Source organism: Gordonia sp. 852002-50816_SCH5313054-c, assembly GCF_001665925.1.
GTDB classification, from domain to species: domain Bacteria; phylum Actinomycetota; class Actinomycetes; order Mycobacteriales; family Mycobacteriaceae; genus Gordonia; species Gordonia jacobaea.
Genome location: NZ_LZTE01000079.1, coordinates 1 through 57,671, shown reverse-complemented (window position 1 = coordinate 57,671; position 57,671 = coordinate 1). Strand labels below are relative to the sequence as shown.

General features: G+C 65.8%; 52 protein-coding genes and 1 pseudogene (1 of these 53 running past the window's edge). 24 read left to right on the top strand and 29 right to left on the bottom strand.

From position 1 onward, the window contains the following. Nucleotides 1–383: the end of a hypothetical protein gene (locus tag A5788_RS21170; RefSeq protein WP_064867413.1), read on the top strand. Its footprint begins 532 nt before the window's first position; the window shows 383 of its 915 coding nt (coding positions 533–915); the start codon falls outside the window, past its left edge; the stop codon is at nucleotides 381–383. Between the two features lie 64 nt (nucleotides 384–447). Continuing rightward, nucleotides 448–1,314, top strand: a complete 867-nt coding sequence (locus A5788_RS21165) for a 3-hydroxyacyl-CoA dehydrogenase family protein (protein ID WP_064867411.1) — start codon at nucleotides 448–450, stop codon at nucleotides 1,312–1,314. Nucleotides 1,315–1,335: 21 nt separating this feature from the next. Here the strand turns inward: A5788_RS21165 and A5788_RS21160 are convergent, their stop codons facing one another. Continuing rightward, the gene (locus tag A5788_RS21160) at nucleotides 1,336–1,836 is read right to left on the bottom strand and encodes an Rv0361 family membrane protein (RefSeq protein WP_064867409.1); all 501 of its coding nucleotides are present in this window, start codon (nucleotides 1,834–1,836) and stop codon (nucleotides 1,336–1,338) included. Between the two features lie 114 nt (nucleotides 1,837–1,950). Between A5788_RS21160 and A5788_RS21155 the strand changes: the two genes are divergently transcribed. Together A5788_RS21155 and A5788_RS21150 are read left to right on the top strand one after the other, a co-directional pair. Beyond that, nucleotides 1,951–2,991, top strand: coding sequence for an ABC transporter substrate-binding protein (locus A5788_RS21155; RefSeq protein WP_064867407.1), 1,041 nt, complete (start codon nucleotides 1,951–1,953; stop codon nucleotides 2,989–2,991). Nucleotides 2,992–3,139: 148 nt separating this feature from the next. After that, entirely contained in the window at nucleotides 3,140–4,531 is a 1,392-nt protein-coding gene (locus tag A5788_RS21150; protein WP_064867405.1) for an FAD-dependent oxidoreductase, read from the top strand. A gap of 85 nt (nucleotides 4,532–4,616) precedes the next feature. On the opposite strand, the gene A5788_RS21145 is transcribed toward A5788_RS21150, so the two are convergent. Next, nucleotides 4,617–5,168: a hypothetical protein gene (locus tag A5788_RS21145; protein ID WP_064867441.1), complete on the bottom strand. Its 552-nt coding sequence runs from the start codon at nucleotides 5,166–5,168 to the stop codon at nucleotides 4,617–4,619. A 263-nt stretch (nucleotides 5,169–5,431) separates the two neighbouring features. Between A5788_RS21145 and A5788_RS21140 the strand changes: the two genes are divergently transcribed. From A5788_RS21140 to A5788_RS21130, 3 genes are read left to right on the top strand one after another with little or no spacing between them, the layout of a single operon-like run. Continuing rightward, nucleotides 5,432–6,466 carry a FecCD family ABC transporter permease gene (locus A5788_RS21140; protein WP_064862610.1) on the top strand — a complete coding sequence of 345 codons (1,035 nt, stop codon included), beginning with the start codon at nucleotides 5,432–5,434 and terminating at the stop codon, nucleotides 6,464–6,466. Next, entirely contained in the window at nucleotides 6,463–7,569 is a 1,107-nt protein-coding gene (locus A5788_RS21135) for a FecCD family ABC transporter permease (protein ID WP_005207582.1), read from the top strand. Before A5788_RS21140 ends, A5788_RS21135 begins: the two co-directional genes overlap by 4 nt. Next, nucleotides 7,566–8,393 (top strand): ABC transporter ATP-binding protein, encoded by an 828-nt coding sequence (locus A5788_RS21130; RefSeq protein WP_064867403.1) that lies wholly within the window; start codon nucleotides 7,566–7,568, stop codon nucleotides 8,391–8,393. The genes A5788_RS21135 and A5788_RS21130 overlap by 4 nt, the downstream gene beginning before the upstream one ends. A 22-nt stretch (nucleotides 8,394–8,415) precedes the next feature. On the opposite strand, the gene purT is transcribed toward A5788_RS21130, so the two are convergent. Further along, nucleotides 8,416–10,062, bottom strand: a complete 1,647-nt coding sequence (purT, locus tag A5788_RS21125) for a formate-dependent phosphoribosylglycinamide formyltransferase (RefSeq protein WP_231894032.1) — start codon at nucleotides 10,060–10,062, stop codon at nucleotides 8,416–8,418. Nucleotides 10,063–10,174: 112 nt separating this feature from the next. After that, nucleotides 10,175–10,519: a UBP-type zinc finger domain-containing protein gene (locus tag A5788_RS21120; RefSeq protein WP_064868146.1), complete on the bottom strand. Its 345-nt coding sequence runs from the start codon at nucleotides 10,517–10,519 to the stop codon at nucleotides 10,175–10,177. Between the two features lie 88 nt (nucleotides 10,520–10,607). Between A5788_RS21120 and A5788_RS21115 the strand changes: the two genes are divergently transcribed. Beyond that, the gene (locus A5788_RS21115) at nucleotides 10,608–12,197 is read left to right on the top strand and encodes a Na+/H+ antiporter (RefSeq protein WP_064868148.1); all 1,590 of its coding nucleotides are present in this window, start codon (nucleotides 10,608–10,610) and stop codon (nucleotides 12,195–12,197) included. Nucleotides 12,198–12,200: 3 nt separating this feature from the next. Here the strand turns inward: A5788_RS21115 and A5788_RS21110 are convergent, their stop codons facing one another. The 3 genes from A5788_RS21110 to A5788_RS21100 all read right to left on the bottom strand — a co-directional run bounded on the left by A5788_RS21110 (nucleotide 12,201) and on the right by A5788_RS21100 (nucleotide 16,620). Then, nucleotides 12,201–13,748: an adenylate/guanylate cyclase domain-containing protein gene (locus tag A5788_RS21110; RefSeq protein ID WP_064867395.1), complete on the bottom strand. Its 1,548-nt coding sequence runs from the start codon at nucleotides 13,746–13,748 to the stop codon at nucleotides 12,201–12,203. A gap of 26 nt (nucleotides 13,749–13,774) precedes the next feature. Next, nucleotides 13,775–15,118: an NAD-dependent succinate-semialdehyde dehydrogenase gene (locus A5788_RS21105; protein WP_005207589.1), complete on the bottom strand. Its 1,344-nt coding sequence runs from the start codon at nucleotides 15,116–15,118 to the stop codon at nucleotides 13,775–13,777. 215 nt (nucleotides 15,119–15,333) lie between these two features. Beyond that, the gene (locus tag A5788_RS21100; RefSeq protein ID WP_005207590.1) at nucleotides 15,334–16,620 is read right to left on the bottom strand and encodes an adenylosuccinate synthase; all 1,287 of its coding nucleotides are present in this window, start codon (nucleotides 16,618–16,620) and stop codon (nucleotides 15,334–15,336) included. Nucleotides 16,621–16,775: 155 nt separating this feature from the next. On the opposite strand from A5788_RS21100, the gene A5788_RS21095 reads away from it, so the two are divergent. Both A5788_RS21095 and A5788_RS21090 read left to right on the top strand, forming a co-directional pair. Continuing rightward, complete coding sequence (locus A5788_RS21095) at nucleotides 16,776–17,402, top strand: hypothetical protein (RefSeq protein WP_156525576.1); 627 nt, start codon at nucleotides 16,776–16,778, stop codon at nucleotides 17,400–17,402. Continuing rightward, nucleotides 17,399–18,262, top strand: a complete 864-nt coding sequence (locus tag A5788_RS21090; protein WP_064867391.1) for a site-2 protease family protein — start codon at nucleotides 17,399–17,401, stop codon at nucleotides 18,260–18,262. Before A5788_RS21095 ends, A5788_RS21090 begins: the two co-directional genes overlap by 4 nt. Nucleotides 18,263–18,295: 33 nt before the next feature. Here A5788_RS21090 and A5788_RS21085 read toward each other — a convergent pair whose 3' ends face one another. Both A5788_RS21085 and A5788_RS21080 read right to left on the bottom strand, forming a co-directional pair. Beyond that, nucleotides 18,296–19,096 carry a polysaccharide deacetylase family protein gene (locus A5788_RS21085; protein ID WP_064867389.1) on the bottom strand — a complete coding sequence of 267 codons (801 nt, stop codon included), beginning with the start codon at nucleotides 19,094–19,096 and terminating at the stop codon, nucleotides 18,296–18,298. A gap of 75 nt (nucleotides 19,097–19,171) precedes the next feature. Beyond that, entirely contained in the window at nucleotides 19,172–20,089 is a 918-nt protein-coding gene (locus A5788_RS21080) for a cation diffusion facilitator family transporter (RefSeq protein ID WP_064867387.1), read from the bottom strand. 133 nt (nucleotides 20,090–20,222) lie between these two features. On the opposite strand from A5788_RS21080, the gene A5788_RS21075 reads away from it, so the two are divergent. Continuing rightward, nucleotides 20,223–20,639 carry a DUF2568 domain-containing protein gene (locus A5788_RS21075; protein WP_064867385.1) on the top strand — a complete coding sequence of 139 codons (417 nt, stop codon included), beginning with the start codon at nucleotides 20,223–20,225 and terminating at the stop codon, nucleotides 20,637–20,639. A 3-nt stretch (nucleotides 20,640–20,642) separates the two neighbouring features. Here A5788_RS21075 and A5788_RS21070 read toward each other — a convergent pair whose 3' ends face one another. Together A5788_RS21070 and A5788_RS21065 are read right to left on the bottom strand one after the other, a co-directional pair. Then, nucleotides 20,643–21,758 (bottom strand): FUSC family protein, encoded by a 1,116-nt coding sequence (locus tag A5788_RS21070; RefSeq protein WP_064867383.1) that lies wholly within the window; start codon nucleotides 21,756–21,758, stop codon nucleotides 20,643–20,645. Then, nucleotides 21,755–22,222, bottom strand: coding sequence for a DUF3151 domain-containing protein (locus A5788_RS21065; RefSeq protein ID WP_039856335.1), 468 nt, complete (start codon nucleotides 22,220–22,222; stop codon nucleotides 21,755–21,757). The genes A5788_RS21070 and A5788_RS21065 overlap by 4 nt, the downstream gene beginning before the upstream one ends. A 253-nt stretch (nucleotides 22,223–22,475) precedes the next feature. Between A5788_RS21065 and A5788_RS21060 the strand changes: the two genes are divergently transcribed. Together A5788_RS21060 and A5788_RS21055 are read left to right on the top strand one after the other, a co-directional pair. Continuing rightward, nucleotides 22,476–24,914, top strand: a complete 2,439-nt coding sequence (locus tag A5788_RS21060) for an Rv0361 family membrane protein (protein WP_064867381.1) — start codon at nucleotides 22,476–22,478, stop codon at nucleotides 24,912–24,914. Next, nucleotides 24,911–25,249, top strand: coding sequence for a hypothetical protein (locus tag A5788_RS21055; RefSeq protein ID WP_005207603.1), 339 nt, complete (start codon nucleotides 24,911–24,913; stop codon nucleotides 25,247–25,249). Before A5788_RS21060 ends, A5788_RS21055 begins: the two co-directional genes overlap by 4 nt. A 185-nt stretch (nucleotides 25,250–25,434) precedes the next feature. Here A5788_RS21055 and fbaA read toward each other — a convergent pair whose 3' ends face one another. After that, a complete protein-coding gene (fbaA, locus tag A5788_RS21050; RefSeq protein ID WP_064867379.1) occupies nucleotides 25,435–26,469 on the bottom strand; it encodes a class II fructose-bisphosphate aldolase in 1,035 nt (344 codons plus the stop codon). Nucleotides 26,470–26,646: 177 nt separating this feature from the next. On the opposite strand from fbaA, the gene A5788_RS21045 reads away from it, so the two are divergent. Next, nucleotides 26,647–27,375, top strand: a complete 729-nt coding sequence (locus A5788_RS21045; RefSeq protein ID WP_049699989.1) for a VTT domain-containing protein — start codon at nucleotides 26,647–26,649, stop codon at nucleotides 27,373–27,375. 170 nt (nucleotides 27,376–27,545) lie between these two features. Then, the gene (locus A5788_RS21040) at nucleotides 27,546–28,283 is read left to right on the top strand and encodes a DedA family protein (protein ID WP_049699990.1); all 738 of its coding nucleotides are present in this window, start codon (nucleotides 27,546–27,548) and stop codon (nucleotides 28,281–28,283) included. Between the two features lie 9 nt (nucleotides 28,284–28,292). Here the strand turns inward: A5788_RS21040 and A5788_RS21035 are convergent, their stop codons facing one another. The 4 genes from A5788_RS21035 to A5788_RS21015 all read right to left on the bottom strand — a co-directional run bounded on the left by A5788_RS21035 (nucleotide 28,293) and on the right by A5788_RS21015 (nucleotide 32,015). Next, nucleotides 28,293–29,003 carry a TrmH family RNA methyltransferase gene (locus A5788_RS21035; protein WP_064867439.1) on the bottom strand — a complete coding sequence of 237 codons (711 nt, stop codon included), beginning with the start codon at nucleotides 29,001–29,003 and terminating at the stop codon, nucleotides 28,293–28,295. Between the two features lie 19 nt (nucleotides 29,004–29,022). Next, nucleotides 29,023–29,601: an orotate phosphoribosyltransferase gene (pyrE, locus tag A5788_RS21030; RefSeq protein ID WP_064867377.1), complete on the bottom strand. Its 579-nt coding sequence runs from the start codon at nucleotides 29,599–29,601 to the stop codon at nucleotides 29,023–29,025. A gap of 80 nt (nucleotides 29,602–29,681) precedes the next feature. Next, a complete protein-coding gene (locus A5788_RS21025; RefSeq protein ID WP_064867375.1) occupies nucleotides 29,682–30,629 on the bottom strand; it encodes a hypothetical protein in 948 nt (315 codons plus the stop codon). Between the two features lie 372 nt (nucleotides 30,630–31,001). After that, a complete protein-coding gene (locus tag A5788_RS21015; protein WP_156525575.1) occupies nucleotides 31,002–32,015 on the bottom strand; it encodes a D-2-hydroxyacid dehydrogenase in 1,014 nt (337 codons plus the stop codon). Between the two features lie 89 nt (nucleotides 32,016–32,104). Between A5788_RS21015 and A5788_RS21010 the strand changes: the two genes are divergently transcribed. The 6 genes from A5788_RS21010 (at nucleotide 32,105) to A5788_RS20985 (ending at nucleotide 41,536) form a co-directional block, all read left to right on the top strand. Further along, on the top strand, nucleotides 32,105–33,409 hold the full coding sequence (locus tag A5788_RS21010; protein ID WP_064867371.1) for an aspartate aminotransferase family protein: 1,305 nt from the start codon (nucleotides 32,105–32,107) through the stop codon (nucleotides 33,407–33,409). A gap of 9 nt (nucleotides 33,410–33,418) precedes the next feature. Continuing rightward, nucleotides 33,419–36,406, top strand: a complete 2,988-nt coding sequence (locus A5788_RS21005; protein ID WP_064867369.1) for an FAD-binding and (Fe-S)-binding domain-containing protein — start codon at nucleotides 33,419–33,421, stop codon at nucleotides 36,404–36,406. After that, on the top strand, nucleotides 36,403–37,851 hold the full coding sequence (locus tag A5788_RS21000) for an NAD-dependent succinate-semialdehyde dehydrogenase (protein WP_064867367.1): 1,449 nt from the start codon (nucleotides 36,403–36,405) through the stop codon (nucleotides 37,849–37,851). Before A5788_RS21005 ends, A5788_RS21000 begins: the two co-directional genes overlap by 4 nt. Beyond that, nucleotides 37,852–39,045 (top strand): M24 family metallopeptidase, encoded by a 1,194-nt coding sequence (locus tag A5788_RS20995; protein WP_049699995.1) that lies wholly within the window; start codon nucleotides 37,852–37,854, stop codon nucleotides 39,043–39,045. Nucleotides 39,046–39,064: 19 nt separating this feature from the next. Further along, a complete protein-coding gene (locus A5788_RS20990) occupies nucleotides 39,065–40,273 on the top strand; it encodes an aminotransferase-like domain-containing protein (RefSeq protein WP_064867435.1) in 1,209 nt (402 codons plus the stop codon). Between the two features lie 72 nt (nucleotides 40,274–40,345). Next, nucleotides 40,346–41,536, top strand: coding sequence for a M20 family metallopeptidase (locus tag A5788_RS20985; protein ID WP_064867365.1), 1,191 nt, complete (start codon nucleotides 40,346–40,348; stop codon nucleotides 41,534–41,536). On the opposite strand, the gene A5788_RS20980 is transcribed toward A5788_RS20985, so the two are convergent. The 5 genes from A5788_RS20980 to A5788_RS20960 all read right to left on the bottom strand — a co-directional run bounded on the left by A5788_RS20980 (nucleotide 41,487) and on the right by A5788_RS20960 (nucleotide 46,327). Beyond that, nucleotides 41,487–42,110: a TetR/AcrR family transcriptional regulator gene (locus tag A5788_RS20980; protein WP_082937788.1), complete on the bottom strand. Its 624-nt coding sequence runs from the start codon at nucleotides 42,108–42,110 to the stop codon at nucleotides 41,487–41,489. The genes A5788_RS20985 and A5788_RS20980 overlap by 50 nt on opposite strands. An 88-nt stretch (nucleotides 42,111–42,198) precedes the next feature. After that, complete coding sequence (locus A5788_RS20975; protein ID WP_049700116.1) at nucleotides 42,199–43,593, bottom strand: MFS transporter; 1,395 nt, start codon at nucleotides 43,591–43,593, stop codon at nucleotides 42,199–42,201. An 80-nt stretch (nucleotides 43,594–43,673) separates the two neighbouring features. Then, nucleotides 43,674–44,360, bottom strand: coding sequence for a GntR family transcriptional regulator (locus A5788_RS20970; RefSeq protein ID WP_064867363.1), 687 nt, complete (start codon nucleotides 44,358–44,360; stop codon nucleotides 43,674–43,676). Nucleotides 44,361–44,375: 15 nt separating this feature from the next. After that, the gene (locus A5788_RS20965) at nucleotides 44,376–44,873 is read right to left on the bottom strand and encodes a DUF3830 family protein (RefSeq protein WP_049699999.1); all 498 of its coding nucleotides are present in this window, start codon (nucleotides 44,871–44,873) and stop codon (nucleotides 44,376–44,378) included. Continuing rightward, nucleotides 44,870–46,327 (bottom strand): amidase, encoded by a 1,458-nt coding sequence (locus tag A5788_RS20960; protein ID WP_064867431.1) that lies wholly within the window; start codon nucleotides 46,325–46,327, stop codon nucleotides 44,870–44,872. Before A5788_RS20960 ends, A5788_RS20965 begins: the two co-directional genes overlap by 4 nt. Before the next feature lie 73 nt (nucleotides 46,328–46,400). Between A5788_RS20960 and A5788_RS20955 the strand changes: the two genes are divergently transcribed. Beyond that, the gene (locus A5788_RS20955) at nucleotides 46,401–47,210 is read left to right on the top strand and encodes a maleate cis-trans isomerase family protein (protein WP_064867361.1); all 810 of its coding nucleotides are present in this window, start codon (nucleotides 46,401–46,403) and stop codon (nucleotides 47,208–47,210) included. Here the strand turns inward: A5788_RS20955 and A5788_RS20950 are convergent. From A5788_RS20950 to kdpF, 6 genes are read right to left on the bottom strand one after another with little or no spacing between them, the layout of a single operon-like run. Further along, the gene (locus A5788_RS20950) at nucleotides 47,110–47,865 is read right to left on the bottom strand and encodes a response regulator (protein ID WP_064867359.1); all 756 of its coding nucleotides are present in this window, start codon (nucleotides 47,863–47,865) and stop codon (nucleotides 47,110–47,112) included. The genes A5788_RS20955 and A5788_RS20950 overlap by 101 nt on opposite strands. Next, nucleotides 47,862–50,390: a sensor histidine kinase gene (locus A5788_RS20945; protein WP_064867357.1), complete on the bottom strand. Its 2,529-nt coding sequence runs from the start codon at nucleotides 50,388–50,390 to the stop codon at nucleotides 47,862–47,864. Before A5788_RS20945 ends, A5788_RS20950 begins: the two co-directional genes overlap by 4 nt. A 30-nt stretch (nucleotides 50,391–50,420) precedes the next feature. Further along, the gene (locus A5788_RS20940; RefSeq protein ID WP_064867355.1) at nucleotides 50,421–51,044 is read right to left on the bottom strand and encodes a potassium-transporting ATPase subunit C; all 624 of its coding nucleotides are present in this window, start codon (nucleotides 51,042–51,044) and stop codon (nucleotides 50,421–50,423) included. Nucleotides 51,045–51,051: 7 nt separating this feature from the next. After that, on the bottom strand, nucleotides 51,052–53,163 hold the full coding sequence (gene kdpB, locus A5788_RS20935) for a potassium-transporting ATPase subunit KdpB (protein ID WP_231894035.1): 2,112 nt from the start codon (nucleotides 53,161–53,163) through the stop codon (nucleotides 51,052–51,054). A gap of 23 nt (nucleotides 53,164–53,186) precedes the next feature. Further along, complete coding sequence (gene kdpA / locus A5788_RS20930; RefSeq protein ID WP_064867351.1) at nucleotides 53,187–55,079, bottom strand: potassium-transporting ATPase subunit KdpA; 1,893 nt, start codon at nucleotides 55,077–55,079, stop codon at nucleotides 53,187–53,189. A 2-nt stretch (nucleotides 55,080–55,081) separates the two neighbouring features. Further along, nucleotides 55,082–55,180, bottom strand: coding sequence for a K(+)-transporting ATPase subunit F (gene kdpF / locus A5788_RS20925; RefSeq protein WP_064861331.1), 99 nt, complete (start codon nucleotides 55,178–55,180; stop codon nucleotides 55,082–55,084). A gap of 358 nt (nucleotides 55,181–55,538) precedes the next feature. On the opposite strand from kdpF, the gene A5788_RS20920 reads away from it, so the two are divergent. Beyond that, a complete protein-coding gene (locus tag A5788_RS20920) occupies nucleotides 55,539–56,036 on the top strand; it encodes a DUF6611 family protein (RefSeq protein ID WP_064867349.1) in 498 nt (165 codons plus the stop codon). On the opposite strand, the gene A5788_RS20915 is transcribed toward A5788_RS20920, so the two are convergent. Further along, the gene (locus tag A5788_RS20915; RefSeq protein ID WP_064867347.1) at nucleotides 56,023–56,412 is read right to left on the bottom strand and encodes a PPOX class F420-dependent oxidoreductase; all 390 of its coding nucleotides are present in this window, start codon (nucleotides 56,410–56,412) and stop codon (nucleotides 56,023–56,025) included. The two genes, A5788_RS20920 and A5788_RS20915, sit on opposite strands and share 14 nt — an antisense overlap. A gap of 38 nt (nucleotides 56,413–56,450) precedes the next feature. Then, nucleotides 56,451–57,221, bottom strand: coding sequence for a maleate cis-trans isomerase family protein (locus A5788_RS20910; protein ID WP_064867345.1), 771 nt, complete (start codon nucleotides 57,219–57,221; stop codon nucleotides 56,451–56,453). Nucleotides 57,222–57,415: 194 nt separating this feature from the next. Between A5788_RS20910 and A5788_RS20905 the strand changes: the two are divergent. After that, a pseudogene (locus tag A5788_RS20905) lies at nucleotides 57,416–57,671 on the top strand (HNH endonuclease); the annotation flags it as partial.

Sequence of the window (57,671 nt, the reverse complement as noted above, 5' to 3'; positions counted from 1 at the left end):
CGGGCCTCGACCTCCCGGAGGGCGAAACCGCTTCCACCCGAACAGATATCGAAGTGCTGTGGCATGACCTACCGGAGCCGATCGACCTCCACCTGGACCTCGACACGAACACAGTCTTCTGGACCGATCGCGGAGCAGCGCCGTCGGGCAACACGCTCAACCGGGCGGCGATACCCGACAAGGGTCACGCAGGCGCCACCCCGGAGATCCTCGCGCGCGGCTTCGACGAGGCGATCGGCCTGGCCGTCGACTCCGACGCCGGATTGGTCTACGTCAGCGACCTCGGCGGCTCGATCCGGTCTGTCGAGATCGGTGGCGACCACACCGTACGCGACATCATCCATCTGCCCGACTCGTCGTTCACGGGCATCGCCGGCCTCTGAGACGCCGGGCCCTGGGGACACCGAACATCCACCACCACAACATCTCTCGAAAGAAGTACACGCGATGAGCAATTACGCGAAGTCCCTCGACGACATCGACGCACGGCCGGTTGCCGTCGTCGGGGCAGGCACCCTCGGACGTCGAATCGCTCTCATGTTCTCCACCCGGGGCGGCGAGGTGCGGATCTTCGACCAGAGCGCCGACCAACGCGAAGCAGCCGTTCAGTACGTCGAGGACACCATCGACGAGACGCTGAAGATCATCGGCAAAGGCGTTGCGGGAAAGGTGATCCCGGCATCAACCCTCTCAGATGCGGTTGCCGGTGCGTGGCTGGTCGTCGAGGCCGTACCCGAGCGCCTCGACATCAAGATCCCACTGTGGGGCGAGATCGACGCAGCCGCAGACGGCGACGCGATCTTCGCGACCAACTCGTCGTCGTATGCGTCGTCGACGATGACCGAGAACGTGCGAAACCCGGAACGTCTGTGCAACATGCACTTCTACATGCCGCCGACGGCGAATGCCGTCGACCTCATGTCCGACGGCGACACGGCCCGCGACGTCCTCGACTCACTGCTCACCGTGCTACCCGAGTTCGGTATCCACCCGTTCGAAGCACGCAGGGAGAGCACGGGATTCATCTTCAACCGCATCTGGGCAGCCATCAAGCGGGAGTCGCTCGAAGTCGTCGCAGAGGGCGTGTCGACGCCGCACGACATCGATGAGATGTTCAAGATCAACTGGCACATGCCAACCGGCCCGTTCGCGATGATGGACAGCGTGGGCCTCGACGTAGTGCTCGACATCGAAAACCACTACGCCGCAGAGAATCCGAACCTGCCGACCGGTCCGCGTGAATTGCTCAAGCGCTACGTCGACGACGGCAAGCTCGGCCGCAAGACCGGCGAGGGCTTCTACATCTACGAGTGACTTCTATCCACGAGTCAACCGTCAGCTCGTGCAGAGCTTCCACGTACCGTCGTCCTTGACCACGACGACGCTGGTGGTCTGCTTGTCGTCGGGCGTCTTGTCGTAGTGCCAGTTCACCTTTGCCGTGGCGCGGTCGCCGTTGACCGCCACGTCGGTGATCTCCGGAATCACGATGCGGCCCTTGGACTCCACCAAAGTCCGGTTCTGCCTGACGAATTCCTGCTCGGAGATGAACGACGGCGACGACGTGTCGGCAGCGCACGTTGTCTGCTTGTACTTGCCGTAGTCGACGTTGTTGCGGGCGGTGTAGTTGTCGTTGATCGCGAACTGGACCTGTCCTGAATCGCTTGCGCGCTCCTCCGCCGGACGCAGCACGTTGGACAACACGACGCCGAGAATCGCCAGCACCACGATCACCAACGCGACCCAGAACGGCCAGGCGTCTTTCCAGGTGCGTGGGCGCTCGTCGTCGGCATCGAGATCGCTACCGGGGTTTTTGCTGTCACGTGCACCGCTGGCCATGCCGGGCAGTGTAGTCATCGTCGAATCCGATCTTCACTACCCCCGATCCGGACATCTGCGGCAACACATCTCGTAAGGTAACCCTAAGAGCGCCATCTACGAGAGGACCACCCCGTGCCCCACTCACGACATGTCCGCCCACTGCTCGCCGTGTTCGCGACCATCGCGGCGTCGACTCTGGTTCTCGTCGGATGCTCGGCCCCCGACGAACAAGAAGACTCTGCCGGTTCGTCGGCACCCGCAGCCGAACCCGGCGCACTGCCGGTCACCATCGAGCACAAGTACGGCTCGACGACCATCTCCACCCAGCCTTCTCGCGTCGCCGCAATGGGAGTTGGCGACGGGGACACGCTGCTCGCCCTCGGGATCACTCCGACGACGATCGCTCCGTTCGCCGATCCCACACAGCGCAGCGCCCCGTGGAATGCCGAACTCCTCGGCGACGCCAAGCCCGAGATTCTGCCCAACGTGTCGGCGGAGTTCGGCGCGCAGATCTCCAAGGCACTCTCGACCAACCCGCAGCTGGTCACCGCGGTCGGCGCGGCGCCCACCCGCGAGCAGTACGACACTCTGAGCAAGGCCGTGCCGACCATCGTGCGACCCGCCCAGTACCAGGACTGGCAGGTGCCGTGGGACGTACAGACCACCGAGATCGGTAAGGCCGTCGGACTTCCCGACGCGGCGTCGAAGAAGATCGCCGAGTCGAAGAAGCACGTCGCCGATCTGGTTGCCCAGCATCCGGAGCTCAAGGGCAAGACGGGTGTCGTGGTCACCGGGTCGACGGACGGTGGTGTCTCCATCTACGGGCCGGGAGACGGGCGTGCGCAGATGCTCGCCGACTACGGACTCAGCTTCCCCGAGTCACTCAAACCGACGATCACCAGCGGCTTTTACGGTTCGATCTCGGCCGAGAGGCTCGACATGCTCAACGCAGCGGACGTGGTGGTCACGGTGGACTGGTCAGGCGCGAACGCCAAGCTCAAGGCCGATCCGACGTGGAACCGCCAGGCGTACGTCACGCAGGGCCGAACCGTCTATCTCGACCAGCAGGTCGGCAGCGCGATGTCGGTGCCAACTGTGCTGACGGTTCCGTGGGTCGCCGACCAGGCGGTCGCACCGATCGCCGAAGCAGCGGGTAAGCGCCCGACGAGTTAGCGAAGCTACTGAGGTAACCCTCACAGATGATTTTGGTTAGCGGTGCCCAGCGCCTACCGTAGAGGGGATAAGCGTCGACGCTCCGCCGCACTCCAGCGACATACCTGGCGCGTCGAGAAACCCCTGAGCACGAGGTAGACGACACTCTATGACTGATCAGAGCCGCCCGCTGCGGGTTGCCATCGTCGGAGCCGGCCCCGCCGGCATCTACGCCGCCGATGCCTTGATGAAGTCCGACACCGCCAAGGATCGCGGCGTCAGCATCGATCTGTACGAGCGCATGCCCGCGCCGTTCGGCCTGATTCGCTACGGCGTCGCGCCCGACCACCCGCGCATCAAGGGCATCATCACCGCGCTGCACAAGGTCCTCGACAAGCCGCAGGTCCGCCTGCTCGGCAACATCGACTACGGCACCGACATCACGCTCGACGAGCTCAAGTCGCACTACGACGCCGTGGTCTTCTCGACCGGCGCCACCGACGACCGCGCACTCGACATCCCCGGCATCGACCTCGACCGCAGCTACGGCGCGGCACAGTTCGTCGCCTGGTACGACGGACATCCCGACTTCCCGCGCGAGTGGCCGCTCGAGCAGGAGAAGGTCGCGGTCATCGGCGTCGGCAACGTCGCGCTCGACGTCGCGCGCGTGCTGGCCAAGACCGGCGACGAACTGCTCCCCACCGAGATCCCCGCCAACGTCTACGAGGGCCTCAAGTCCAACAAGGCCGTCGAGGTCCACGTGTTCGGACGCCGCGGCCCCGCACAGGCGAAGTTCACGCCCCTCGAGCTCAAGGAGCTCGACCACTCGCCCAACATCGAGGTCGTCGTGAGTCCCGAGGACATCGACTACGACGAGGGCTCGGCCGTCGCCCGTCGCGGTTCCAAGATCACCGACCAGGTCGCGACGATCATCGAGAACTACGCGATGCGTGAGCCGAAGGAAGGCGCGATCCACAAGCTCTTCCTGCACTTCTTCGAGAGCCCGATCGAGATCCTCGGCGAGAACGGCGAGGTCGTCGGACTGCGCACCGAGCGCACCCAGCTCGACGGCACCGGCAACGTCAAGCCGACCGGCAAGCACACCGACTGGGACGTCACCGCGGTGTACCGCGCCGTCGGCTACCTCTCGGACAACCTGCCCCACATCCCGTTCGACTCGCAGGCGGGCGTCATTCCCAACGAGGCAGGCCGCATCTTCGACGACGGCTCCCACCTTACCGGCCTCTACGCAACCGGTTGGATCAAGCGTGGACCGGTCGGCCTCATCGGTCACACCAAGGGCGACGCCAACGAGACCGTCGAGTGCATCATCGAAGACATGGGTAATGGCGAACTGCTCGACCCCGCCAACCCGTCGGAAGACGCGATCATCGAGCTGCTCGAGTCCAAGAACATCCCGTTCACCACGTGGGACGGCTGGTACCGCCTCGATGAGCACGAGCGCGCCCTCGGCGCCGCTGAGGGCCGCGAGCGCGTGAAGGTCGTCGAGCGCGAGGACATGATCGCCGCATCCGAACCGCACAAGGTTCAGAAGGCCTGACAGACAGCAATAAAGAACGCCGACCGGATTTCCGGTCGGCGTTCTTTGTGTGAGAGGGAACCGATCGCCGGGCGATCGGGGTGTATCAGTTCTGTGCGGCCGTGACTGCGGCGGCCGGAGGAGCCTGGTTACCCGCGTTGTTGTTCGACGGCGCAACCTTCTGCGTGTTCGGCGCGGTTCCGTTCTCGCCCTTCTGCTGGTCGATGTTCCACCAGAAGCCCGCGTTGTTGAGAATGTTCTCGGTCTGGGCTCCGATGGTGTACCCGGAGATCGACGACGGGAAGCAGCTACGCCAGGTGGTCTCCGATGCCATGTAGAACTGGCCCGGCTTCAGCACACCCGCAGGCTGACCCTTGATCGCGGTCTTCTTCGTCGGGCCACCGAACTCGGTGACGTTCACGTTGGTCATGGTCGATCCGCCGATGTTCTTCACGCCCATCCAGCGGTGCATGCGCCAGCCCGGTAGGTTGTCCCAGGTGGGGCCCCAACCCTTGAAGTAGCAGTTGACTCCGCCATATAGCGCGAGATCGCCGGCGGGATCGGCAGCGTGGGCGGGTGTAGCAGCAGCGATGGAGCCGGCGGCGATACCGCTGGCGGCGGCAACCGCGGCGATGGCGCGCTTCACAGACTTCTTCATGTCGTATGACCTTCCTGATTCACGTGTTTCGTCGTGCGTGTACCGACCTGCGAGCTGTCGACGCACCGGGATGCGACTGTGGACGTTCACCCCGACGGTTCGTCCCGTCTGAACATGCTTATCGGAAACTCACAGGAACTTGTTACCGGCGCTGAACATCTTGCCCGTTCGGCAATCACTCCGTGACATCGGCCCCGGGTCAGGCGGTGACATGAACCCTCGGCCCGGAACCGGACATCTCAACTCAGGTAAGGTTGCCCTTCGTGCGTCGAATATCCGGCTTGTTGGTGATCGTTGCGGTCCTGACCGCGGCGGTCATCGCGTCGGTGATCATCGGCACGCGCAACGTCCCACCTGCGCAAACCTGGGATGCGTTCACCTCGGGCGTCAGTCAGATCTGGAACTCGATCATCCACCTGCGCGCACCATCGGTCAGCAAGCCCGACGACGTCGCGGGCATCGTGTGGGATCTGCGAATCCCGCGAACCGTGCTCGGCTTGCTCTGTGGTCTGGCGATCGGCGCCGCGGGTGCGATCACGCAGGGACACACCCGTAACCCCATCGCCGATCCCGGCATGCTCGGCGTCAACGCCGGTGCCGCGTGCGCTGTGGTGTGCGGGGTCTACGTGCTCGGTATCTCCTCGCCGATGGCGTTCATGGGATTCGGCCTTCTCGGCGCGATCGTCGCGTCGTGCGCGGTCTTCGGCGTCTCGGCACTCACCGGTACCGGCCCGGTCACGCTGATCCTCGCAGGCACCGGACTCTCGGCGATGCTCACGGCGATCACGTCGGCCGTGGTCCTCTCGGATACGGCGTCGCTCGACGCCTGGCGGTTCTGGAGTGTCGGCTCGACGTCCGGGCGCGGCATCGACATCTTCTGGGCAGCACTGCCCTTCGTCATCGCCGGGTTGGTCCTCGCCCTGGCGAGCGGATTCTTCCTCAACATCCTGAGCCTCGGCGACGAGATGACGACGGCGCTCGGCTCACGCGTCCTCGTGATCCGAGCGGTCGGTATCGCGGCGATCACACTGCTGGTCGGGGCAGCGACCGCCGCCTGCGGGCCCATCGTGTTCCTCGGGCTCGTCGTACCGCACATCGCCCGCGCGTTCACCGGGCCCGACTACCGCTGGATCATCCCCTACTCGGCGCTCATCGGAGCGACACTCATGCTGGTCTGCGACGTCATCGGACGAGTCATCGCCCGCCCGGGCGAGGTCCAGGTCGGCGTCGTCCTCGCGATGGTCGGGGCACCGTTCCTGATTGCCATGGTCCGCCGACAGAAGCTGACGAACGTATGACGACCGAGACCACACCCCAGACCACGGCCACACCGACGCTCGAACGCCGACGCCTCGTCGTCCACATCGGTCCGTCGTCGTGGGTGGTGCGTCCCCGCATGGTCGCGGTGACACTCACCGGACTCGCACTGATGCTGCTGCTGTTCCTGTTGAGTGTCGGTGTCAGTGACTATCCACTGACACCGCTCGACGTCGCGCGCATTCTGCTCGGCGGCGGCACGCGCATCGAGAACGTCGTCGTGCTCTCGGATTCCCTTCCCCGCGCTCTGGTCTCGGTCTTGGTCGGTTTCGCGTTGGGCGCTGCAGGCGCACTGAGCCAGTTGATTGCGCGCAATCCCCTCGCCACGCCTGACATTCTGGGTATCACGGCCGGGTCGAGCGCTGCCGCCGTGGCCGCCATTGCCTTCGCAAACGGTTGGGGCGCATGGCTTGCCGACATCGGAGTCCCCGCTGCCGCCCTCATCGGCGGTGTCGTGACGGCGATCGTCATGTACATTCTCGCGTGGCCGGGACGCAAGGCCAACCACGGCATCAACCCGCTCCGACTCGTGCTGATCGGCGTCGGCGTGACCTGGCTGCTGCAGGCCCTGACGTCGTTCCTCCTCACCCGCGCCGACATCAAAGACGTTGCCCGCGCACAGGTCTGGCTCGTCGGGTCGGTGTCGCAATCCACCTGGTCGAGCGTGTGGCCCGTCGCGATCGCAGTCGTCGTCGGCATCGTCGTGATCGCGATGATGTCCCGCCAGATCGACGCGCTGTCGCTCGGCCAAGACATGGCGCGCGGGCTCGGGGTTCGCACCACCGCGGTGTCGACCACTGTGCTGCTCGTCGCCGTCGGATTGACCGCGATGGCGGTATCGGCAGCGGGCCCCATCGCATTCATCGCCCTGCTCGCACCGCAAATCGGGATGCGTCTGGCCAGGACGCCGGTTCCCACACCGCTGCTGGCCGGGGTGATCGGAGCGATCCTTGTGCTCGCCGGTGATCTGTTGTGCCGCACGGTACTTCCCAGTGGACTTCCGGTCGGCATCGTCACCGCCGCGGTGGGCGGACCGTTCCTCATCTATCTCATGGTCTCGATGTCACGGAAGGCGACAGTATGAGCAGACTCGTCGGCCAAGGACTCAGCGTCGGCTACGACGATCGCGTCGTCATCGAGGGTCTCGACGTCGAGATCCCCGACGCCGCGGTCACGACGATCATCGGCCCCAACGGATGCGGCAAGTCGACGCTGCTGCGCGCCATGTCTCGCCTGCTGCACCCACGCGAGGGCGTCGTGTTTCTCGACGGCGCCGACATCAACCACACCAAGCCCAAAGAGGTCGCACGCAAGCTCGGGATACTCCCCCAGAATCCCGTGGCGCCAGAGGGACTCACCGTCGCAGATCTCGTCGGTCGCGGACGGTTCCCCCACCAGAAGTGGTACCAGCAGGCATCTCCCGACGACGAGGCCGCGGTGGCGTCGGCGTTGGAGATGACTGGGACGACAGACCTGGCCGATCGACACATCGACGCGTTGTCCGGCGGTCAGCGCCAGCGCGTGTGGATCGCGATGACGCTCGCGCAGGGCACCGACCTTCTCCTACTCGACGAACCGACCACCTACCTCGACCTCGCGCACTCCGTCGAGGTACTCGACCTCGTGTACTCGCTGCGCACCGAACACGACAAGACCGTGGTGATGGTGCTGCACGATCTGAATCTCGCTGCCCGCTACAGTGATTCGCTCTTCGTGATGACGGCCGGAAAGATCGTGGCGCAGGGCACCCCCAACGAGGTCATCACAGAAGAACTACTCGACGACGCGTTCGGACTGAACGCGCGGGTCATCACCGACCCCGTGTACGGCGACCCACTGATCATTCCGATCGGAACCCGCAGTGCGCGAACCGAAGTCGGCTCGTCGGCCGGGGAACTCTCGATCTGAGAGTTCGAACTGAACGTTCGAGCTAGTTCGACGACCGACCTGGCGTCACCGGCCGACCATTCGGCGTGGCGGAGTGCGGCGCGGGTTGGCGCACCGGGCGAGGCGCGGGCTGCTGCGGTCGCTGTCCGGCCACAGGCGGACGCTGCGCCCCCGCCGCGGGCCGCTGTTCCGGCGCGGGCGGACGTTGTTCTGCCGCGGGACGTTGCTGTGCAGCCGGAGGGCGCTGCCCTGCTGCCTGCGGGCGCTCCTGTGCCGACGGCGGACGCTGCGCGGCTGGCTGAGGTCGTTGCCCCACAGGAGGTTTCGGCGGCGCGGGCGGGCCGGGAGCACGAAGCGGAACAACGACGCCGCGTCGAGCAGGCCTGCCGGGAACGGGCGTGACGATCGACGCGGCCCGAACTGCGCGTTCACGGGCGGTGGCGACGTCGTCGGCGGTTGCGGTGACCACGCCCATCCTGCGGCGGCGGAAACTCTCGGGCTTGCCGAAGAGTCGAATGTCGGTCTCGGGCAACGCAAGTGCCTGCGCGACGTACTCGAACCCGATCCCCTTCTCGTCGAGCTGCCCGTAGATGACGGCCGACGCGCCCGGCGACGCGAGCGTCACGTCGACCGGCAGGCCCAGGATCGCCCTGGCATGCATCTCGAACTCCGAGAGTCGCTGGGTCGCCATGGTCACGAGTCCGGTGTCGTGCGGGCGCGGAGAGACCTCGGAGAAGTACACGTCGTCGCCCTTGACGAACAGTTCCACGCCGAAAATGCCACGGCCACCGAGGTTTCCGTCGCCCATAGCTGTTGCGATACGTGCAGCGATCGATGTCGCGGCACCCAACGCGAAGGCACTCATCTCGTGCGGTTGCCAGCTCTCGACGTAGTCGCCGTTGACCTGACGATGCCCGATCGGCGCACAGAAGTGCGTCACCAGTCGGCCGGTCGCGGGGTCGATCGCTCGCACCGTGAGCAGGGTGATCTCGTAGTCGAACTCGATGAAACCCTCGACGATGACACGCTCGCCGGCAACCCGTCCGCCGGTCGTCGCGGTCTCCCACGCCTTGTCGATGTCCTCCGGACCGCGAACCACGGTCTGTCCTTTGCCCGACGACGACATCACCGGTTTGACCACGCATGGGTACCCGACCTGTTCTGCCGCAATCGTCAGCTCGTCGTGCGAACCGGCGAACAGATACGGCGACGTCGGCAGGCCCAGTTCTTCGTCGGCGAGGCGTCGAATTCCCTCGCGGTTCATCGTCGCCATGACCGCGGAAGCGGTGGGGATGACCTCTGCGAGTCCGCGGCGCTCGATGGTCGCCAAGGCGTCGGTGGCGATGGCCTCAATCTCGGGGACGACGTATGCGGGCGAGTACTTCTCGACAAGGCCGATCAGCGCATCGCCGTCGGTCATATCGATCACCTCGGCGTGATGCGCGACCTGCTGGCCGGGCGCACCCGAGTAACGGTCGACAGCGATCACCTCGACGCCCAACCGCTGGAAGGCGATGATCAGCTCTTTGCCGAGTTCTCCGGCGCCGAGCACCATCACTCTCGTGGCGGTCGGCGACAGTGGCGTGCCGATGATGTCGGGCGGCCCCACGGTCGGCTGCGCGGGCGACACATCAGGTGTCGCCGCGCCGGTGGCGTGGTCGTCCGCGCTACTCCCGTTGATCGAGGTCATGGGAGCAATCTTACGTGCCGGATTTGCGCCGACGCGCCCCATCTCCCCGCTACTCATTCACTCGAACCCATCCCTGCGCACCCGACCGCCGCCTCAACACATCAGCGCGTGGTCAACCCATGACCTCGTGGATGTAGCACCAGCGCCACAGCTCACCCGGTTCGGCCGACCGCATGACGGGGTGGCCGACGTCGTGGAAATGGGCGGTCGCGTGCTTACGCGGGCTCGAATCACAGCAACCGACGTGGCCGCACTCGAGGCAGATCCGCAGATGTGCCCAGTGCTGCTCGCCGAGTTGCATGCAGTCTTCGCAGACGCTGATATCGCCGTGAGCCGGACCTGGGTCGGCTGCCGCGTCGACCCCGATCTCCGCGAGTTCCGGACATCTGGCCTCGACGCCCCCTGATTCGCCACGGGGGTCACCGGCACGGGTACGTGATCGACCGAACAAACGCATGCCACCTATTATCCCCGACGCCATCGCCGGGGACACCCGGCGACTTGATGATCGCGTCAAAGTCTCGAACTCGGGCTAGGTTTGCGCAGTGAGCGCTTCTCTTCTGCTGGTCGGGGTGCTGTCGGTGGTGATCGCGGCGCTGTCACGGCACTACAACCTGTCGGCGCCCCTGGTTCTGGTCCTCGCCGGGCTGGCGATCGGGTGGATACCCGGCCTGTCGGCGGCCGAACTCGACCCCGATTTCGTCCTGTTCGTGATTCTGCCGCCGCTGCTCTACTCCGCGGCGCAGGACAGCTCCTACCAGGAGATCCGCGCGAATCGTCGTGCGATCGGCATGCTGGCCATCGGTCTTCCGCTCGCCACCGCGGTGGTCGTCGGCCTTGTGGCTTACGCGTCGGTGCCGCATCTGCCGCTGGCAGCCGCGCTGGTCCTCGGTGCCATCGTCGCGCCGCCTGATGCGGTCTCTGCCCAGGCGATCGGGCGCAAGGTCGGGCTTCCGCGTCGAATCATGACCCTTCTCGGCGGCGAGAGTCTGCTCAACGACGCGACAGCGCTCACCGCGCTGCGGGTGGCACTCGCGGCCGCGGTCGGTGCGACGACGTCGGTGTGGGACGGCATCGAGACGTTCCTGCTCGCGGCGATCGGAGGTGTCGTCATCGGCCTCCTGATCGGCTACCTCGTGTTTCGCGTCCGCGACTGGCTGAGCGACCCGACGATCGAGACGGCCATCGGGCTCATGGTGCCGTTCGCGACCTACTTCGTCGCGGAGGAACTGCACACCTCCGGCGTGATCGCAGTCGTCGTCGCGGGGTTGTTCATCGGGCAGCGGTCGGTGCGCGTCGGCTACGCGACACGACTTCAGGACGAAGCCGTCCGCAAATCGATCGACGCACTCCTCGAGGCGTTCGTCTTCCTGCTGATCGGCCTGCAGTTGCCCGATCTCATCCGCGGACTCGCCGGGCAATCCTGGCTCCACATCGCATTCGACGCCGCAATGGTCCTGATCGCCACGATCCTCGTGCGCTTCGCATGGGTGTACCTGTTCACGTATGCGTCCCGACTGCTGCCGGGAGTTCGACGACGAGAACCTCCGCCCAAACCGTCGTGGCTGTTCGTCGTCGGGTGGTCGGGCATGCGCGGCGTCGTCTCTCTGGCCGCGGCGTTCTCCATCCCCCTGACAACGGAGTCGGGCGAACCGTTCCCCGCCCGCGCGGAGATTCTGTTCCTGACCTTCGTGGTGGTCGTCGGCACCCTGCTGATCCAGGGTGTCAGCCTGCCGTGGGTGATCCGACGTCTCGGTGTCTGCGACAACGACGACGCGACCGACCGGCTCGCATACGCAGCAGCACAGGATCGGGCATCACGGGAGGCCGAGGCCTACCTCGACACGATGGCATCAGACATCGGCGATCACGACCCGCGACATCTCCAGGTGGCGATGCTGCGCAAATGGATTACCACACAACGCAATACGGCATGGGAAGAGCTCGGGCGCGGCCCCGAGGACATCGGCGAGAGTCCGACGGCAGCCGGAAACCGCATGCGCAGCAAGATGCTTGCGATCCAACGAAAGGTCTTCATCGACGAGCGCGACGCCGGGCACATCGACGACGAGGTGCTGCGTACCGCGCTGCGTCGTCTCGACTTCGCCGAGGGCACCAACGACCGCGAGGCGTAACGGTCAGTCGTCGACCACCGCGGCGTAGACGCGCGTCTCCTCGGTGCGTCCGCGCAGCGACGTCGTCTCCTGCTCCTCCCAGTGCGCCGCTTCCTGTGGGTTCGCGACGTCGACGGTTCGCCCGGATGCCAACGGACGACGTGGATCTCGCTTGGCGAGTTCGGAAAGTCGGGCGCTCTCGTTGACCGGGTCGCCGATGATCGTGTACTCGAAGCGCTCGATCGCCCCGACGTTGCCGGCGACCGCAGGCCCGAATCCGACGCCGATGCCCGCGGAGAGTTCTGGTACCCGACGCTCGAGTTCCCGAGCGATCTCGCGGGCGGTACACAGCGCGGCGCCCGCGGCGTCGTCGAGGTCGATCGGTGCCCCGAAGATGGCGAGCACGGCGTCGCCCTCGAACTTGTTGACCAGTCCGCGCTGTTGCTCGACGGCCCGCACGATCACCGCGAAGAAGCGGTTCAAGATCTCGACCACCTCCGTCGGAGATCGTTGCGCGGCCAGCGTCGTCGAACCGATCACGTCGACGAACAGAGCCGCGACCGTGCGTTCGGTTCCGCCGAGTGCGGGGTCGGAGCTCAACGCCGCTTCGGCCACCTCACGACCCACGTGGCGGCCGAACAGATCTCGCATCCGCTCGCGCTCACGCAGGCCATTGACCATCGAGTTGAAGCCCACCTGCAGGTCGCCGAGTTCGGTGCCGTCGTAGACGACGAGGTCGACGTCGACATTGCCCGCCTGCACCTTGTTCATCCCGTTGCGGACACTCCGCAGCGGACCGGTGACACTCGTCGTGGTCAGCCACGTCAGGAGTAGTCCGGTACCGAGTGAGATCACCGCGAGCACGAAGACTCCGACGAAGAGGTCGAGCTTGCTGGTGTCCTTGCGGAACGCCCCGAATGACACCAGAAGCAGGATGCCGACGATGGGCGTCGCCGACCCGACGATCCACGCGACCACCGCGCGAGACAGCACGCCCGAACGCTTGCGACGTCGGTAACCCGCACTGATCAGATCCGCGGATACCGGTCGCAGCGCGAGCTCGATCAACAGGTACGTGACACCGACGACCACGGCACCCGACAACCCGATGACGAAGAACATCTTCGGGATGAGCATCGGGCTCTGGATCCCGTACATGATGGTGAACATCACGACCGCTCCGAGCCAGAGCGCGGCCTGTAGTCGCAGCAGCCTGCCCGCGACGCGCCTCGTCCGGCGTGCGTCGGACTTGGTCGGTGGCTGTCGTCGAATCGCCCACCGCAGGTCGCGGGTGATGGTGTAGGTACCCCAACCGATTCCGATGACGAACGCGAGCGCCACGTAGATCGGCACCGCGATGTAGTTGATCCACCACATCTCCGGCGCGAACGTCGACGGTTCGGGGATGCCGACGGACGACAGCGAGATGGTGACGACAGCACCGACGAAATTGGAGAGGACGATGGACCCGGTGAGGATCGTCTGGATACGAACGCGCCGTTTGGTCGGACCGTCGCTCGCCGACCCGAGCAGGACCGAGCCGTAGTCGCGTTCCCCCCTGCCGCGGATCATCCACCTACTGTGTCACAGGCAGCGAGTCAGCTGATCCGGATCATCTTCTTGTTGACGAACTCGTCGATGCCGAAACGTCCGAGTTCGCGACCGAAGCCCGAACGCTTCACGCCACCGAACGGCAACTCCGCCCCCTCGGCGCCGACGGCGTTGACGAAGACCATCCCGGCCTCGATCTTGTCGGCGACGCGTAGCGCCTGGTCGGCATCGGTGGTGAAGACGTACGACCCCAGACCGAAGGGAGTGTCGTTGGCCAGTGCGACGGCGGCGTCTTCACCCGAGACCTTGTAGACGGTCGCGATCGGGCCGAACAGCTCCTGCTTGGCGACGATCGAGTCGGGGTCGACGCCGGTCAGCACGCCGGGCGGGAAGTAGGCACCCTTGCGTTCTCCTGCCGATTCGAGGCTCGCACCGGTGGCAACCACCGAGTTCACCTGCTCCTCGAGACGCTCGGCGGCAGCAACCGACGAGAGCGGAGCCAGCCCCTCCCCTGCGGCCTTGACCTTCTCGGTGAACTTGACGATGAAGTCGTCGTAGACGCTCTCGTCGACGATGAAGCGCTTCGCGGCGTTGCACGCCTGTCCGGTGTTCTCGAATCGTCCGTCGATCGCGGCCGACACCGTTGCGTCGAGGTCGTCGGTGGACAGCAGGATGAACGGATCCGACCCGCCGAGTTCGAGGACGACCTTCTTCAGGTTGCGACCCGCGACCTCTGCGACGGCAGCACCTGCGCGCTCCGATCCGGTCAGCGAGACCCCCTGCACACGCGGGTCGGCGATCGCCTCGGCGATCTGCTCATTGGTGGCGTAGACGTTCACGTACGCGCCGGCCGGGTACCCGGCGTCGAGGAAGATCTGTTGCAGAGCGGCAGCCGATTCGGGGCACTGCGGGGCGTGTTTGAGCACAATTGTGTTGCCCAGCACCAGGTTTGGACCGGCGAAACGCGCGACCTGATAGTAGGGGTAGTTCCACGGCATGATGCCGAGCAGCACACCGACAGCGCTGCGTCGAATGAACGCCGACCCCTCGCCCTCGAGCAGCGCGATCGGCTCGTCTGCGAGGAACTTCTCGGCATTGTCGGCGTAGTACTCGTAGATCGCGGCGCTGAACTCGACCTCGCCGACGGACTGGTCGTACGGCTTGCCCATCTCGCGGACGATGATCTTGGCCAGCTCGTCCTTGCGCTCGGTGTGCAGTTCGCCGACGCGTCGGATCAGTGCGGCCCGCTCGGCGACCGTCGAGTTCTTCGACCACGTCGTGAACGCATCCGACGCCGCGGTGATCGCCGCCTCGACCTGCTCATCGGTGGCGGTCGGGTACTCCTTGACGACGTCGCCGGTCGCGGGGTCGACGACTTGGTACAAGCTCATTGCGATTCTCCTCGTCTGCACGCACGGCCGCTCGGCCGACTTCATCTACGAATGTAGTAGTCGACGAGGTCGCGCGCTGAGTGAATCGACAATTCTAGGGCGCTTACGTTGCGGAATCCGCAACATTCTCACTCAAGCAGTTCACTTTTCGGCGAAACCCGCGTCCGTTGGTGACGGATTCCGCACAGTCCGGCTCTTCTGCTCACCCGCGCTCGTCAGATGATGGCCCGACGGACGATCGTCTGGTCACGGCCGGGGCCGACGCCGATGCACGAGATGTGCGCACCCGAGAGCTCCTCGAGCCGCAACACGTAGTCCTGGGCGGTCTTCGGCAGGTCGTCGAACGTCTTGCACTGTGAGATGTCCTCCCACCAGCCGGGCATGTACTCGTAGACCGGCTTGGCGTGATGGAAGCCGGTCTGGGTCATCGGCATCTCGTCGACGCGCTCGCCGTCGACCTCATAGGCCACGCAGATCGGGACGCGGTCGAGGCTGGAGAGCACGTCGAGCTTGGTCAGGAAGTAGTCGGTGATGCCGTTGATGCGCGTCGCGTAGCGGGCGATCACGGCGTCGAACCAACCGCAACGGCGGGCGCGGCCGGTGGTCACACCGACCTCGCCGCCGGTCTTCGCGAGGTACTCGCCCCACTCGTCGAACAACTCGGTCGGGAACGGACCCGAGCCGACGCGCGTGGTGTAGGCCTTCAAAATGCCGAGCACCGTGGTGATCTTGTTCGGTCCGATACCCGACCCGACAGCGGCGCCGCCTGCCGTCGGATTCGACGACGTCACGTAGGGATACGTGCCGTGGTCGACGTCGAGCAGCGTGCCCTGCGAGCCCTCGAGCAGCACCGTCTCGCCACGTTCGAGCGCCTGGTTCAGCAGGAGCTGCGTATTGGCGATGCGATGCTTGAAGCCCTCGGCCTGGGTGAGGACCTCGTCGACGACCTGCGCGGGTTCGAGTGCGCGACGGTTGTAGATCTTGACCAGGATCTGGTTCTTGAGTTCGAGCGCGGCCTCGACCTTCTGCGCGAAGATCTTCTCGTCGAGGACGTCGGCCGCACGCACGCCGACGCGCGCGATCTTGTCTTGGTAGCAGGGCCCGATGCCGCGTCCGGTCGTGCCGATCTTCTTGTTGCCGAGGAACCGCTCGGTGACCTTGTCGATCGCCACGTGATAGGGCATCAGCAGGTGGGCATCGGCCGAGATCATCAGGCCGGTGGTGTCGACGTCGCGGTCCTCGAGGCCGCTCAGCTCGGTGAGCAGCACCCCGGGGTCGACGACAACGCCGTTGCCGATGACGTTGTTGACGCCCGGCGTGAGGATGCCCGAGGGGATCAGGTGCAGGGCGAACGTCTCACCATTCGGGAGAACGACGGTGTGACCCGCGTTGTTGCCGCCCTGGTAGCGGACAACCCACTGCAGCTTCTCGCCGAGTAGATCGGTCGCCTTGCCCTTGCCCTCGTCGCCCCATTGGGCGCCGATAAGCACGATCGCTGCCATGTCCCCTACTCCTTAGCCGCGCGCATGCGGAACGCGCCGTAACGGACCTACCCTACTTGCTGACCGGGCAGAACCCTTGGCCGACGCCCCGACATCGACGTTGCGGCCCGACTACGCTCGTCGGCGTGTCCCATGCAGTTATCTCGTCGTCGACGGTGATCGTCGACGACGCCCGGCAGTCGCCACCGACCCGCAAGGCGGTACGGCGAGTCGTCGAGAGCGCGCTTTCCGACGCACCGAGCCGGCTGATCGTCGAGCCCGGCGACTGCGCATACCCCGACGTGCTGCTCGCCGAGGTGGTGGCGATCCTGATGATCTCCGAACGACTCGACGTCGAGGTCGCCTACACGCCGAGCTACGCCACCCCGGCAACCCGGCGCTACGGCCTACCGCACGGACAGGCGGCCGTCGACCTCGCCCGCGACGGCGACGCTCACGCCCTACCACTGATCCGCGACGACGCCGCCACCGTCCTCGTCGGCAGCGCACGTCACCTCGGCGCCGACGGTGCGAAGTTGCACGGCGAGAGCTATGTCGACGACGCCCGCCTGTTCACCGGTTCGGTACGCGGTGTGCGGATCGAACCGACCCGCGAGGCACCGGGCGTACGCGCCCGCGTCGAACGCACACTCCGGCAGGGCAGCTGGCACGTCGGGCGCGCGGCACAGACCGGCGGGAGCAACCTCGTCGTCGAGCGTGAAGGCGTCCTGACCGAGCGGACCGTCAAACGCTCGACGTTCTACCGCCACCACATCGACTGGAAGCTGGTCTGCCACTCATGACGGGCAATGCGTGGGCGAGCGATCGGTCGGGGCATCCGACGCCCGGCGAGATCGCCCGCGCGATACGGCCGGGATGGTTGTTCTTCGCGTTCATCGCCGTCGCGGCCGTCGGCGGCTGGATGTGCGCGGTCTCGGCACCCGGTCGCAACGCGATGTCGATCGGCGGAACCCTGCTGCTCGTACTCGCCGGCTGGGTCATCTCACTGTGTCTGCACGAATTCGGCCACGCCGTCACCGCGTTCCGGTTCGGCGATCGCAATGCCGAACTGCGCGGCTACCTCACGCTCAACCCGATGCGCTACACGCATCCGGGGTTGTCGCTCGGCCTGCCGCTGCTGATCATTCTGCTCGGCGGTATCGGATTCCCCGGCGGCGCTGTGTATCTCGACGAACGCGGGATGACCAATCGGCAGAAGACTTTGGTCTCACTCGCCGGACCCGCGATGAACATCCTGCTCGCGGCGATCCTGCTGCTCGTCATCCGCATCGCCGCACCCGACGCCTACATCCCCCTCCACTCGGGTCTGATGTCGGGGATGATCCTGGCCGTCGACGGCATCAATCTGTGGGCGGCACTGGCGATGCTCGCCTTCTTGCAGATCACCGCGGCCGTGCTCAACCTGATTCCGATGCCGGGTTTCGACGGCTACAACGCCATCGAGCCATACCTGTCGCAGCAGACACGCGCGAGCGCCGCCAAGATCGCGCCCTACGGGTTCCTGATCGTGTTCGCGCTACTGTTCATTCCTCAACTGAACGCCGCCTTCTTCGACCTCATCCGCTGGCTGTTCGAATTGTCGGGCGTGCCATCGAATCTCGCGAACCAGGGCTGGAACGTCTTCATGTTCTGGCGGACGTGATGTACCAGCGGGGCTGGCGGGCCGCTCCGCAATTCATGCCCTGCGCGTGACAAAGTAGTCGTCGAGCGTGACCATGTTGAGTCGACGCTCGCGGATGATCTCCACCAGCGTCGGATACACGTGGGTCACCGGCGGATGATTGGCGTGGCCGATGATCACGGTCTGCGGATGGAAGTACTGCCGCGCGCACTGCACCAGATAGCGCTCGGTGATCAATCCCGAGTCCGAGAGCGACCCGAACCAGAGCACGGGCGTCGTGTATCCGAGTTCTGCGGCCACGGCGTCGACCGTGTCGTTGTGGTAGCCGTACGGCGGACGAAAGAACGGAGTGCCGTCGACGCCGAACGTGTTGCGTAGGAACCGCTTACACCGCGACAGCTCGTCCGCGACACCCTCGGTCGAGAGCGACGTCAGATCGGCGTGGGTCCACGTGTGATTGCCGAGTTGGATCTGACCGGAGTCGACGAGCGGTCGTAGCTCGGCCTTGTGGTCTGTCCAGGAATCAAAGCCACCGGTGACGAAGAAGGTGAACCGCGCGCCCGTGTCACGAGCGAATCGGATGTACGCACCGACGACCTCGGAGCTCGCGCCGTCGTCGACGGTCAGCGCGAGATGCCTTCCCGTACCCGGCAATCCGGTCAGTGTGCCCGCGGGAACCGGAACCCTTCGTGCAACGTCGGGTGGTGGTACCTGCGGAATCGGTGTCTGCGCAACCGATTTCGGAGTCGGCGACATCGGGTTGGTCGACGGCAAGGCCGTCGGTGCCGACGCGTCGACGCGCGCTGTCGCACATCCCCCGAGTGCAGTGACCAACCCTGCAGCCAAGACGGTCATGAACCCCCTACGTCTCACGGCTGTGAAGATAGCCCACCAAGGTGGCGTGAGGGCAACGAGATCGAGCGTGTCGCGTTACCAGCCCATATCGTCGCGGCAGCGCTTGCCCGCTTGGTCCGGATCGACCTGAATCGTCGCGTGGGTGAGGCCGTGGCGGGCCAGCACGGCGCGCGCCTGCGGGAGCACCTCGTCGTTGGGACAGTTGCTCGCCAGATGCACTGTCGCGACGTCCATTCCGGTGGTCAGCGACCAGACGTGCAGGTCGTGGACGTCGTGGACCTCGGGGATAGCGGCGAGCTCGTCCTCGAGAGCGTCGACGTCGATGTGGTCGGGTGCCTGCTGGTTGAGAATGCGCAGGGCATCGCGGGCCAGACGCACCGCGCGGGGTACCACCCAGATCGCGATCAGGACCGCGACCACGATATCGGCGTAGCCCCAACCGGTTGTCATCGTCACGATGCCCGCGACCAACACGCCGACGCTTCCGACCGCGTCGGCCAACACCTCCATGTACGCGCCGCGCACCGCAATCGACTCCTTGGAGTCCGCACGCAGCAGCAGCATCATCGCGACGTTGACGGCCAGGCCGACCAACGCCACCACGATGAGCGTCAGCCCGGGCACTTCCGGATCAGAGCCGATGCGTCGAATCGCCTCGTACAACACGAAGACGGCAACACCGATCAGCAGCACCGCATTGGCCACCGCGGTGAAGACCTCGGCGCGATGCCACCCGAAGCTCCGCTCGGCCGTCGTCGATCCGTGACGCGCGAGCAACAGTGCGACAAGACCCATCAACAGTGCGACGACGTCGGTCAGCATGTGCCCGGCGTCGGCGATCAAGGCCAGCGAGTTGACGGCGATTCCGACGCTGAGCTCGACGACGAAATACGTCCCGATCATCGCCACGGCGACGACCATCGGCCAGATCCGCCGATTCGACGTCGCGGCGCCGGCGCCGTGCGAGTGCGTGTGTGTATGCGAGTGACCCATGGTCTCGCCAATATATGCATGTTTTCGCATATATGACAAGAGTTAGGGTCGCCTAAATCTTTGAATCACGGCAGTTTTGGGAAAAGAGAGCACCGCTCTTGCTTTCCGATCCATGCGAGCGCACACTCGAAGCATGAACAAGAGCACCGCTCTCGAAAGTGCTGAACAGTACGGCGTCGAGCTTCGCCCACTGTCTGGCCCGCGCGATTACACCTGGGGAGCGCTGGTCTTCGCTGTCGAGATCATGCTCTGGACCTTCGCGGTCGCCGTCGGCTATCACTTGGGCGCCGCATTCGCGGGTCCCGCCGCAGGCGTCCTGCTCGGTGTCGTCGCGCTCGCGGTCGTCGGCGGCGTGTGGGGGCGTTGGATGTCGCCGAAAGCGCGACGCCGCCTTCGGCTGGTCCCGCGCATCGCGCTCGGAGTCTGTCTCATCGTCGTCGCCGCGGCCGCGGCGAGCGCACTGATCGGGGTCGACGGCGCAATCGGCTGCGTCGCGGTGTCGGTGCCGATCTTCGCTCTGGGGCAGCGCGCGATCGACGGCAAGGCCTGACGCTCAGCGCAGCGTCGCCTGCGCGGAGGAGCGTCGAAGACCACACACCATCAGCAGGTCGATCAGCAGCGAACGTATCTCTGCCAGCAGCGCGGTCTCACTCATGTCACTCTCGGCGACGAGCTCCGCGCGAGCCTTGCGCGCGATCGTGCGCAGTACCCGCGCGGCGTCGGCGGGGTCGGGCGATTCGCCGGGGTCGGCGAGCATCATTCGACGCAGCGTCTCGAACGCGTCGCCGAGGTCGTCGATGATCTCGATCAGTTCGGGGCGGAGCTTCTCGCCGCGCTGCGTCATCCCGAGCGCGCGCCGTGCGACGATCCGGAAGTTGCGCACCCCGTTGTCGATGGGGTCCGCTGTCGCGGCGATTCGCTGGAGTCGTATTCGCTGCCGCCAGTACAGCGGCGAGATGGTGCTGATCTCTTTGCCGCCACGCATGTCCGAGCGCATCGTGTTGATCGCGGCCTGTGTTCCGCGCGCGCTCTCAAGCGCCGAGAACACCACGTCGGGGTCGCCCACACGCAGTCCCGCCGCGAGGGTCTTCGCGGCGTCGCGCATCGTCGCCAGAATCCCGGCCGCATCACGCCGCCCACGCGCCGCCGGGTTCGTTGGAAGTAGCGCGCCGACGGTGATGCCGACAAGTCCGCCGATCAGCGCGTCGAACGCGCGGTAGTAGCCGCCCGCCTGACCAGGCGGCAGGAGCGTCGCGACCAGCACGGCCGACGACGCCGCCTGCATCGGGATCAGCGGGCCGTCGTCGAGGAACACCGCTGTCGCCATCGCGAGTGCGACGACGACCATGATCTGCCAGGTCCCCGAGCCGATCCGCGAGATCAGCAGATCGCCGATCAGGATTCCGATGGAGACGCCGACGACCAGTTCGACGGCGCGCCGCCACCGCTGACCGAGTGACAGCCCCAGCGAGATGACAGCCGCGATCGGCGCAAAGAACGGACGTGAGTGATGCAGTAGGTCGAGAGCGATCCACCACGCCAGACCCGCCGCGATCGAGCATTGCACGATCGGTTGCAGAGAAAGGTACAGCCGCCGAATGCGGGTGCGCAGGGGGCGCGGGAGCGCGTTGACCCTGGCGCTGACCCGTGCACGCAGCGTTGCGGTCACACCAGGCCGAGTTGTTCTGCCGCGGTCGGGTCGCTTTCGTTCAGGAGGTCGAGGCAGCGCAGGTACTCGTCGCGCTCACCGACGACTCGAGCAGCTCTGGCCAACGCGCCGACGCAGCGCAGGAAGCCCTGGTTGCCCTCATGCGACCACGGAACGGGTCCGAATCCCTTCCACCCGTTGCGGCGCAGTTGGTCGAGCCCGCGGTGGTACCCGGTGCGCGCGTAGGCGTAGGCGGCGATCACGGCGTCGACGTCAGGCGTTTGTTCACCTGCGGGCTCACCGTCGGCTCCGACACCACCCGCAGTCAACGCACCTTCCGCCAGATATGCCCAGGCGATCGACGCCGTGGGATGTTCGGCGGCTACAGCAGCGGGCGATGCGCCGTTGAGCAGATCCGATTCGGCCTCGTCGTCTCCTGGGAGGAGTGTCGGTTGCGGGCCCAGCAAGTCTCCAAAGGAAGTCACACCCCTATTCAAGCATCGAGCCACGACACCGTGTCCGCTTCGGTCGACCCGCCGAGCCGGTCGGGGCACGGCCGCTCGACGCCCCCGCGACATCTGCCCGGCGGTAGTAGTCTGCGCAGATGCTCATCCCCTGCCCGGATGCCCGTGACAACGACGATTCGCTAGGGTGAATGGCGCACTTGGTCGCTGCACGACCACGACGCCGCGATGCGCGGCAGAATCCACTTGCTCGAGGAAGGAATGGTGATCGACGATGCCTCAATCCGGTGATCGGAAATCGGCTGTCACCAAAGCCTTCTCGGTGATACGCAAGAAGGCCGCCGAACGTCTGGAGGGGACGTCGAGCCGGACCTACTCGTCGCCGACCAAGAACTCAGCACCGGCCGCGTCCACTGCGAGGACGTCGACGCGCAGCGAGACAGCGGGCAAGAGCGAGACGGCGGGCAAGAAGGAATCGGCGGGCGCCGAGGCAACAACAGTCACGGATACACAAACGGGGGAATCGGGATCATCTGTGGACAAGTCTCAGGTCGATGAGGTGGGCGCCGGCGGCGCACAGGGGACGGATTCACGCCCGAGTGGCCCGAAGCCCCGTGGAGGTCGAGGCATCGACTCCGCGACAAAGGTGATCTCGCGGGATCAGCTTCCCGATCCCAGCACGCTCGACGACCTCGACGACATCGATCCCCTCGCGGGCGGCACCGAGGCCGACGACGCCAAAGCAGCCGAAGCAACTGACACCGACAGTTCCGACGCCGCGAGTTCGGACGACAAGGGTTCGGACGACAAGGGTCACAAGCCCGCGGTCGTGAAGGTTGCCGGCACGGCGTCGCCGAGCGCCACCGACACCACGGTGATCAAGCGCGACGACCTGCCGGATACCAGCGACATGCCCGACCTCGACGACGTCGACATCACGGGCACCGACTCCGCTGAGGAGTCCGGCGCTGAAGAGTCCGCTAGCAGCGAGGACACCGACAGCGCCGAAGAGACCGCTAGCACCGAGGACACCGACAGCGCCGAGGACACCGACAGCGCCGACCAAGACGATCAGGGCAACGCGGGGAAGATCGCGGCCGCGGGCGCGGTCGCAGCGGGAGTCGCAGGCGCGGCCGCCGTGGCAGCGCACGACACCGACGACGCCGAGACCGACGAGACCGATACGGACGAGAAGGCAGTCGACGAGAGCGACGCCGACGAGAAGGTAGTCGACGAGACAGCCGACGACGCCGCCGAGTTCCCTGCGGCTGACGAGTCTTCTGCCGCCGAGATCGAAGACGCCGACGACACCGCGGACGCCGTCGCTGCCGACCGCGCCGAGGCGGAGTCCGAAGTGGAGCTGGACGGTGCCGATCACGAAGCGAAGCTTGACGACGCCGATCCCGAAACCGTCGACGCCACCGATGCCGAGCACGAGAAGGAAGACGCCGAAGCTCGCCTCGAAGCCTTCGAAGCGACCACGGACGCGGGCGACCTGAGCGTCGAAGAAGCCGCGACCGACGGAGACATCGGCGACTTCGAACCCATCGACGAGATCGACCAGGCCGACGAGCCCGGCGACGAAACACCAACGGCCGCAGCGACTTCCGCAGCTGCTGCCACCTCCGCAGCCGCCGTCACATCCGAGTCCGACGACACCGCCGACACCGAGGCCGGCACGGAGACTGGCGTCGACGACGAGACAGTTGCCGAAGACCAGACAGTTGCCGAAGACCAGACCGCGCACGGCGACGAACCCGCCGACGTTGACGACGTCGACGACGCATCGGCTGAGACCGAGCCCGAAACCGACGCCGAACAAGCCGACACCGACGAGGCGGCCGACGCGGAAACCGCAGAAGATGACAGCACTTCTGTCGATGAAGAACTCACCGACGAAGAACCCGTCGACGAAGCGCTCACCGACGAGGAACCCACAGGCGAAGAGCCCACCGACGAGCAGCCCGCCGACGACGAAGACACCATCGACGGTGAGGCGGAGACCGTCGCGCTGAAGGCACAGAAGCCCGACGCCCCGACCGACAGCGCCACCACCGACAAGGTGAACATCGGCAAGGGCGCGGCGGTTGTCGGCGGCGCGGCTGCCGCGGGAGCCGCCGCAGTCGGAGCGGGCGCAGCAGCAGGGTCCGCAGCGAAGACCGCACAAACGTCGACGGCTCGTCCCACGACGTCGACCGGTTGGTCGACCACGCCGCACCAGCCACAGGTGATTCCACCTGCCGGAACGTCGACGACGACCACTGCGAAGAGCAAGGAAGGCTCCAGCCGTCGTCTGCTGCTGACGGTCGGCGCGCTCGTCGTCCTGGCGCTGGTCGTCGTGGGAGTTGTGTGGGGCGTTATCGCATCGCGCGCCAAGCCTGCAGCCGACCAGGCTGCCGACGCAGCGTCGAAGTTCTCCACCGCCCTCTACAACGGCGACCTCTCGACGCTGCGCTCAGTGACGTGCGGTCAGGAGAATCAGTTCTACACCAACATCTCCGACGCTGATTTCCAGAAGATCTACTCGGCACAGAAGGCGCGCAACGAGTTGGTCCGCACCGGAGACATCAAGGCGTCGAAGGTGACCGACGACGGGGCAAAGGCGGTCGTCGAGGTGACTGCCTACCAAACCAGCAACCCCAACGAGCCTCAGACCGTCACCATCAATCTCCAGAAGGATGGCAGCGACTGGAAGGTCTGCACGCCGCGGTGACCGGTCGCAGGGCGCCAGGTCCCCTACGCGACGACATTCCCGGCACAGGGTGGGTGCCGGGTGGGCATGCGCCGGTCCACCGTCCGACGACCCAGCCGCTGCGGGTTACGCCCCGACCAGCGCGACGCTCCTATGTCCCGGCAGCCGACGCGCCGGGCGCCACACCGTTCGGCCATCCGAAGCAACTCGACGTCCCTGTACGACGCCCCGCTCCCCGGAGCGTCCACTCTCAGCGGGTCCGGGTGCAACGTCGAGCCGACCCCGCAGTGATCTGCGCGGCGATCGCCATGGCCGCGTTGGCCTTGACCGTCGCCATCGGGTTGATCTGGTCCTGAGCGCACTGAGCGCGTAGGCCCCGTTGTTGCGGTTGCCCAGGCGCTCGGATACCGCGCCTCTGGGCAACCGCAACTCGCGACCCAGCACGCCCTTTTCCCGCCATTCCGACACAAGCACCGCGCGCCCCCTCCCGAACCGAGAGGGGGCGCGCGGTGGTCTGCGTGCGAAGTTCAGGCGTGAAACGTCAGGCGCTGATCGACTTGCCGTTCGACTTCAGGTCGTCGCATGCCTCGACAACGCGCTCGGACATGTTGGTCTCAGCCTTCTTCGACCAGACGCGCGGGTCGTAGGCCTTCTTGTTGCCGACCTCGCCGTCGACCTTCAGCACGCCGTCGTAGTTGCTGAACATGTGCCCGGCGATCGGTCGGGTGTAGGCGTACTGGGTGTCGGTGTCGACGTTCATCTTGACGACGCCGTACGTGAGCGCTTCCTCGATCTCGCTCTTGAGCGAGCCCGATCCGCCGTGGAACACGAAGTCGAACGGCTTGGAGCCCTCAGGCAGACCGAGCTTCTTGCTCGCGACGTCCTGGCCCAGCTTGAGCACGTCGGGGCGCAGCTTCACGTTGCCCGGCTTGTAGACGCCGTGCACGTTGCCGAAGGTGGCGGCGAGCAGGTACTTGCCCTTCTCACCTGCGCCGAGCGCGTCGACGGTCTTCTCGAAGTCCTCGGCCGAGGTGTAGAGCTTGTCGTTGATCTCCGCCTCGACACCGTCTTCTTCACCACCGACGACGCCGATCTCGACCTCGAGGATGATCTTCGCCGCAGCCGCCTTGACGAGCAGTTCCTGCGCGATCTCGAGGTTCTCGTCGATCGGCACAGCGCTGCCGTCCCACATATGCGACTGGAACAGCGGATTCTTGCCGGCGTCGACGCGCTCCTGGGAGATCGCGAGCAGCGGACGCACGTAGGTGTCGAGCTTGTCCTTGGGACAGTGGTCGGTGTGCAGCGCGATCGTCACGTCGTACTTGGCGGCCACCACGTGCGCGAACTCGGCGAGCGCAACCGCGCCCGTCACCATGTCCTTGACGCCGAGGCCCGAGCCGAACTCGGCCCCACCGGTGGAGAACTGGATGATGCCGTCGCTCCCGGCATCGGCGAAGCCCTTGATGGCCGCATTGATCGTCGACGACGAGGTGCAGTTGATCGCGGGAAATGCGTAGCCACCCTCCTTCGCCTTCGCGTACATCTCGGCGTACTGCTCTGGGGCTGCAATGGGCATGTCACGTCCTCCAACCGGGTGGGATCTCACACTTCGAGCTCTGTTGAGTCCCCCTCAGTATGGCAAGTGCCACTCCAGCGTGTGCAGGACGCTCTCACCTGCGTCTAAACCTCCGCGTCGACACCTGCGCCCGCGCGCGAATAGGACGCTTTGTCCGTTTCCGCTACCCTCGGAGCCGTGACCGCCTCTGTTCTCGACGCCACAGCCCCCGTTCTCGCAGCAACGACGACCGACCTCGCCCTTCTCCCCGGCTTCCTCGACCCCGTCAACCTGCTGAACTCCTTCGGCACCTGGATTCTCGCCGGACTGCTGTTGGTGGTCTTCATCGAGTCAGGACTGCTCTTCCCGCTACTCCCAGGCGACTCACTGCTCTTCACCGCGGGCCTGATCGTGGCTGCGAAGTCGGCCGACATCGAGCCGTTCGCCCCACTGTGGGTGCTGCTGGTGACCATTCCGATCGCGGCGTTCCTCGGCGACCAGGTCGGGTACCTCATCGGCAACAGACTCGGGTACTCCCTGTTCAAGCCGGACGCCCGCATCTTGAAGCAGTCCTACATCGTCGAGGCCCACGAGTTCTTCGAGAAGCACGGCCCCATCACCATCTTCCTGGCGCGCTTCGTGCCGATCGTGCGCACCTATGCACCGCTGGTCGCCGGAGCTGCAAAGATGCGCTACTCCACGTTCCTCGCCTACAACGCGATCGGCGCGGTCGTCTGGGGTGCAGGCGTGACGCTCCTGGGATACTTCCTCGGCCAGATCGCGTTCATTCGCGACAACGTCGACGTGATCTTCCTGCTGATCGTCTTCATCTCGGTGCTCCCGATCATCTCCGAGGTGGTCAAGCGCTGGCGACGTTCCCGCCAACCCGTCGTCGAAGAGAAGGTCGACGCCGCGGAGCGCGCATAGGACACCGCCCCCGCGCATAGACACCGCCGCGTAGCGGACATAGTGGACACCGCGGTGTAGCGCTCCCCCGATGGGGGCTGCGCCACATTCGGCACTGCACGCCGGGCACGGCCGCTTCTGACAGCCACTCATTAGCTCTCGGACAGCTTCGCCAAGTAGCCTGGTGACCCGTGATCGACACCGCACTTGCCCATACGACCACCGTGGTCGCTCTCCCCGGCATTCTCGACCCCATCAACGTGCTGAGCTGGTTCGGCGCCTGGGCGTTCTGGGGGCTGCTCCTGGTCGTCTTCATCGAGTCGGGTGTGCTGTTCCCGGTCCTCCCCGGTGACTCGCTGCTGTTCGTCGCGGGCATGGTGGTCGCGGCAGGTGGCAAGGACGGCATCGACCAGTTCGCGTCGCTATGGCAGCTGTTGGTCTTCGTGCCGATCGCCGCGATCCTCGGCGGTCAGGTGGGTTATTGGATCGGCCGATTCATCGGGACCGAGATGTTCAAACCCGATGCCCGGTTCCTCAAGGAGCGCTATCTCATCGAGGCGCAGGAGTTCTTCGACAAGCACGGCCCGATCACCATTTTCCTGGCCCGCTTCGTGCCCATCGTGCGCACCATCGCTCCCATCGTCGCCGGCGCCGCGCGCATGAAGTGGTCGGTGTTCGCGCTCTACAACGTGATCGGAGCCATCGTCTGGGGTGCCGGCATCGTTCTGCTCGGCTACTGGCTCGGCCGGTTCGAGGTGGTGCAGAAGCTCATCGAGCCGATCTTCATCCTGATCGTCATCCTGTCGATCGCCCCGATGCTCATCGAGTGGTATCGCCGACGACGCGCCGCGAAGAAGGTCGCGACCGATGCCGTCGCGACCTCGGAGGCGACGGCCACGGCCGATCCGCACTCCTCCGACAACGTCTGACGCCTGGCGTCACCACGCGTCGTCGAGGTCGGCGTGTTGCCGAATCCACGCGTGCATGGCGATTCCCGCCGCTACCCCGGCGTTGATGCTCCGTGTTGATCCGAACTGCGCGATCGACACCGCCAGGTCCGCCTGCGCTTGTGCGTCGTCACTGACGCCGGGCCCCTCCTGACCGAAGAGCAGTACGCATTCTCGTGGGAGATCAGCGGTTTCCAGCGGTACCGACCCCGGAGTGTTGTCGACGGCGACCACGGCGAGACCGTTGTCGCGCGCCCACGTCATCAGCTCCGACACCGAATCATGGTGCAGCAGATGCTGATAGCGATCGGTCACCATTGCTCCGCGACGATTCCAGCGGCGTCGTCCGACGATGTGCACCGCCGACGCGGCAAACGCATTCGCGGTCCGCACCACGGTCCCGATGTTGGCGTCGTGCGCGAAGTTCTCGATGGCGACATGAAACGGGTGTCGACGCGCGTCGATGTCATCGACGATCGCCTCGCGGCGCCAATACCGGTATGCATCAACGACATTCCGGGTATCACCCTCGGCGAGCAGTTCCGGGTCGTAGCGCGGATCGTCGGGGATTCGACCATCCCGTTCGACGTCCCACGGCCCCACTCCGACGGCGGGCCGTGCCTGCCATTCGGTGGGTCCGGGTACGTCCGAACCCTCGGGCGAGTCAGATCCCTCGGGTGGCCCAGATCCCTCTGGCGACATGCCGCCGGTCGACATCGCCTCAGGCAAGCCCGATGTCGGCGAGGCCGAGGAGAGATCGGTACGGCACACCGAGTTTCGTGATCACGTCGTCGGCGCCGGTTGCGCGATCGACGACGGTCGCAACACCCACCACGACAGCTCCGGCCTCGCGCGCAGCCGCCACAGCGGTTGCCGGCGAATTGCCCGTGGTGCTGGTGTCCTCGACGATCAGCACCGCTTTGCCTGCGATGTCCGGGCCCTCCACCTGACGCTGCATTCCGTGCGCCTTGGCCGCCTTGCGCACCACGAATGCGTCGATGGGGCGTCCGGGCGCGTGCATGATCGCGGTCGCAACCGGGTCGGCACCCAACGTCAACCCGCCGACCGACTGGTATCCCCAGTCGGCGGTGAGCTGTCGCATGAGCTTGCCGATCAGCGGCGACGCCTCGTGATGCAGCGTGGCGCGTCGCAGGTCGACGTAGTAGTCGGCTTCACGTCCCGACGACAACGTCACCTTGCCGTGCACCACAGACAGTTCGGCGACGAGTCGCGCGAGCGCCGCGCGGGCGTCGCCGTCGACCTCGGGGGTCGCGGATGCGGAGGGCGTTGAGGAGGTCACAGTCGGCTCACTCTTCCTGCTCGTGCGTCGCGGTGGGATGTCTCGATGGCTGCTTGTGTCTCGAAAACTGCGTGAAACACTCAGTCACGACGATGATGCCGATTGGAGCGTTCACCCGTCTCGGGCGGCTGCGCGCTGCGTGACCGCCGCACCGGCATCGGGGTCATGCCGCGGCCGGTCGACGGCGTCGACGCGCGCCTGGCTCCGGTCTCGCTCTGCGGTTGCTCGGCCTGTGGTGGCTGGTTCTGTGGTTGCTGGTTCTGGGGTGGCGGTTGACGGCGCGTCGCGGGAGCTGCTGCCTCCTGCGCCTGAATGCGCGCCCGACGTTCCTTGTCGCGCATCGACTCGGTCTTCTCGTCGGCAAACTCTTCGCGCGTCGGCCCGTGCGGATCACGCGGGTCCGGCGGATCCTGGGGGTCCTGCACCGGCGGGAGTACACGCAGCAGGTCAGCGAAGCGTCGAACCACTTCGAGTCCCGTGTCGAGCTTGGTCGCGTCATCGGTCAACGGCATCGAACCGAGCGCCCAGTTGCCTTCGTCCCACAGCACCTCGACGTACGACGGCGCGTTGTTGGCCAGCGCGACCATCCTCCGGTCGCACACCCGTCGTGCGACGTCGAGGTCATTGGAGAACATGACACGCGGACCCATCGCACCGAGCAGTTCGACGTCGTCCTCCGCGGGCGCGAGCACATCCTCGTGGCGAAGGTCGACGATCACGTTCGACGGCGCGTTACGACGCACCGCGATCACGGTTGCGGTATCAGCGAGGTCGAAGACGACAGCCTCGGCACCGCCATAAACTCCGTATGCGACATCTTGAACCCCGACGCTGTCGGGAACGTTCATCGTCGCGCGGTGGAACACCTTGCGCAGCTTGGTATCTGAGGCACGGTAGGAGAAGTCGTGGGCATCACCCCACACGGCACGCTGGTGGCGGGTGCCGCTGGAACGCTTGCGGTCGAGCCACAGCAGGGCCGCCGCACCGGCCAGCGCCACGGCTGCGATCACGAAATAGACGATGGTCATCGCGCTACAGCCTACTTCAGGGGCACGCCGCTGATCGAGAATGCCTCGCTGCTGATCGAGCGCGCCCCACCCAACCGCTGATCGAGCCCACCCCGCTGATCGAGCCTGTCGAGATCACCACCCGCCGATCGAGCGCCCCCTCGCTGATCGAGCCGCCCCTCGCCGATCGAGCCCCGCTCCGCTGATCGAGCTTGTCGAGATCACCGATCGAGCCAAACCCCCGCTGATCGAGCTTGTCGAGATCACCGACCGAGCCCACCAGCACGGGCGCACCGTGGTTTCGACACGGCAGCTCGCTACGCTCGCGGCCTGCTCAACCAGCGGAAAATCCCCGCTGATCGAGCCAACCCCCGCTGATCGAGCTTGTCGAGATCACCTCCCCGACGCCACGTACCCCCGCCGCTTGTCGACGACGTTCCGCAGCGCCGTCGACAACTCCTCGCCGCCGGCCTCGCGCCCAGCCTCGACGTACCGCCGCAGATTGTCGAGCACCTGATCGGCGAGCTCGTCGCGCCACCCCACGACGTCGCCGCTCATATGCGCCGAGATCGCGACGTTGTCGAAGTCCCACAGGGGGCTGTCGTCTGGCAGCGGTTCGGTGACGAAGACATCGAGCGACGCCGCGCCGATCCCGCCGCTGCGCAGCGCGTCGGCCAGCGCCTCCTCGTCGACGAGCCTTCCCCTTCCGACGTTGACAAGGTGCGCGTCGGAACGCATCGCCGACAGCACCGACGCGTCGATCATGCCCTCGGTCTGCGCAGTGAGCGGCGCCACGACGACGACGTTGTCGAATTCGCCGACGTACGTGCTCAATTCGTCGGTCACACGCACCTCGCCGAAGTCGGGATCGTCGTGACGTGCCGTGCGCCCGGCGCCGGTCACGCGCATCCCGACGGCGCGCAGCAGCCGCGCAATCGCGCGTCCGATCCCGCCGGTCCCGATGACCAACACCGACGACCCCGCGGTCCGCGTCGTCTCGCGCCACACCCAGTCGTGCGCCGACTGCAGGCGCGCCGATTCGTGTAAGCGCTTGTCCCGCGCCAGGATCGACGCCAGCACGAACTCCGCGATCGGTTGGTCGAAGACGCCGTGTGCGTTGGTCACCACGATGTCGGAGTCGGCGAGCTCGTCGAACAGCAGCGAATCGACGCCCGCGGCGCAGACGTGCACCCAGCGCAGCGATTGTGTTGCGGCGCCCCAGTTGTCGCGCAGCGCGCGGGAGAAGAAGTCCCACACGACGAGAACATCGGCGCCCGGCAGCACCTGCGGCAAGGTCTCGACAGTGCACTGCCGCACGTCGGCGAGCGCCTCGAGGTCAGCGAGGTTGTAGGGACCCGGCGCGTCGTCGGCGCCGAGGAGAACAAGTTGCGGCTTGGTGGACGTCACACCCGCCACCGTATCCGTGTACGCACCCACCGGACACAGCACCCTGTCTAATTGTTGACAATCCGACGATCTGAGTACACCGTGTACCCATGACCCTCGCCGCAACGCCTCAGACCGCGTCGCTGTCGCCGATCCTCAAGCAGGCGACGCCCGTCGTCGTCGATCACGCACTCGGCTCGTGGATTCACGGAACCGACGGAAACAGCTACCTCGACTTCACCACCGGCATCGGGGTCACCAGCACCGGCCACTGCCACCCGAGGGTCGTCGCCGCAGCTCAGGAGCAGTGCACGAAGATCATCCACGCGCAGTACACGACGGTGATGCATCAGCCGCTGCTCGAACTCACCGAGAAGCTCGGCGCAGTCCTCCCACTCGGGCTCGACTCCGTCTTCTATGCGAACTCCGGGTCGGAGGCCGTCGAGGCAGCGGTGCGCCTGGCCCGCATGGCAACCGCGAAGCCCAACATCATCGTGTTCCAGGGCGGATTTCACGGGCGCACCGTCGCCGCCGCGAGCCTCACCACCGCGGGCACCCGATTCTCCGCGGGCTTCTCACCCCTCATGGGCGGCGTGCACATGGCGCCGTTTCCCTACGCGTACCGCTACGGCTGGAATGACGACGCCGCAATCGATTTCGCGCTCAAGGAACTCGACTATCTGCTCGCATCCCGCGTTGCGCCGAACGACACCGCCGCATTCCTGATCGAACCCGTCCTCGGCGACGGCGGATACCTCCCGACGCCGCCACGCTTCCTCGCAGGGCTCCGCGAACGCGCCGACCGCCACGGCATCCTGCTCGTCATCGACGAGGTGCAGGCCGGTTTCGGCCGCACGGGCAAGTTCTGCGGACATCAGCACGCCGACGACCTCACCCCCGACATCCTCGTCACCGCAAAGGGACTCGCGTCGGGCTTCCCGATCTCCGCGATCGCCGCATCGACGGAGTTGATGAGCAAGGCGTGGCCCGGCTCGCAGGGCGGAACATACGGCGGCAATGCCGTCGCCGCTGCGGCAGCCATCGCGACGCTCGATGTCATCGACGACGAGGATCTCGTCGAGAACGCACGTGTCCGGGGCGAACAGCTTCTGTCCGGAATCCGCTCTGTCACCTCCCATTACGACGCCATCGGCGACGTGCGCGGTCTCGGCCTCATGGTCGGCATCGAATTCGTCTCCCGCGACGGCGACACCCCGGTACCCCACGCGGCAACAGCTCTCGCCGTCCAGCAGGCCACCACTCGACACGGACTACTGACGCTCACCTGTGGACCAGAGGCCAACGTGGTCCGCTTGATTCCCGCCCTCGTCGTCACCGAGCACGAAATCGCGACCGGCGTCGAGCGATTCAGCGCAGCGCTGTCCGACGTCGCCGCCCGCAACGACGGCCCCTAGCCGCTCGCGATGGCTTTACATCCACTACCCACTCCCACGACGCCCACGCCGACGATCGTCACCGAACTCACCCGGCTCGGCGTCGAGGTCGACGCTTCGTCGCGTCGTCGTGCCGAATACTCCTACGACGCATCCAATTACCGGGTTCAGCCAGTGGCAGTTACCTTCCCCCGCGACGCCGCCGAGGTAGCTCGGATCGCAGCCTGCTGCCATCACCTCGGGACGCCCCTCACCGCACGCGGTGGCGGAACATCGATGGCGGGCAACGCTATCGGCGACGGTGTCATCCTCGACTTCTCGCGCTGCATGACGCGTATCCACCACATCGACGACGAAGCGTCGACCGCCCACGTCGACCCGGGCGTCGTGCTCACACACCTTGCCGCGGCCGCGCGCAACGCCACCGGCGGCCGCCTGACCTTCGCACCCGACCCGTCGTCGGCGTCGCGCGCCACCATCGGTGGGGCGATCGGTAACGACGCGTGTGGAAATCACTCGGTGCGCCACGGCCGCACCACCGACCACGTCGAGGCACTCGATCTCGTCACCGCTGACGGATTACGATTGACCGCAACGAGATCGGGCATCGAACCGACACTGCCGAATGATCCGGCAGCGACCGCGCGAGCAGCCGAACTCACCCGCGAACTCACCGACCTCACCACACGCAACCTCGCAGCCTTCCGCACCCAACTCGAACAGATTCCCCGCCAGGTGTCGGGATACCATCTGGCACATCTGTTGCCGGAGAACGGATTCGATGTCGCACGCGCACTCGTGGGCAGCGAAGGCACGTGCGCGATCGTCGTCGGCGCCACGGTCCGACTGGTCGCGGCTCCGACATCTCAGTTGCTCGTCTGCGTCGGCTACCGATCTGTCGCCGACGCCGCCCGCGACGTTCCCGACATCCTCCCGTTCGCGCCGTCGGCCATTGAGGGCATCGACCGCGGCATCGTCGCCACCATGGCCGCCCGGCGCGGACCCGACACCGTCGCGGGCCTCCCCGACGGCGACTCCTGGCTCTTCATCGACCTCGACAATGCGAGCGCCGCAGCGCAATCCGAATCCGACGTTCCCGCCACCGCGAAACGCCTGATCGAACGCCTACGCACACGAGGGCGCATGGTCGACGCCGCGTTCGTCGACGACGAGACCCGACGCCGCGGGCTGTGGCGAGTCCGCGAGGACGGTGCCGGCCTGTCCGCGCGCCTCGTCGATCCGGAGAGCGATGCTCCGACGACGCACGAGTCGTGGCCCGGCTGGGAAGACGCCGCCGTAGCGCCAGAACGTCTCGCCGATTACCTGCAGGACTTCACCGCACTCCTCGACGAATTCGACCTCACCGGCGTGCTGTACGGGCACTTCGGCGCGGGCTGCATGCACGTGCGGATCACCTTCGACCTGCGCACCGAGCAGGGTCGGGCGGTGATGTCGCGGTTCTGCACGCGTGCCGCCGAACTGGTTGTTGCTCATGGCGGTTCGCTGTCGGGTGAGCACGGCGACGGTCGCGCCCGATCAGCCCTGCTGCCGCTGATGTACTCCACCGAGATGCTGCGCGCCTTTGACGACTTCCGGCGGATCTGGGACCCCTCCGGTGTCCTCAACCCGGGCAACATCGTCGACCCCGCACCCATCACCGCCGACCTCGCACTCGCCGACGTTCCGAACCGACCGTGGCACTCCACCGAGCACCCCTCCGAACACGCCGGGCTCGATCCGTTCATCCACGCCGTGCAGGGCTGCATCGGTGTCGGTCGCTGTCGCACCACCAGTGGCGGGGTGATGTGCCCGAGCTATCGCGCGACCCGCGACGAGAAGGACTCGACGCGCGGCCGGGCACGCGTCCTACAAGACATGGTCCGTACCGCACCCAGCGTCGAATCCGGTTGGCAGTCAGCCGATGTCGCCGACGCACTCGACCTCTGCCTGTCGTGCAAGGCATGTTCGAGCGACTGCCCCACCGGCGTCGACATGGCGTCACTGAAGTCCGAGTTCCTCTCCCATCACTACCGACGCCGGCTACGACCCCTCTCGCACTACTCCCTCGGCTGGATGCCCGCGTGGCTTCCCGTCGCGACCTCCGTTGCACCACTGCTGAATCGAGTTCTGCAAGCTCCACTCGCCCGACGCCTCGCCGCTCGCGCAGGCGGCCTCGACGCTCGACGCTCCATGCCCCGCTTCACCACTCGCAGCGACAGACGCGCGGCACTCAGCACACTCAACCAACCAGCCGACGCCGACGTCGTGCTGATCGTCGACACCTTCACCAAGGCATTCCGCCCGCACGTGGCAACCGCCGCGGCACGCGTACTGGCCGCCAGCGGCGACACCGTCGCCACCCGCGCCGACGTGTGTTGCGGCCTGACCTGGATCTCGACCGGTCAGCTCGATCACGCCCGAAAGGTACTGGCCCGCACTGCTGATCAACTCGACGACGGCACCGACCGCCCCCTCATCGTCGCCGAACCCAGTTGCGCGGCCGCACTGCGCACGGACCTACCAGAACTGATCACCACGCCCGCCGCACATCGTGTCGCCGCGCGAGTGACGAGCTTCGCCGCCTACCTGCCCACACTCGTCGACGCGGGGCTGCAGGTCCCGGACCTCCCCGAATCGGTCACGGTCCAAACCCACTGCCACGAGTACGCGGCCTTCGGTGCGCACGCCTCGACGGCCGCACTGGCGTCGCTCGGCGTCGAGGTCACCACGGCCGACGGATGCTGCGGCGTCGCAGGCAACTTCGGCTTCGAGAAGGGCCACTACGAGGTCAGCGTCGCGGTGGCCGAGAACGCCCTCGCGCCCGCGCTCCGAGCCGCGCCGGAAACCCCGGTCATCACCGACGGGTTCAGCTGCGCGATGAGCGTCGACCACCTGACCGCCACCGACCCCCTCATCAACGCCCACGGGCAGCACCTCGCCGAACTGCTCGCACAGGCGCTGCCCCTTGCACAAGAACTACCCCGCGCACAGCCATCACCAGAGGAAGGACTCCGATGACACTTCTCGTCGACACAACCTGGACACCCGCGGCCTCGCAACGTCGCTTCGACGTGGAGAATCCGGCGACCGGCGAGGTCATCACGTCGGTCCCGGACGGCAACGCCGACGACGCGCTCGACGCCCTCCGTCGTGCCGCCGACGCCCAATCCGACTGGGCAGCAACCAGTCCCCGCTCACGCAGCGAGATCCTCTACCGCGCATACGAACTCATCACCGCGCGGACCGACGAGTTCGCGACCCTGATGACCACCGAGATGGGCAAGCCGTACCCCGAAGCGCGCGGGGAGGTTGCCTACGGCGCCGAGTTCTTCCGCTGGTTCGCCGAGGAGGCCGTACGCATCGGCGGCGACCACTTCCTCACCCCGGACGGCAACAACCGCGTCGTCGTCCGGCATCGTCCCGTCGGCCCGTGCATCCTGATCACGCCGTGGAACTTCCCATTGGCGATGGGAACACGCAAGATCGGCCCCGCGATCGCCGCGGGCTGCACCATGGTCTTCAAGCCCGCAGAGCTGACACCGTTGACCTCGCTACTCCTCGCCGACGTACTCCGCGAGGCAGGTCTGCCCGACGGCGTCCTGAACGTGGTCACCACAAGCGATCCCGGTGACGTCGTCGGCGCGTGGATGTCGTCGGGCCTCGCCCGCAAGGTCAGCTTCACCGGCTCCACCGCGGTGGGAAAGCTGTTGCTACGCCAGGCCGCCGACACGGTGATGCGCACCTCCATGGAGCTCGGCGGCAACGCACCCTTCATCGTCTGCGACGACGCCGATCTCGACACCGCGCTCGACGCCGTGATGGTCGCGAAGATGCGCAACATGGGACAGGCATGCACTGCGGCCAATCGCATCTTCGTGCATCGTGACGTCATGGACGAGTTCGCAAGCGGTCTCACGCAACGCATGTCAACACTCACCGTCGGCGACGGGATGTCCGAAGGCACCCAGGTCGGCCCCCTCGTCGAACGCAAAGCCGTCGACAAGGTCGAAGAGCTCGTCGACGACGCCGTTCGACGCGGAGCATGGCTTCAGTGCGGCGGCACCCGTCCCGACGGCCCCGGCCACTTCTACCCGCCGACGGTCCTCACCGACGTACACCCCGAATCCGCTCTCATGAGCACCGAGATCTTCGGTCCCGTCGCGGCTCTGATCCCGTTCGGCGGCTCAGGAATCGAGGCCGACGACACCGTGGTCGCAGCCGCGAACAGCACGCCCGCCGGCCTTGTCGGATACGTCTGCAGCCGCGACGCCGAGCGGCTCGACGCCATCTCGTCGAGCCTCGCGGTGGGTATGGTCGGGGTCAACACGGGTCTGGTCTCCAACCCCGCGGCCCCGTTCGGGGGGATCAAGGAGTCGGGCCTCGGCCGCGAGGGCGGACGTCTCGGCATCGAGGAGTTCCTCGACGTCACCTACACGTCCACCCCGATCCGACGGAGGCGATAGGTGTATCTCGGCGCCCAACTCTTCACCGACAGCGAGTACCGACAGCGGTTGACCCGCGTGCGCGAACTGATGGATCTGCAAGGACTTTCGGCGATCATCGTCACCGACCCCGCGAACATCTTCTACCTCATCGGGTACAACGCGTGGTCGTTCTACACCCCGCAGATGCTGTTCGTCCCCATCGACGGAGAGATGCTGTTCTTCGCCCGCGAGATGGACGCACATGGCGCACACCGCACCACCTGGCTACCCGACGAGCAGATCGTCGGCTATCCCGAGAGCTACGTACACCGCCCGCACGTGCATCCGTTCGACTGGGTCGCGTGGGCGCTGCGGCAACGTCACCAGGTCGCACCGGCGTCGAAGGGCGGCTCCGTTGGACTCGAGATGGACTCACACTTCTTCTCGCCCAAGGCGTATCGCGCACTGCACAACGCCATCCCCGAGTGGAAGCTCGTCGACAACTTCGAACTCGTCAACTGGGTACGCTCGGTGAAATCCGACGCCGAGGTGCAGCTCATGCGACAGGCCGGCATGGTGTGTTCAGAGGCGATGCGGGCTGCCATCGAGACCATCGATGTCGGTGTGCGGCAATGTGATGCGGCAGCAGCGATCTCACAGGCACAGATCACCGGCACCGACCAGTTCGGCGGCGACTATCCCGCGATTGTGCCGATGATGCCGACCGGTGCCGCCGCCGACACTCCCCATTTGACTTGGCACCAGGGCACTTTCACCCCCGACGAGGCCGTCGTCGTCGAATTGTCCGGTGCGCACAACCGGTATCACTGTCCCCTCGCCCGCACCGTGGCGCTGAGCGCACCGTCGAAGGATCTCGACTATGTCGCGGGCGCAACGGCAGAGGGCCTCAACAACGTCCTCGACGCGATCAAACCCGGCGTCGCCACGCGTGAGCTCGCGTCGACCTGGAACTGGACTCTCGCCAAGTACGGTCTCGAAAAGCCCTCTCGCCTCGGCTATTCCATCGGTATCGGTTATCCGCCGGATTGGGGTGAGCGCACCATCAGCATCCGCACCGAGGACGAAACCATCCTCGAAACCAACATGACGTTCCACATCGTCTGCGGAATGTGGATGGACGACTACGGTTTCGAGCTCTCCGAGTCGGTACGAGTCAGCCCGACGGGCGTCGAAACCTTCACCGCGTTCCCACGGGAACTGATCAGGAAATGAGGTGTCAGCAGTGACCACCATGAACTACACGCTCCCCCTTGCCGGACGCGCGAAGGATCTCGTCGGCTCGATGATCGATTCGTCGACGTCCCTGCTGGCCTCGCAAACGCACGACATCGTGCGCTTCGCGATGGGCTCACCCGCGGACGAGGCCGTCCCCGCCGCGGAGTTCCGGCAGATCGCCGGTGAGATCCTCGACAACTCGTCGTTCACCTACGGCGCCACCGAGGGCGAACCGCGGCTGCTGCAACTTCTCGTCGACTACCTCGCCACCACACCCGACCCGTCGAGCCTCGATCGCCTCGTCATCACCACCGGCGGCATGCAGGGCCTCGACCTCGCGTCCAAACTGTTCGTCGACCCGGGCGACCTCGTCGTCGTCGAATCACCGACGTACACCAACGGCAGTGCCACTGCGCTGTCGTACGGCGCGCAGCTTCTCGAAGTGCCCGTCGACGACGACGGCATGCAGGTCGACACCCTCGAAGACCTCGTCTCCCGCACCCGACGCACCCCCAAGGCGATCTACACGATCCCGACGTTCCAGAACCCGTCGGGCGTCACCCTCTCCGAGGAACGTCGACGCGAGCTGCTGCGGCTGGCGCACGAGTGGGGCTCGGTCATCATCGACGACGACCCGTACGGTCTCCTGCGCTTCTCCGGCGACGACGTCCCGACGTTCCAGACCCTGTCGCCGCACGATCCGCTGATCTTCTCGGTGCGGACGTTCTCCAAGATCCTCGCGCCGGGCTGGCGGGTCGGATGGGTCGACGCCGACCCGTCGCTGCGCCAACTGCTCATCAACGGCAAACAGGCGATGGACACCTGCACCAACGTGCCCAACCAGCACATCGTCGCCGAATACATCGCGCGCGGCGGACTCGAGGATCACCTCGCCGGCCTGCGGGTTCTCTACCGCGAACGCAGGGACGCAATGCTCGATTCGGTGGAGCGCCATTTCGGCGACCGCGTGTCGACGACGCACCCCGAGGGCGGCTTCTTCCTTTGGCTGACCCTGCGCGGCGAGTTCGCCGAGATCGACACCCGCGAACTGTTCGAGACCGCTCTCGCCGACGGCGTCGCGTTCATCCCCGGCCCCGCGCTGTCGCCGACCGGCCGGTTCCGCAACGCCCTGCGTCTGTGCTTCGCATCGAGCACGCCCGAGCGCATCGACGAGGGAATTCGACGTCTCGCCGGAAGCTGCGAGAGGATGTCTGCGAGAGGGTGACACAGAACAGCTGAGGTCGGCTTGGCAGTTGACGTTGGCACTGCCTAGCCGACGACCACGAAGGGAATCCCTGTGACGGTGAGCGAGTCCGACGCGGTGGTGGCCCGGATCCGTCCGGACGAGATCGTCGCGCTCACCAGAGCTCTGGTCGACGCCCCGAGTGAGAACCCCGGCGGCACCGAGGCTCAGGCTGTCGCCGTTCTCGAAAACGCTTGCCGCGATGCTGGTTTCACCGTCACCACCCATGAGGTGACGCCCGGCCGACCCAACCTCATCGCGACGCTACCCGGCGGCGACGGGCCAGGACTGATGTTCCTCGGACACTCCGACGTCGTCCCGGCCGGACCTGGCTGGACCGGTGATCCCTACCGCACCCGGTTGTCCGACGGCGTGCTGACCGGGCGCGGCACCGTCGACATGAAGGGCGGATTGGCCTCGGTCGTCGAGGCGATGTCGGCGTTGGCGCCGCTGGCCGCGCAGGGACGACTCTCCGGTCCGGTGCAGTTGGTCTGCACCGTCGACGAGGAGGAACACGGCGCGGGCGTCCGCGACCTGGTGGCCCGCGCCGACACCTCCCGCGACTTCATCGGTTGCGTCGTCGCCGAACCCACCGATCTGGTCGTCGTCCGCGGGTGTCGCGGGGCGTCGTATCTGGAAATCGACATCCGGGGCAAGGCCGCCCACTCCGGTCGCCCCGACGACGGCCGCAGCGCGATCTACGCGGCAGCGTCGATCATCGACATCATCCGGGCCGACCACGAGGCGATGACCGCGGGCGCCGCAGGTCTTCTCGGCTCGGGTACGTGGAACGTGGGGACGATGAGCGGCGGGCAAGGCATTTCCGTTGTCGCCCCGATGGCGGCACTCGGCGTCGACCGCAGACTGATGCCAGATGAGAGTGCGGATGCCATCGCCGAATGGCTGCGCGGCCGCATCGCCGCCGCAGGCATCGAGTCCGACGGCATCGAGGTCGACGTCGCGGTCACCATGGAGATGCCTGGCTTCGAGACTCCTGCCGACCACACACTGGTCACCGCAACCGTCGACGCGCTGAACTCACTCGACGCCCAGACGTCCGTCGGCGGCTGGACCGCGGCGTGCGACGGCGGTTTCGTCAGTCGCGACCTCGGCATCCCGGCGATCGTCTGCGGTCCGGGCAACATCAACACCCAGGCCCATCAGCCCGACGAATCCGTCGCGGTCGACGATCTGGTCACTGCCGCACGGGCTTACGCGTTGGTGGCGCTGGAACTGCTCGGCTGACGCCGCCCGCCCCGAGCACAGCGCGCACCGTCGAACGCACCCGCGCGTCGACCTCAGCCGGAGAGCCTTCGGGGAACTTTCCGCCGAGGTACAAGAACGCCAGCCCGTGCACCAGCGCCCACATCGCGGTCGCAACCTCTTCCGGCTCGGACGTCGAAACCGTTGCGGCGACAACGGTATTCAAATACTCATGGATCGCCTCGACGGCCTCGACCCGATCCGGGCTCGTCGGGTCGCACCGCTCGGCGAACATCGCGCGGAACAACCCCGACCGCTCCAACGCGAACCGCACGTACGCGACGGCGATGTCGGCTACATCGTCGACGCTCGCCGGCGACTCGCTCGCCGCTCTCAGCCGCGCAGTCAGCTCGCGATAGCCCACCGCAGCAACGCTCGAGACCAATGCCTCACGGTCGGCGAAGTGCCGGTAGGGCGCCGCGGGTGAGACGCCCGCGCGCCGTGCGACAGCGCGCAACGACAACTCGGCAGAGCGGTCCTCGTTGAGCAACTCGATCGCCGACTGCACCAGCGCTGCGGCGAGATCACCGTGGTGATACGACTCGGGCCTCGACATATGCGACATCTTATCGCTGGTTGAGCCGCCGGAGACCGTCAGCACTGCACGTGGGAGCCGGTATCAGCGCGTGACGGTACGCGCCTGGTCAGCGCGAAGTCACCGCCGTGGAGCTCTCCGGAACCGTGATGTCCTCGGTCCGCTCGGGAATCTCGGTGCCGCGCAACGACGCTCCGGCCGTCTCCTTCAAGAAGATCAGCGCCACCATGCCGATCGCACACGCGCCCATCATGTAGACGGCGGGAAACAGGTTCCAGCCCGTGTCGTTGACCACCGCTTCGTTGACGAGCGGTGCGGTACCGCCGAACGCGGCGGTCGCCACGTTGTAGGAGATTGCGAAGCCCGCGTAGCGCACCTGAGTGGGGAACATCGCCGGGAACGTCGCGGAGATGGTCGAGAGCTGAGGCACGTAGAACAGTCCCAGGATCACGAATCCCACTATCGCCCAAGCGAATCCCTTACCCATCAACCAGTAGAGCGGTATTGCGAATACGAAGAGTCCGATGAGCGAGAACCACCACATCGGTTTACGCCCGGTCTTGTCCGACGCCGCTCCGAAGAACGGGATCACCACCATCATCGCGAGCTGACCGATGAGCACCACCGTTGAACCCGACGACTCCGACAGCCCGATCGTCTCCTTCAGGTACGTCGGCTGATACGCCAGCAGCGTGTAATTCGCGACGTTGAGTGCGATCACCATGCCGAACATGATCAGGATCGGCTTCCAATAGTTGCTCAGCAGATCCTTGAAGCGGGTGTAGGCGCTTCCGGTGATCTCGTCGCGCTTGTCCAGCTCCTGGAACACCGGGGTGTCTTCCAGCTGCGATCGCAGATACAGACCGATCAACCCGAGCGGCAGCGCAATCAGGAACGGAATTCGCCAGCCCCACGTCTGCATCTGCTCGTCGGAGAGCAACAGCTCGAGGAACAGAACGATCGCGGTGCCCGCGCTGAACCCGGCGAGTGTGCCGAACTCCAGCAGCGATCCGTACTTGCCGCGCTTGTTGTCCGGCGCATACTCGGCCATGAACGTCGCAGCACCGCCGTATTCGCCGCCGGTGGAGAAGCCCTGAATCACGCGCAGCGCTATCAACAGAATCGGCGCCCAGATCCCGGCGACGGCGTGTGTCGGAAGGACACCGATCAGCGCAGTGGCACCGGCGATCAATAGAATCGTCATGGCCAGCACGGACTTTCGTCCGATCCGGTCACCAATGGGACCCCAAATCATGCCGCCCAACGGGCGTAGGACGAATGAGATCGCGAACCCGAGCATGGTGCCTATCGAGCCGAGCGACCCCGGGAAGAATGCTTGCGTGAGGTAGGTGGCGGTCGCGGCGTAGACGCCGTAGTCGTACCACTCTGTTGCGTTGCCGATCGCCGACGCGCCAATTGCTTTGCGGAGTAGAGCTTTTCCTTCTCGCGACTCGGGGTCGGGTGCGAGATCCTCATAGGTTGCCGAGGAGTTTGCCGTAGCCATCTGTGCCTTCCTGGGTGGACTCGGGGCCAGTGTGTCTTCGCGCTGACTCACATCGGTGGGCGGTGATCAGTACACGTCGTCTAGAGCAGTCGGCGGAGACCGTCTCTCATGTGTTCGATCATCAGCTCGTCGGCCGCCTTCGCATCTCCAGCCGCGATGGCGTCCACCAATGCCTGGTGTTCGTCGGTACGTTCCTTTCCCGAGGAATACGTTCCCCGCATCGCGCGTAGACACATCTTCGTTTCCACGAGGATCGTGCTGTGCAAGCGCGACAATCGTTGACTCCGCGCGTACTCCACCAAAGTCTGATGGAACCGCATATCCGCTTCGGCCATGTCTTCGCCGTTCGGATCGTCGATATGACGACGCATCAACGCAACCACGTCGGTGAGAGCTTGCACCGCCGCAGGGTCGCCGTGTTCGATCACCTGCTCTATTGCCGCACGTTCAACGGCCGTCCGGGCGATGTACATGTCCCGGATGTCGTCGTCATCCATCGAAACGACGAACAAGCCTCGGTTGCGGTGACTCACCAGCAACCCTTCTGCAGTCAGGCGTTGCATCGCCTCTCGCAGTGGCCCCCGACTCACTCCCAGGTCTGCTGCGAGACCCGCTTCGGTCAATTGTGAACCGGACGGAAAGTTACCGTTCGCAATCGCATCGTGCAACTTTCTGGCGATGATCGCAGGTGTCGACTCCTGCTCGATCGGTTCGAGAACCCTACGGCGACCCTCCGATCGAGCTCGCTCCATTGTCATCGTGACCATCCTCTTCTTCGTACTCTATGCACGCGCAAATGTCAGGGTTTCGCCGCGAGCGCCGCCCATCCAGATGTCGTTGCATGCTGCGGCGAACTCGACGAGACCATCGGTGATGGTGGCGAACACATTTCCGGGAACCCATCCGACATCCCCGTTGACCAGCAAGTTGTTTCGACCATAGAAGACTGCAAGGTCGATGAGCAGTGAGTGTTCCGACGGCGCGGCGTCGGATTCGTAACCGTAAGCGGGATTGTCCAATACACCGTCGAAGGTGAAATAGCAAAGGTCGCCCGGTATCGGTGTGACCGTCGTGTTCTCCGGTCCCGGTTCATGCGCCGCGAACGCGGGCGCCAACGTGTAGATCTCGTTGCGCGCAAACTTGCCGTGAAAGACCTGACCCCCCAACGGCAAAGCGTCCCACACCGCGGCGGCGGTGCGCGGCGCCTCGGCGTCGAGCAGTCTCGCCCGGGCGCTGACATCGCGCGATGTGAGGCTGACGATGATAAAGCGATCGGTCACGAGCCATCTCGACTTTCGTTGAGGTGAGCAGACTTTCGTCGAAAGTCTGCATCTGCGAGCGTGCCGACGTTCGCGACCGACTCGTATGCCGCGGCCACGCGCAGCACTGTCGCGTCGTCGTGGCGTGCTCCCACGATCTGAATGCCAGTGGGCAGCAACGGGTCCTGCGCAAACCCGCTCGGCACCGTGATCGCAGGTTGACCGGTGAGATTGAACGGATAGCTGTACGGCGTCCACGACGTCCAGTCCTGCGACGACGAACCTGCAGGCACGTCGACGCCCGCCTCGAATGCGACGGACGGCATCGACGGTGTCACCAGAACGTCGTAGTCCTCGTGCAGTGCACCCATCTGTGTGCCCATTGCCATTCGCAGCGCAGTGGCATCCACATAGTCGGCCGCACTGAAGTCGTGGTGACGTTCCAGTGCCGCAAGCAGTTTCGGGTCGACGCGATCCCGCAGGGCAGGGTCCAGAGCCCCGACCACCGCGGCCGCTCCCGCGAACCACACCGTGTGGTACGCCCAGACCGGATCGTCCCACCCGATGTCGACCTCGTCGACCGTGGCTCCGAGGTCGCGTAGAACGCCGACCGCAGCCTCAGTATTCGACTGCACCGCAGCATCATTGACGCCATAGCCGAGATCGGGACTGTAAGCGACGCGGACGCCATCCAAACCCCGCGCGCCCGCGATGATCTCCGGGGCGACAGGTTGCGGCGTCGGCCCCGCCGACCAGTCACGCGAATCGAAACCACTGATGACGTCGAGCAACAACGCGCAGTCGACGACGCTGCGCGTCATCGGTCCGACGTGTGCCACCGGCGCGAACGGACTCGGCGGATACATCGGCACCCGGCCGAGCGTCGGCTTGAGTCCGACAACTCCGCAGAACGCAGCCGGAATACGAATCGAGCCGCCACCGTCGGTGCCGACCGACAGCGGCCCGAGTCCCGCCGCGAGGGCAGCGGCGCTACCTCCGCTCGAACCGCCCGACGTCCGATCGGTCGACCACGGATTGCGCGTGATGCCGGTCCGGGGACTGTCGGTCACGCCTTTCCAGCCGAACTCAGGCGTCGTGACCTTGCCGAGCGGCACGGCTCCCGCCTCGCGCAGTCGTGCCACCGCTGGCGCGTCGACGTCGGATCGTTGTGTGTCAGGGCTCAGCGTCAACGAGCCGCGCAGCGTCGGCCACCCCTCGGTGAGCAGGAGATCCTTGATCGACACCGGCACGCCGTCGAGCGGACCGATGGGAGTCGACGCGGCGTAGCGAGCCGCCGATTGGCGTGCGGCAGCCATCGTCGTATCAGGGTCAACGACGCAGAAGGCGTTGATCTCGACGTTCACCTGCGGGATGGTGTCCAGTAGCTCGGCAGCGACGTCGACAGGGCTCAGCAAACCACTGCGGTAGGCGTCACCGAGCTCCGACGCCGACATCGTGCGCACTGAGTCCTGCATGGTCACCTCCGGTTCCGATACGGTGAGAACAACAATTGTTTGATTGTTGACAATCTAGTCGGGAGGTCAACCCGTGACAACCGCTATCACCGCGGTCCTCTACCCGGGACACGCGGCCGAGGACGACTACCAGCTCATCGAGGACGCACTCGGCCCGTCGATTCGCCTGCCCGTGGTGATCACCGAAATCGACTCCGACGATCACACCGTCGGCGCCATGCGGGCTGTCGGCGAGTCCGACCGACTACTCGACGGCGCACAGCGCGCACGCACACACGACCCCGCAGCGTTGATGTGGGCGTGCACCTCGGGCAGCTTCCTCTACGGGTGGGAGGGCGCACAACGGCAGGCCGCGCAGTTGTCCGAGGTTGCGGGACTACCCGCATCGTCGACGTCGCTCGCGTTTGCCGAGGCGTGCAGAGCGCTCGGGATCGACGCGGTCGCGGTCGCGGCGAGCTATCCGAGCGACGTCGCCGCGGGATTCACGACGTTCCTCGCCGGCGCGGATATCGAGGTGGTCGGTATCCGCGCCAACGACATTCTGACCGCGACCGACGCCGGGTTCATCGACGGCGACACCCTGTTCGACATGGTTGTCACCGCCGATCAGCCTGCGGCGCAAGCCATCCTGATTCCCGACACCGCACTACACACGGCAACCTGGATCAACGACCTCGAGGCGCAGGTGGGTAAACCGGTCCTCACCGCGAACCAGGTGACCGCCTGGGAGGGTGCGCGGCTGGCGGGCGCAACCCCGCACTCCGACAAGCTGGGCGCGTTGTTCAGTCAGACGCCGCTTGTTCAGGCTCCGCGCCTCCAGACCCAGCCTGCTCAGGTGCCGAGTGTCCCCGTACGAAGCGATACCCCATCCCGGCCTCGGTGAGCAGATGCACCGGATGCGCCGGGTCGTCTTCGAGTTTGCGGCGCAGACTGGCCAGGTACACGCGCAGATAGTTGGTCTGGTTGAGGTACTTGGGACCCCACACGGTACTCAGGATGTCCTTCTGCCCCACCAGTTTTCCCTCGTTGCGCACGAGCAGTTCGAGAATCCCCCACTCGGTCGGCGTCAGGTGGATCTGCTCACTGTGGCGCGACACCTGCTTCGCACTGAGGTCGACCACGAAGTCTCCCGCGTCGACAACCGGCACCTCCGACGCATCCGGCGCAGCGACTCCACGACGCACTGCTGCACGCAGTCTCGCCAAGAACTCGTCCATCCCAAAGGGTTTCGTGACGTAATCGTCGGCGCCCGCGTCGAGCGCAGCCACCTTGTCGACCGATTCGCCGCGCGCCGACAACACGATGACCGGCACGTTGGTCCACCCGCGCAATCCCTCCAGAACCGTGAAGCCGTCGATGTCGGGAAGCCCGAGGTCGAGGACAACCACCTGCGGGTTGACCTTGGCTGCCGCGGTCAGCGCCGCGGTTCCCGTCGACGCCGTCGTGACAGCGAAGCCACGGGCGCTCAGATTGATTCGTAAGGCCCGCAACAACTGTGGTTCGTCGTCGACAACCAGAACTCGGATTCCGTCGGTCATGACTCGTCGTCCTCCGCCGGAAGTGAAACGACCATCGTGGTGCCGCCGCCCGGTGTCTCCTCTACACCGAGCGTGCCACCGATCGCGGCGGTAAACCCCTGCGCTACAGACAGACCCAGCCCGACGCCCCCGTCGGCACCGTTGCGGTCGCCACCCTGAACGAAGGCGTCGAAGATCTGCCCGCGTCTGTCGGCGGGAATCCCGGAGCCGTGGTCGATCACACGAATGACGGTACGCGGCACACCGTCGTCGTCGGTCTCGGACTCTGCCGCGACCTCGACACCGGCGCCACCTCCCCCACCGTGGCGCACCGCGTTGTCGATCAGGTTGGCCAGGACGCGTTCGAGCAGTCCACCGTCGGTGTATGCCCACATCGCGTGGAAGGTGAAAGCGATCTCCGGGATGGGCCCACCGACCCAGCTCACCGCGGTCGCTGCACGGTGCACCACCTCGACGAGGTAGGTGCGCGCCAGTCTCGGCCGCACGGCACCTGCCGCGAGCCTCGACGAGTCGAGCAGATTTCCGACAAGCGCCGACAGGTGGTCGACCGACTCGTCGATTGTCTCGAGGAGTTCTGAGGTGTCCTCCGGGCTGAATGTCACGTCGCCCGCACGCAGGCTCGACACCGCGGCTTTCGCGCCGGCCAACGGTGTGCGCAGATCGTGGCTCACCGCGGACAGCAGTGCGCGACGCATCTCGTCGGTCTGGGCGAGTGCACGTGCCTCGGACGCCTCGCGTTCGAGTCGACGACGCTGCACCGCGCCGGCGGCCTGGATCGCCACCGAGGTGAGTACCCGTCGATCCCGACCGCCGAGTTTCGGCCCGCGCAACAGCAATTCGTATTCACCGCCGGGGACCGGGCAGACCGTGTCGGCGTCTTCGGCGCGCTGCGGCGGGTCGTCGCCGACGGCGGCGTCGACGACGCGTCGACCATCTTCTTTGTGCACCACCGACACCGCGGCCTGGTCGTAGGTCTCACGCACGCGCTGCAGCAGTGCCGACACGTCAGCCCCGCCAAGCACGGCGTCGGAGAACAACGCCAACAACTCGGCGTCACGGCTTGCCAGGCTGGCTTGTCGACGCCTGTTCGCAGCCGAATCGACCAGTGCGGCAACCGCTATCGCGATCACCAGCATGACAAGGATGGTGATGAGATTGTCGGGCTCGTTGATGGTGAACGTGAACCGTGGGTTGGTGAAGAAGTAGTTGAGCAGCAGGCCGGCCACCACCGCCGACAATGCCGCAGGCCCGATGCCGCCCAGCAGCGAGACCGCGAGCACCGTCACGAAGAACAACGCCGACTCGCTGGCGAACCCCAACCAACGGTCCAGGACGGCGAGTATGACCGTCATGATCACCGGCACCACGACCGCCGCGACCCAGCTCAACGGACGATGGAAGCGCGTGTCGCGAATGTCGAGCCGGTTTCGACGACGCGTCTCGTCGTGGGTGACCATGTGGACGTCGATCTTCCCGCTGTGCGCAACGACATTCGCGCCGACGCCCTCGTCGAAGAGTCGTTGCCAGCGCGGGCGGCGCGACGTACCCAGCACCAACTGCGTCGCGTTGACGCCGCGTGCGAAGTCGAGGAGCGTCGACGGGATGTCGTCGCCGACGACGGTGTGGATTCGCGTGCCGAACCCTTCGGCCAACTCGTGCAGCCGGGACAGTTCGGCAGCGGGCGTCCCGACGAGTCCGTCTCCGCGGATCACATGCACCACAACCAGTTCCGCGCTCGACCGTGACGCAATGCGACTCGCTCGACGCATAAGGGTCGCGGATTCGGGTCCACCGGTGATCGCGACCACCACGCGCTCGCGTGCTTCCCACGTGTCGGTGATCGCGTGCGCCGCGCGGTAGTCGGCGAGATTGTCGTCGACGCGGTCGGCGAGCCACAGTAGTGCCAATTCGCGCAGTGCCGTCAGATTTCCCTGGCGGAAGTAGTTCGAGAGCGCCCCGTCGATGCGTCCGGCCGGGTACACCTTGCCCGCACTGAGTCGTTGACGTAGCGCCTGCGGGGCTATGTCGACCAACTCGATCTCGTCAGCGGCACGCACCACGGCGTCGGGAACGGTCTCGCGCTGGATGACACCGGTGATCTGGGCGACGACGTCGTTCAGACTCTCCAGATGCTGCACGTTGACCGTTGTCAGCACGTCGATGCCCGCGTCGCGCAACTCCTCGATGTCTTGCCAGCGCTTGGCGTTTCGCGATCCGGGAGCATTCGTGTGCGCCAGTTCGTCGACGAGTGCGACGCGTGGGGCACGCGCCAGCACGGCGTCGAGATCCATCTCGTCGAGGACGGCCCCGCGATACACCTCCTCGCGGCGCGGAATCTCCTCGAGACCATCGGTGAGAGCCGCGGTTGCCGAGCGCCCGTGCGACTCGACAACCGCGATCACCACATCTACACCCTCGTCGGCGAGACCTCGTGCATGCGAAAGCATTTCGTAGGTCTTGCCGACTCCGGGCGCACACCCGAGGAAGACTTCGAGTCGTCCCCGGGTGTCAGCACCTGAACCCATGGAACTGAGTCTAATCAGCGCGACCGGCGATCACTTGCACACCGTGTGACCCAGCGCGAGGTTCACCTCGAGCACATTGACGCGCTGCTGCCCCAGGAATCCGAACTGCCGACCCGACGTGTGAGCGTCGACGATCTCGCGGACGGCAGCCTGCGACTTTCCGCTGTTCCGGGCGATCCGCGAGATCTGGATCGCTGCGTATTCGGGGCTGATCTGCGGGTCGAGGCCCGAGCCGGAACCCGTCACGGCGTCCGCGGGCACCGCCGACGGTGCGACGCCCTCACGCTCGCCGATCAACGCGCGGCGGGCGGTGATGTTGTGCGCGAGCGTCTCGCTGTTGGGGCCCTGATTGCTCGCGGCCGAGGCCGACGGATCGCCGGTGGCCATCGGATCGTCGGCCGAGCCGAGCACCCGCGCGTGCAGATAGCTGTCGGGAGTCCCAGCAGGTGCCTTCGGATCGACCCCGATCAGCGACGACCCGGCGTTACAGCCCGTGGCGTCGGTCATCTGCGACCCCTCTGCTGAGTTCGACCCGATGCGCGATGCCGCCCAGACAACCGTCGGATAGGCGACGCCGAGGATCACTGTCAGCGCCACGAGCATCGCGAACGCGACGGCACACTGCCGGAGGAATCCGGACGTGATGGTGTTCATGCTGCGATTACCCCATTCCCGGGAGGAAGCGGACGACGAGATCGATGAGCCAGATCCCCACGAACGGGGTGATCACGCCTCCGACGCCGTAGACGAGTAGGTTGCGCCCCAACAACTTCGACGCCGAGCTGGGTCGGTACCGCACACCACGCAGCGAGAGCGGGATCAACGCGACGATGATGAGCGCGTTGAACACCACCGCCGACACGATCGCCGACTGTGCCGAGTGCAGCCGCATGATGTTGAGCGTGTCGAGCTGCGGATAGATGCTCACGAACATCGCAGGCAGGATCGCGAAGTACTTCGCGAGGTCGTTGGCCAGCGAGAACGTGGTCAGTGCGCCGCGAGTGATCAACAGCTGCTTGCCGATGGCCACGATGTCGATGAGCTTGGTCGGGTCGGAGTCGAGGTCGACCATGTTGCCGGCTTCCTTCGCCGCCGACGTTCCCGAGTTCATCGCCACACCGACGTCGGCCTGCGCGAGCGCGGGGGCGTCGTTGGTGCCGTCACCGGTCATCGCGACCAGTCGTCCACCTGACTGCTCGGCACGGATCAGTGCCAGCTTGTCCTCCGGTGTCGCCTCGGCGACGAAGTGGTCGACGCCTGCTTCGGCGGCGATCGCCTTCGCGGTGAGCGGGTTGTCGCCGGTAACCATGACCGTGCGGATACCCATCTCACGCAATTGCGCAAAGCGTTCTGTCATACCGGGTTTCACGACGTCCGACAGCTGGATCACACCCAGCACACGCGGCGTTTCGTCGTTGACGGCGACGACCAGCGGCGTACCTCCGCCGTTCGAGATCTCGGCGACCCGTTCGGTCACCTCGACAGGCATGTCGCCACCGAGCTTCGTCACCCAGCGTGCGACCGCATCGGCGGCACCCTTGCGGTACTCGACGACAGGGCCGGGACCCGTGCGTACATCGATACCGCTCATACGCGTCTCCGCGGTGAAGGGCACGACCTCGAACTCGGGATGCTCGTGACCACGCGTCGCGGCAAGCGCTTCCGCGTCGGCGGGCACCACATCATGCTCGTCCAAACACAATTCGACGATGCTGCGTCCCTCGGGAGTGTCGTCGGCGAGACTGCAGCGGTAAGACACCTCGGCGAGCTCGGCCGTCGAGGTACCCGGGCCGGGGAAGATCTCGGTGGCTCGACGATTACCGAAGGTGATGGTGCCGGTCTTGTCGAGCAGCAGGGTGTCGATGTCGCCCGCGGCCTCCACCGCGCGGCCCGACATGGCGAGCACGTTGCGCTGCACGAGCCGGTCCATGCCCGCGATACCGATCGAGCTGAGTAGCGCACCGATCGTCGTCGGGATCAGGCAGACGAGCAGCGCGATCAGCTTGATCGCATCGGGGCTCTGGCCCGCATACTGCTGCATCGGACCGACCGCGACCACCGCGAGCAGGAAGATCAACGTCAGGCTCGCGAGCAGGATGTCAAGTGCGATCTCGTTGGGCGTCTTCTTGCGCGACGCACCCTCGACGAGCGCGATCATCCGATCGACGAAGCTCTCTCCGGGCGCGGCGGTGATCTTGACGACGATCCGGTCGCTGAGAACCACCGTGCCGCCCGTCACCGCGCAGCGGTCGCCGCCGGACTCACGCACCACCGGAGCGGACTCGCCGGTGATGGCCGACTCGTCGACCGTCGCGATGCCGTCGACGACGTCGCCGTCGCCCGCGATCACCTCACCGGCCTCGACGACGATCAGATCGCCGACCCGCAGGGCCGTTCCCGAGACCTGAGAGATCGAACCGCTCTCGTCGAGTCGACGAGCCAAGCTGTCGCGCTTCACCTTTCGCAGTGAATCGGCCTGTGCCCGACCGCGGCCCTCCGCGACGGCCTCGGCCAAATTCGCGAAGAGCACGGTGAACCACAGCCACGCCGCGATCAGCCATGCGAACCACGACGGCCGCCAGATCGCGAGCACCGTGGTCACGATCGACCCGATGTACACGACGAACATGACCGGATTGCGCGCCTGGTCGCGCGGGTTGAGTTTCCGCAGTGCCTGCGGAACCGACGTGATGAGCTGACGAGGATCGAACGAGCCGCGCGAGACCAGTTGTGTCTCTTCACGCTGTTCGACCGTCGCCTCCTCGGGTGTCACATCGGATTCGATGGTGTTGACGCTCACAGAAGTGCCTCCGCGATGGGTCCCAGCGCCATGGCCGGGAAGAAGGTGAGACCGGCGACGAGAAGGATCGTGCCGAGTAGCAGTACGCCGAACAGAACTCCGTGCGTGGGCAGATTGGCCTCGGCGCGCACGGCCTCCTGCCGCTCGAGGACGGCAACCACCCCGCCGCTACCGCTGGTCGAGCTGTCTTCGCTGGTAGAGCTGTCTTCGCTGGTCGAGTCGCTACCGCTGGTCGAGCTTGTCGAGACCACCCCACCGCCAGTCGAGCCCTCACCGCCAGCCGAGCTCCCACCGCTGGTCGAGCTCCCACCGCTGGTCGAGCCTGTCGAGACCACCCCGCGCGGGCGTTGGCGGCTGAGCAGCCCCGCGAGCGCGAGCACGAACACGATCGGCAAGAACCGGCCGAGCAGCATCGCCATTCCGAGCGACGTCTGGAACCAGTCACTGGTGACCGTCAGCCCACCGAACGCGCTGCCGTTGTTGTTCGCGGCCGACGCATACGCGTAGATCACCTCGGAGAAGCCGTGGATCGATCCCGGAGTCCCCGGGTCGCCACTGTTGCCCTGGGCGTCGAGCGTCGAACCCATCGCAACGCTGACACCGACGCCGACCAGCACCAGAGCGGGCATGACCAACACGTATAGCGCCGCCATGGTGATCTCGTTCTGGCCGATCTTCTTTCCGAGGAACTCCGGCGAGCGTCCGACGAGTAGACCGCCGACGAACACCGTGACCACAGCCATCATCAGGATTCCGTAGAGTCCGGTGCCGACGCCGCCGGGCGCGACCTCACCGAGAAGCATGTTCCAGATCACCGCTCCACCACCACCGGCAGAGAGGCTGTCGTGGGCGGCATTGACTGCGCCCGTTGACGTTCCGGTTGTCGAGACGGCGAACAACGCACTTCCGGGAATACCGAAACGCTGTTCTTTGCCCTCCATCATCGCGCCGGCAGCCTGAGCGGCGAGACCGTTGGTGTGCGATTCGAAACTCCACACGATCGCGAGCATCACGCCCCAGATCGCCGCCATCACGCCGAGCAGCGTGAGGCCCTGGCGTCGATCGCGCACCAGCGTGCCGTAGGTACGTGTCAGGCAGATCGGAATGATCAGGATCGCAAGGATTTCCACGACGTTGCTGAACGGCGTCGGATTCTCGAACGGATGCGCCGAGTTCGCCGACAGCGTGCCGCCGCCGTTGGTTCCGAGTTCCTTGATCGCCTCCTGAGAAGCGAACGGCCCCACCATGCTTCGAGCAGGATCGCCCGACATCGTCGTGAAGCCGAAGCCGCTGTGCCACGACTGCACCACGCCCTGAGTCAGCAGCAGGATCGCGACGATCACGCTGAGCGGCAGGAGAATACGCACGCATGTGCGCGTCAGATCGACCCAGAAGTTGCCGATCAGGCCGTCGCCGCGTCGGTTCACCAATCCTCTGATGAGCGCGACGGCCACAGCCATGCCGACGGCGGCAGACACGAAGTTCTGCACAGCGAGTCCGAGCATCTGGGAAAGGTTGCTCATCACCACTTCTGGCGAATACGACTGCCAGTTGGTGTTGGTGACAAACGAGATCGCGGTGTTGAACGCCGTCGCCGGATTGACACCTGCCTTGCCGTCCGACCAGGGCAGCACGCCCTGTAGCCGCTGCAGCAGATAGAGGAACAGAAACGAGATCAGCGAAAAGGCCAGTACCGCAACCACGTAGCCGACCCACGTCTGTTCGCGTCGGGCGTCGACGCGAGCCAACGAGTAGATCGCGCGCTCGGGCAGCAGGTCGCGAGTGCTGCGGTACACGCGGGCCATGTAGTCGCCCAGCGGCACGTAGACGACTGCGAGAACCAGGACGACGAACGCCACCTGGAGCGCCCCCGCAAGGGATGAATTCACGTTCAGAACCTTTCCGGCTTGATCAGCGCGATCATGAGGTAGATCGCTGTCGCCGCCGACAGGACCAGCAGAACCACGTTCAACACTCCGTCTGCAGTCATCGGCCGATCCTCGCGTCGACGCCCCGGACCACCAGGACGCATATCGCGAAGCCGATCAACGCGGCGAGTACATAAAGCACATCGGCCACTTGTCACACTCCTTGGCTGGGCATGCCGAACGTCGAGCTGGCGAACGGCGCACCACAGCTTCTGTCTAATTCGTCTGTGTTGGAAGACCTCTTAACGTGTTCCATACGCGGCGCCGGGGTTTGTTGACGCAACCTTCGCGCCAACCGACTCAGCCGTGCAGCGGGCCTCGTCAAAGGCGCGTCAAAGGCGCGTCAAGATCTGCGCTCACGGCGTCGAGAAGTCGTGAGGAATACGCTCTCCCGCGCGTGTAGGAGTTAGAACCGATCACATGAACGAGTCAGGATCGTCGCGCTGGGGATACGTCCAGGTCGGCTACGCGCGCCATTGGGTCTGCCATCGCATCGTCGTGTATCCGCCCGGCACCAGCGAGGACGACGCGCGCTGGCTGCGCGTGTGGCGGGCACTACCCTTCGTCGCGATCGCGACGGTGTTGACCGCAGCGTTGATCGCGTCGTGGATGGGTCGCTCCGGGCTTGCCGGAATGCTGAGTGGAATGGTTGTCGCGTTCGCGACGGTTGTGGTCGTGGGGCAGCGGACCCACCTGGTGCGCACGCAGACACGCACAATGGAGGCGTGGACGGGTTACGGAACGGACGCCACCGCCCGAGCTACCCAGCGGAGTATCTGCGAACTCGGCGCTGCCCTGCGCGACGCCGATGGTCGTCTCGCTTCAGGTGCGATCAGCCCCGTCGAACACGAAATGGTGTGGGCCCGTTGCTATCACGAGATTCCCGCTGCCCGGCGGCGTCGACTCAGCGCGGTGTGATCGCGATGCCGATCGTCCCATCCTTGCCACGACGGATCAGGCTTGCCTTGACGAGACCCCAGCCGACGATGCCGTACTTTTTCGAGATCGCGCTGCGCACGCGATCGGTACCGGCGGCGTCGAGGATCGTCGCGGTTCCGTCCACCGGTTGACCCTCGAGCTTCTTTCCGCGGGCATCACACGCCTGGACGACGACGTGCGGGTCGCGTCGAATCCGCTTGACCTTCCACGAGCCGGTCTCTGTCCACATCAGCAGCGACTCGCCGTCGTAGGCCGCCCACAGAGGCGACGACACCGGCGTCCCGTCTTTGCGAAAAGTGGTCAGCTGCACGTACTTTGCATCGGTCGCAGCGTCGAAGGGCTTATCGGTGGCCATACCCAACCCTACTTCGCTCAACCCGATATCGGAGTCGCTCACGCGGCGCGTGCGAACAGCGACTGGTCGGCAGCAGGTACCGCGTAGGAGTGAGTGATCCCCGGCGACAGCACGCCGGCGTCGACGAGCGTCGCCCACGCGGTCACCTGGTTGGCCGAGAGCACCGGTTTGCCGAGTTCGGCTTCGAGTGCGCCGAGGACGTCGTAGGTCCAGAGGTTGGTGCAGGACACGAAGATCGCGTCGGCGTCTGGATGGTCGGCGCCACGGATCAGATCGGCCGTGACCGAATACGGAATGGTCCAGATGTCGTGGTCACGACCAAGTCCGGCCTGCGCCACCACGCTGCGTCCGGCTTGCGCGAGAAAGTCACACAGCAACCCGGTGAGCGCATTCGTATAGGGCGTCGCCACGGCGATCCGACTGATTCCCAACGCATCCAACGCGCGTAACAGCGCTTCCGACGTCGTGACCGCACGCTGCGCACCGGCACCCAACATGCAGTTGGAGAGTTCGACGGCCCCGGAGATGCCGTAGACAAAGCTGCCCGACGCACACGCGTACGCGTATGCACTGGGCCGAACGGCCGATATCGCGCGCACCGCCGCCGCGATCTCGGCGTGGTTGTTCAGGTCCTTGCACATGTCGACGTCGACCGGGGCGTCGATGAATCCGGTCCGAGTGAAGTGCAGCGAGACGCCGTCGGGCATCCAGCGCCACAGCTCGCGGTCGAGAGCCATATCGAACGGGCAGACGATCCCGATGCCAACCTGCTCGCCGGGGCCATCACCCCACCCGAATTCGTACTCCATGCAGGCATGATGACACATTGTCGGATTGTTGACAGTTCGAGCGCGCAAGTCACGTACCTGCGGATCCGCGGTCTGGGTAGCGATGTTCCACAGCCGTTCTCCGACGTGTCCGAATTGTCGTACCCGCCCTGTAGCGTTGTTGTCAGATCGAACACACAAGCGATCACCGACACGCGGAGAAAAAGGGGGTGGCCATGACCGACATCATCGACGACCACGTCCCGGCTTCGCCATTTTCGAACTCGCCGCTCTCGTTCACCGCCGCTGACCTCGACACCATCGGCCACCTCTCCGGTGCCGAACTCAACGACGTCGCCCGCACCACCCAACGGCTGGCACGCCAAGCCGAAGCACGCACCGCGCTCATGGCCTTCCGCATCGGCGAATCGATCGCCGACGACATGCTCGTCGTCGCCGCCACCCGACCGCACACTCACCACGCCGTCGACA

Coding starts and splice junctions, on each gene's coding strand:
- A5788_RS21120 (WP_064868146.1), bottom strand. CDS start 10,519: ATGCGTTTGTTCGGTCGATCACGTACCCGTGCCGGTGACCCCCGTGGC.
- A5788_RS21165 (WP_064867411.1), top strand. CDS start 448: ATGAGCAATTACGCGAAGTCCCTCGACGACATCGACGCACGGCCGGTT.
- A5788_RS21080 (WP_064867387.1), bottom strand. CDS start 20,089: ATGGGTCACTCGCATACACACACGCACTCGCACGGCGCCGGCGCCGCG.
- A5788_RS21110 (WP_064867395.1), bottom strand. CDS start 13,748: ATGATCCGCGGCAGGGGGGAACGCGACTACGGCTCGGTCCTGCTCGGG.
- purT (WP_231894032.1), bottom strand. CDS start 10,062: ATGACCTCGATCAACGGGAGTAGCGCGGACGACCACGCCACCGGCGCG.
- A5788_RS21090 (WP_064867391.1), top strand. CDS start 17,399: ATGACGGGCAATGCGTGGGCGAGCGATCGGTCGGGGCATCCGACGCCC.
- A5788_RS20975 (WP_049700116.1), bottom strand. CDS start 43,593: ATGGCTACGGCAAACTCCTCGGCAACCTATGAGGATCTCGCACCCGAC.
- A5788_RS20920 (WP_064867349.1), top strand. CDS start 55,539: ATGAACGAGTCAGGATCGTCGCGCTGGGGATACGTCCAGGTCGGCTAC.
- A5788_RS21100 (WP_005207590.1), bottom strand. CDS start 16,620: ATGGCAGCGATCGTGCTTATCGGCGCCCAATGGGGCGACGAGGGCAAG.
- A5788_RS21160 (WP_064867409.1), bottom strand. CDS start 1,836: ATGGCCAGCGGTGCACGTGACAGCAAAAACCCCGGTAGCGATCTCGAT.
- A5788_RS21060 (WP_064867381.1), top strand. CDS start 22,476: ATGCCTCAATCCGGTGATCGGAAATCGGCTGTCACCAAAGCCTTCTCG.
- A5788_RS20950 (WP_064867359.1), bottom strand. CDS start 47,865: ATGACCGACGGAATCCGAGTTCTGGTTGTCGACGACGAACCACAGTTG.
- fbaA (WP_064867379.1), bottom strand. CDS start 26,469: ATGCCCATTGCAGCCCCAGAGCAGTACGCCGAGATGTACGCGAAGGCG.
- A5788_RS21145 (WP_064867441.1), bottom strand. CDS start 5,168: ATGAAGAAGTCTGTGAAGCGCGCCATCGCCGCGGTTGCCGCCGCCAGC.
- A5788_RS21130 (WP_064867403.1), top strand. CDS start 7,566: ATGAGCAGACTCGTCGGCCAAGGACTCAGCGTCGGCTACGACGATCGC.
- A5788_RS20970 (WP_064867363.1), bottom strand. CDS start 44,360: ATGGTCACGATGACAATGGAGCGAGCTCGATCGGAGGGTCGCCGTAGG.
- A5788_RS21075 (WP_064867385.1), top strand. CDS start 20,223: ATGAACAAGAGCACCGCTCTCGAAAGTGCTGAACAGTACGGCGTCGAG.
- A5788_RS20945 (WP_064867357.1), bottom strand. CDS start 50,390: ATGGGTTCAGGTGCTGACACCCGGGGACGACTCGAAGTCTTCCTCGGG.
- A5788_RS20960 (WP_064867431.1), bottom strand. CDS start 46,327: ATGCAGGACTCAGTGCGCACGATGTCGGCGTCGGAGCTCGGTGACGCC.
- A5788_RS21135 (WP_005207582.1), top strand. CDS start 6,463: ATGACGACCGAGACCACACCCCAGACCACGGCCACACCGACGCTCGAA.
- A5788_RS21005 (WP_064867369.1), top strand. CDS start 33,419: ATGGCTTTACATCCACTACCCACTCCCACGACGCCCACGCCGACGATC.
- A5788_RS21025 (WP_064867375.1), bottom strand. CDS start 30,629: ATGACCATCGTCTATTTCGTGATCGCAGCCGTGGCGCTGGCCGGTGCG.
- A5788_RS20940 (WP_064867355.1), bottom strand. CDS start 51,044: ATGAACACCATCACGTCCGGATTCCTCCGGCAGTGTGCCGTCGCGTTC.
- A5788_RS20990 (WP_064867435.1), top strand. CDS start 39,065: ATGAACTACACGCTCCCCCTTGCCGGACGCGCGAAGGATCTCGTCGGC.
- A5788_RS21000 (WP_064867367.1), top strand. CDS start 36,403: ATGACACTTCTCGTCGACACAACCTGGACACCCGCGGCCTCGCAACGT.
- A5788_RS21085 (WP_064867389.1), bottom strand. CDS start 19,096: ATGACCGTCTTGGCTGCAGGGTTGGTCACTGCACTCGGGGGATGTGCG.
- A5788_RS20980 (WP_082937788.1), bottom strand. CDS start 42,110: ATGTCGAGGCCCGAGTCGTATCACCACGGTGATCTCGCCGCAGCGCTG.
- A5788_RS21035 (WP_064867439.1), bottom strand. CDS start 29,003: ATGTCGCCAGAGGGATCTGGGCCACCCGAGGGATCTGACTCGCCCGAG.
- A5788_RS21105 (WP_005207589.1), bottom strand. CDS start 15,118: ATGAGCTTGTACCAAGTCGTCGACCCCGCGACCGGCGACGTCGTCAAG.
- A5788_RS20915 (WP_064867347.1), bottom strand. CDS start 56,412: ATGGCCACCGATAAGCCCTTCGACGCTGCGACCGATGCAAAGTACGTG.
- A5788_RS21010 (WP_064867371.1), top strand. CDS start 32,105: ATGACCCTCGCCGCAACGCCTCAGACCGCGTCGCTGTCGCCGATCCTC.
- A5788_RS21150 (WP_064867405.1), top strand. CDS start 3,140: ATGACTGATCAGAGCCGCCCGCTGCGGGTTGCCATCGTCGGAGCCGGC.
- A5788_RS20910 (WP_064867345.1), bottom strand. CDS start 57,221: ATGGAGTACGAATTCGGGTGGGGTGATGGCCCCGGCGAGCAGGTTGGC.
- kdpF (WP_064861331.1), bottom strand. CDS start 55,180: ATGACTGCAGACGGAGTGTTGAACGTGGTTCTGCTGGTCCTGTCGGCG.